This window comes from Desulfovibrio sp. SGI.169, assembly GCF_050313595.1.
GTDB lineage: Bacteria > Desulfobacterota > Desulfovibrionia > Desulfovibrionales > Desulfovibrionaceae > Desulfovibrio.
Window position 1 is genome coordinate 1 of sequence record NZ_JBNPLS010000001.1, and the last position, 57,671, is coordinate 57,671.

A 57,671-nucleotide genomic window follows, 5' to 3' on the forward strand; every position below is an offset into this window, starting at 1 on the left:
CTCGTCGCCCATGCGGAAATCCACGCGAATCTTGAACAGCTTTGTGGCGGGCAGGTTGAGAATGGCCACGCCGGTGCGCGCGCTGATGTCGTCCAGCACGGCCTGGGCCTCCTCCCGCGAGGGGCTGATCAGGGTGAACCAGACGTTGTAACTGTGCTCGCGCAGATAGTTGTGCGTCACGCCGGGCCGGGCGTTGACCTCGGCAATGAAGGCGTCCAGCTTGTCGTCGGGCGCCTTGGCCGCGCAGAGCGTGGATACGAAACCCAGCTTGGAGGACTGAAAATTGGCCCCCAGGCGGCGGATGATCCCGCGGCCGCGCAAGGCCCGCACCCGCTCCAGCGCTTCCGCTTCGGAGATGCCCAGGCGTTGGCCCAGCTCGGCGTACGGTCTGGGCGTCAGGGGAAAGTCCGTCTGAATGATGTCCAGCAGCCGTCTGTCCAGACTGTCCATGCGATTGTCCGTCGGAGAAAGCGCCGCGGCCTCTCCGCGTGTGCGGGCCTGTTTGCTCATAGTGCGGTCCTGCGCGCTGTCCGCCGGTCTGCCGCCGGGTTCAGCGCGTCTTCATTTTCGCGGGCTGATAGGTGCACAGCGGCTCCGGCCCCATGTGATCCCCGTTCATGCTCTGGGCGCGGGCCCGGCAGCCGCCGCAGACATTGTGAAATTCGCACGCGCCGCACTTGCCCTTGTAACAGGACTGGTCGCGGAACTGGCGAAAGTATTCGCTGTCACGCCAGATTTCCGGGAAGGGCGTCTCGCGCACATTGCCGCAATCAAGCTCCAGATAGCCGCAGGGCTGCACCTGACCCGTATGGCTGATGAAGCAGAAGCCCGTGCCGCCCAGGCATCCCCTGGTCAGGGCGTCCATGCCGAACGTTTCCGGCGTGACGCGCAGGCCCTCCGCATGCGCGCGCTGACGCATGATCCGGTAATAGTGCGGCGCGCAGGTGGCCTTGAGGTGCATGTTCGTGCCCTTGCGGAAATCATAGAGCCAGTGCAGCACATCCTCATACTCCCGCGCGGTGATGACCTGATCCGCCAGACCCGAGGCCCTGCCCATGGGCACCAGCAGAAAGATATGCCAGGCCGCCGCGCCGATGCGTTCGCAAAGTTCGAAGATTTTCTTGAAACTGCCCAGGTTGTTGCGCGTCACCGTGGTGTTGATCTGAAAGGGCACGCCCGCCTCCTTGAGATAGCCGATGCCGCGCATGCTGGCCTCAAAAGCGCCGGGCACGCCCCGAAAGGCGTCATGGCTTTGCGCGTCGGCCCCGTCAATGGAGATGGAGCAGCGCTCCACCCCGGCTTTCCTGATAAGCCGGGCGTTTTCCGGCGTAATCAGGGTGCCGTTGGGCGAAAAGGCGCAGGTCAGCCCCCGGGCGTGGGCATAGGCCACCAGCTCATAGACGTCCGGCCGCATCATGGGGTCGCCGCCGGTGAATATGATGATGGGCCTGCCCACCCGGGGGAAGGTGTCGATAAGCGCCTTGGCCTCGGCGGTGGACAATTCGCCGGGATAGGGTTCGGGATGGGCCTCGGCCCGGCAGTGCTTGCAGGCCAGATTGCACGAGCGGGTCACTTCCCAGGCGATGAGGCGGCAGATGGGGCTGCCGTCTTCCAGCGTCCGGGGCCCGCGGGCCGCGTCGCCCGGATGCCCCGCCGGACGGCCAGAATGTTGCTCTTGCCCGTGCATCAGCGCGCCAGCCTTTGCCGCAGAATTTCCTCGGCGAAATAGGTGATGAGCATGTCCGCGCCCGCGCGCTTGAGGCCCAGCAGGCTTTCCAGCATAACGGCGCGTTCGTCGATCCAGCCGTTACGCCCCGCCGCGCGGATCATGGCGTATTCGCCGCTGACCTGATAGGCGCAGAGCGGCACGTCCACATGCTCGCGCACCAGACGGATAATGTCGCTGTACGGGCCGGCGGGCTTGACGATGAGCGCGTCCGCGCCCTCGGCGACATCCGCGCGAGCTTCGATCAGGGCTTCGCGGGCGTTGCCGGGGTCCATCTGATAGGATTTGCGGTCTCCGCTGGCCGGGGCGGATTCCGCCGCGTCGCGAAAGGGGCCGTAATAGGCCGAGGCGTACTTCACGGCGTAGGACATGATGGGCAGCTCTTTCAGGCCGCCTTCGTCCAGTGCCGCGCGAATGGCCGCCACCCGCCCGTCCATCATGTCCGAGGGGGCCACCATGTCCGCGCCGGCCGCCGCGTGGCTGACGGCTGTTCTGGCCAGCAGGGGCAGGGTGGGGTCATTGAGCACCGCGCCGTCGGGCGTCAGCACGCCGCAGTGGCCGTGACTCATGTATTCGCAAAGACAGACGTCGGTAATAACGACAAGGCCGGGCCAGCGGCGCTTGAGACGGCGCACGGCCGTCTGCACGATGCCGTCCTCGGCGTAGGCGGCGCTGGCCTTTTCGTCCTTCCGGGCGGGGACGCCGAAAAGCAGCGCCGCCGTCAGGCCCGTATCCACGGCCTTTTCCACCTGCCGTTCCAGTTCATCCGGCGAAAGCTGATACTGACCGGGCATGGAGGCCACTTCTTTGCGAAAAGAATGGTCTTCGGTCTCCACCACAAAGTAGGGCATGATCAGGTCTTCCGCCAGCAGGGGGGAGGTTTCGCGCGCCAGGGCGCGAAGTTCCGGGGTCCAGCGCAGCCGCCGGCCGCGATGAAATGCCGTAGTCATAGTCACTTCCTTGCATGCCTGATCCGTCCGAACCGGACATGCCGCTTATGGTTGCCGCTCTGGCGCAAACCCGCCGATAGCCGCAAGCGCCTTCCGCAAGGAAGGCCGCCGCGGTCGAACCGCATGGCAGCGTCTTACAGCCCTATCTCTTCATCCGTGAGATAACAGGCCGGATCCTGCGCCCACACGTCGCCGTAAAAAGCCTCGGCCCTGGCCCGGAAGTTGCCGCCGCAGATGTTCAGGAAGCGGCATCGGGCGCAGCGACCGCCCACATGGGCTTTCTTGTTCTTGAGCTTGTGCAGCAGCTCGATGGACGAATCGTCCCATATCTGCGAGAAGGGTCGCTCCTGCACATTGCCGAAGACGTGCTCGCGCCAGAACTGGTCGGCGTGCACCTTGCCGTCCCAGGAAATGCAGCCGATGCCCCGGCCCGAATTGTTGCCCTCATTGTACTGCAAAAGTTCAAAGACTTCCTCGGCCCGTTTGGGGTCTTCGCGCTTCAGGCGCATCCAGACATAGGGGCCGTCGGCGTGGTTGTCCACGGTGAGGATTTCCTTGGGATGGCCCGCGTCGAACAGGGCGCGGGTTTCATCCATGATCAGGTCAAGCACGGCGCGGGTTTCGGCGTGGTCCAGGTCTTCCCTGATCAGCTCCGATCCCCGGCCCGAGTAAACCAGGTGGTAGAAACAGGCGCGCGGCACTTCCAGCTCTCTGAGCAGACGGAAGATGCCCGGAATTTCCGCCACGTTGCGCTTGTTGATGGTGAAGCGCAGGCCCACCTTGAGCCCCTCGGCCTGGCAGTTGGCAATGCCCTGCAGGGCTTTTTTGAACGCGCCGGGCACACAGCGGAAATGGTCATGCACCTCCTCCATGCCGTCCAGCGAAATGCCCACATAAGACAGGCCGACGGCCTTGAGCTCACGCGCCTTCTGCGGCGTGATCAGAGTGCCGTTGGTGGAGATGACCGCGCGCATGCCCTTGCCGGTGGCGTGGCTGGCCAGCTCCACCAGATCCCCGCGCACCAGGGGTTCCCCGCCGGAGAAAAGCATCACCGGCGCGCCAAAGGCCGCCAGATCGTCGATCATGGCTTTGGCCTGCGCGGTATTGATGTCGTCCGTGCCGCCCACTTCCACGGCATGGGCGTAGCAGTGCACGCACTTCAGGTTGCAGCGCCGGGTCATGTTCCAGACCACGACCGGCTTTTTGTCCCTGGAAAATTGCAGCAGATGCGAGGGCAGTTTGCCGGATTCACGGCCATAGCGCAGCGCGTCCGAGGGTTCCACCTGCCCGCAGTACAACTTTGAAATGCCTATCATCAGGAAAATCCTTATTTTTCGATCAGGTTTTTCAGCACGGCAAAGGCTTCGTCCAGTCCTTCGGGCCTGGCGCCTCCGGCCTGGGCCATGTCAGGGCGACCGCCGCCCGCGCCGCCGCAGGGCGCGGCCACCTGCCTGATCAGGGCCGGAGCCGTGAAACGACCGTGCAAGTCTTTGGAAACATAGAGCAACAGGCCCACCTTGCCTTCTTCCACCGTGGCCAGGCAGGCCACGCCCGCGCTGGAGAGGCGTGAGCGCACATCATCCATGATTTCGCGCAAAGCCTTGACAGGCACGTTATCCAGCCGCGCGGCCAGCAGGCGCACGCCGTTGACGTTCTCGGCCTGGCGCAGCAGGTCCGCGCCCGTGGCGGGAGCGGCCGAAGCCTTTTCCGAAGCCTTGCGCATTTTTTTGACTTCCGCCTGCAGGGCACTCACACGCTCAACCAGCCCACCGGGCCGGGCCTTGAGCATGCCGGCCAGCGCCGCCGCCTCGGCGCGTCGCTCCACGGCCAGACTGTACGCATTCCAGCCGGTGACAGCCTCAATGCGGCGAACGCCCGCGGCCACGCCGCTTTCGGCCACAATCAGAAACGACCCGGCCTGGCCGGTGCGGCTGAGGTGCGTGCCGCCGCAAAGCTCTACGGATTCGGGGCTTTCGCCGTCGCGCCCCACGCTCAGCACGCGCACGGTTTCGCCGTATTTCTCGCCAAACAGGGCCATAGCCCCCCCGGCCAGGGCCTGTTCACGCGGCATCTCGCGCGCCGTCACCGGCAGGTCGGCCAGAATGACGCGGTTCACGTCACGTTCCACGGCGGCCAGTTCTTCAGGCGTCAGGGCCGCAATATGCGAAAAGTCAAAGCGCAGGCGCTGTCCGTCCACCAGAGAACCGGCCTGCTTGACGTGGCCGCCCAGGGCGCGGCGCAGGGCCGCGTGCAGCAGATGGGTGCAGGTATGGTTGCGGGCCGTGGCCTGGCGGCTGTCAGCATCCACCCTGAGGGTCGCCTCCTGTCCCGTATGCAGTTCGCCGCGCAGGACTTTGATTTCGTGCACAATGAGATCCTGCGAGGGTTTGCTGGCGGTCAGCACTTCCGCCTGACCCGAAACGGAAGAAAGCAGGCCCGTGTCGCCCGCCTGACCGCCGGATTCGCCGTAAAACGGCGTTTTTTCCGTCACGGCGAAGCCCGTCTGGCCTTCGCCCAAATGATCCACGGGCGCGCCCCCGGCGTCCAGCAACGCCGTAAGCGGACTTGCGGTTGCAAGACTTTCGTAGCCCACAAAGACGCTGCGCAGACCGTCAGCGGCCAGTTTTTTGAAAGCCGCGTCGCCCTGTTTCGCATCCCCGCCCAGTAGGCCGCCCTTTTTCTGGTGCTCGCGGGCGCGCTCGCGCTGCTCGCGCATGTGCGCCTCAAAGCCCGGCGCATCCGCCGTAAAGCCGCGCTTGCCCGCCACATCCGTGACAATATCCAGGGGAAAACCGTAGGTGTCATACAGCTTGAAGCAGAAGGCGCCGGGGATGACCCTCTGCCCGGCGGCCTCCAGACGCCGCAATTCCTCATCCAGCAGGTGCAGGCCCTTTTCCAGCGTCAGGGAGAAGCGCTGCTCTTCCTCGAACACCGCGCGGTCGATAAAGTCCGCGTTTTGCGGCAGGTCCGGGTAGGCGTCGCCCATGATCTCCGTGACCTTGCGGGCCACCTTGTGCATGAAGGGCTCATGCACGCCCATGAGCGTGGCAAAGCGCAGCGCCCGGCGGATCAGGCGGCGCAACACATAGCCCCTGTTCTCGTTGGAGGGCAGCACGCCCTCGGCGATGAGAAAGGCGGCGGAACGGCTGTGGTCGGCGATGACGCGCAGGGCCGTGTCCACGTCGTTGGCGTCCGGCGCGCTGAAACTGTAGGTTACGCCCGCCAGCCGGGCCGCGTACTGGATGATCTCCTGAAAAAGATCGCAGTCAAAGTTGGAGCGCTTGCCCTGGCAGACCGCGGCAATGCGCTCCAGCCCCATGCCGGTGTCGATATTGGGCGCGGCCAGCGGGGCGCGACCGCCGTCGGCGGTCTGGTCGAACTGGGTGAACACCAGGTTCCAGATTTCCAGAAAGCGGTCGCAGTCGCATCGGCCAATGCCGCAATCCGGCCCGCAGGCCATGTCTTCGCCCTGGTCGATGTAGATTTCGGAGCAGGGGCCGCAGGGGCCGGTGTCGCCCATTGTCCAGAAATTGTCCTTCTCGCCCATGCGGACGATGCGCGCTTCGTCCAGACCGGCCACTTCCTTCCAGATGGCGGCGGCTTCGTCGTCTTCGCGGAAAACCGTGACCCACAGTTTTTCTCTGGGCAGTCGCAGTTCCTCGGTGACGAATCGCCAGGCCCAAGTGATGGCCTCGCGCTTGAAATAGTCGCCAAAGGAGAAATTGCCCAGCATTTCAAAAAAGGTGTGGTGGCGCGCGGTGCGGCCCACATTTTCCAGGTCGTTGTGCTTGCCGGAAACCCGCAGGCATTTCTGACAGGACGCCGCGCGGGTATAGGCGCGCCTCTCTTCCCCCAGAAAGAGCTTTTTGAACTGAACCATGCCCGCGTTGGCAAAGAGCAGGCTGGGATCATTGGGCGGAATCAGCGGCCCGGACGGCACGACTTCGTGCCCGTGGCGCAGAAAAAAATCCAGATAACGACGGCGGATTTCTTGGGCAGTCAGCATACGGACTCCGTGGCGGGGCTGCCCGGCCCAAACTGCGGAGGCCGGGGAAAGAATTATGGCCGGAGGGAAGCCCCCGGCCCGGACGACTACTCGTATTCCGGCGCGTCCGGCGGGGGAGCCCCCGCGTCCAGCTCTTCGGGACTCGGCGCAAATTCCTTGGGGTGCATGCCAAGAAAGTCAATGACCCTGGCCTCAATCTGATTGCGCAGATCCGGGTTTTCATCCAGAAGGGCGCGCACCTTTTCCCGGCCCTGACCCAGCTTTTCGGAACCAAAGGCGAACCAGGAGCCGCTCTGCTCGATGATTTTGGCCTCAATGCCCAGATCCAGCAGCTCGCCGGAGCGGGAAATGCCCTGCCCGTAGAGAATGTCGAAAATGGCGCTGCGGAACGGCGGGGCCACCTTGTTTTTGACCACCTTGACCTTGGTGCGCGAGCCGAAAGACTCTTCCTTGTCCTTGAGGGTCTGGATGCGGCGAATGTCCATGCGCACCGAAGAGTAGAACTTGAGCGCGTTGCCGCCGGTGGTGGTTTCCGGGCTGCCATAGCCCTGCACGCCGATCTTCATGCGAATCTGGTTGATGAAGATGACCGAGGTGCGCGATTTGTGGATGGTGCCGGTGAGGCGGCGCATGGCGTGCGACATGAGCCGGGCATGGCCGCCCACCTGGGTTTCGCCCAGGTCGCCCTCCAGTTCGGCCTGGGGAATCAGGGCCGCCACCGAGTCGATGACCACCAGGTCCACCGCGCCGGAACGCACCAGCATGTCCGCGATGTCCAGGGCCTGCTCGCCGTAGTCCGGCTGGGAAATGAGCAGGTCGTCGGTGTTCACGCCCAGACGCTTGGCATAGGCCACATCCAGGGCGTGCTCTGCGTCCACAAAGGCGCAGGTGCCGCCCTGTTTCTGGCATTCGGCGATGATGTGCAGGGTAAGCGTGGTCTTGCCCGACGATTCGGGGCCGAAAATTTCGGTAATGCGCCCGCGCGGGATGCCGCCCACGCCCAAGGCCAGGTCCAGACCGATGGACCCGGTGGGAATCACGGGAATATTGACATGGGCCTCGTCTGACAACTTCATCACCGCGCCCTTGCCGTATTTGCGCTCAATGGTGCCCAGCGCGGTGTTCAGGGCTTCGAGGCGGGCGTCTTCAGGGCTCAGGGCCGGTTTTTTGGCCATAATTGTCACTGCTCCGGGTAAAGGATATTCAAGCGCACTATCTTAGCAAAGGGAGCGGCGCAAGGCAAATGCCCCGTCCGCCGGCGACGCGTTACCCCATCTTGCGAAACCGCTGGTTTATTCTGCGAATAAATCGGCTCCATGCCCAAAAAGGCAAAAGTCTCTTTGGGAAAGGCGCGTCAAGTCGTTCATTTAACGGGAAAAGCAAATTTTCCCTATTCACGACTTGCGGGCGGCCTTGCGGAGCAAGGCCGCGGGAAACGCTTTAATCAGCGTTTCCTTAACAGGGATAATCATCAACAGGCAAAACAGGGCTTTTCCCCGCAAAAGTCTTGCGCTGGGGCGCGCCCATCGCGTACAAGGCTCGGCATGACTGCTTCTACCCCCGATGTGATTGTGCTTTTTTCCGGCGGTCTGGACAGCATCCTGGCCGCCAAGGTGCTGGAAGAGCAGGGCCTGAGGGTGCGCTGCCTGCACTGCGTCTCGCCCTTTTTCGGCGACGCGGCCGCCCCGCCTCGCTGGCGGCGGCTGTACGGTCTGGATGTCGTCAGCCTGGACGTCAGCGCGGACTTCGCCGCCCTGCTGCGCCGCCGGCCCGATTACGGCTTCGGCAAGGTCATGAACCCCTGCGTGGACTGCAAGATTCTGCTGCTGCGACACGCCCGCCTGCATATGGAAAGCGTGGGCGCCCGCCTGTTGGCCACGGGCGAGGTGCTGGGCCAGCGCCCCATGTCCCAGCGGCGCGACACCCTGCACCTGATCCCCCGTGACGCGGGCGTGACCGGCCTGCTGCTGCGCCCGCTTTGCGCGCGCCTGCTTCCCCCCATCCCCGCCGAGGAAGGCGGGCTGGTGAACCGCTCGCGCCTGCTGGGCATTTCCGGGCGCGGGCGCGGCGAGCAGCTTGCCCTTGCCGCGCGCTTCGGCCTTAAGGAAATTCCCACTCCCGGCGGCGGCTGTCGCCTGACCGAACGGGAAAACGCCCGACGCTACTGGCCCGTGCTGACCCGCCGCGCCGAAGACGCGGAGGCGCTTGCGCGGGATTTCGCCCTGGCCAATCTGGGGCGGCAGTTCTGGCGGCGTCTGGACGGACGCCATTACTGGCTTGCCGTGGGCCGCAACAATGCGGACAACAAACGCCTGGCCGCCGCGGCCGCGCCGGAGGACGCCCTGATCAGCCTGACCGGCCTGCCCGGCCCTCTGGGCCTGGCGCGCGCTGGCGCGACCTGGCCGCGCGCCCTACTGGAAGAAGCCGCCGCCCTGACCGCCTCTTACGCGCCCAAGGCCGTGGCCGCCGGCGGCCTGACCGCCCTGCGCGCGACCTGGCGTTGCGGCGGCCTGGATATGACCGCGCCGCCGCAACGCGCGGACACGCTCTGGCTTGAGCCTTCCTGGGAGGATGCGCGGGCCGAAATACGGGAGGAAGCCCGCCTTCGGCGGGAAGCGCAAAGCCGTTCCGGCATCTGAACCGCCAGACCGGGACGCGCCTTGCGCGACCTTTCCCCCAAAAAGGGGAAGCGTTTTTTCTGACAGTTTTTGAAATTTTGATTTTTATCTGACAGAGTTATATACGCATTCCCGGCAAACGAAGATGCGCCTCCGAAAGGGCTGTCGCTTTACAAATACGTTTTTTACCGCTATATATTCCTATTGCTACCTGAAAAAAGTCTACACGTTGAACCGACGCCGCATACGCGACGCACGGTCCGAACGGAGGATATATGGATCACAGCGATATTGAATTTTTCCGCAAGCTTCTCTCCGACATGCTGGAAGAAGCCCAGCAAAAGGGTGACAACACCATCGAGGAACTGACCGACAGCAATGAAATTTTTGCCGACCCGGCCGACCGGGCCACGGCGGAATCCGACCGCGCGTTCACCCTGCGCATCCGCGACCGCGAGCGCCGTCTGATCCGCAAAATTCAGGCCGCCTTGCAGCGTATTGATGACGGCGTCTACGGCATCTGCGAGGAATGCGGCGAAGAAATCAGCATCCCCCGCCTCAAGGCCCGCCCGGTAACGCGCCTGTGCATCAACTGCAAGGCCAGGCAGGAAGAGGATGAACATTTGCGCGGCGACTAGCCGTGCGGCCCTGTCCGCCGTCAGGGGCCTTGCGCGCCCTCGCCGTCGGCCTTCAGCCCTTGGCGGCAAAAAACTTTCCGCGCCTTGCCGAGTCGGGCGCATTCCCTCTCCCGCCCCACAGGCGGGATTTTTCATGGCGCATGGCGGGCGCAAAAGCGGGCGACCGCTGTTGCCGCCGGGCCTGTTCCCCGTTACTCTCATCCGCATGGACGCCCATCTTTTCCGTCGCTTCTGCGACACGCTGCTCCCTCTGCTTACCGGCGCGCGCCTGGAAAAACTCCAGGAACCCGCGCCGGACATGCTGACCCTGACCTTCTACGGCGCGGGCCGCAAGCGACAGCTCTGTCTGCGCTTCGGTCGCAAAGAGCCCTTCTGTTTTCTGACCGAAAACCGGATCAGCGCGGGCCACACGCCCACAGCCCGGCTCATGCGCCTGCGCAAATACGCGTCGGGCCGGCGTGTAGCCGCCTGCGTGGCGCAGTACTGGCGGCGGCGGCTCTGGCTGCTGCCGGGCGGGCCGGTTCCCGTCGAGCCGGGGGGCATGCTGACCTGGCTCTTGCTGGATATGCGCGAGGGGCCGTCCCTGCATTTTCTGGATGCCCAGGCCGGGCCGGAAGCGGAAGACGAGCGCTGGCCCATGCCCGCCGAACTGGCGCGGGCCCGCCGCGACTGGCGGCAGTGGCCCGTGCTCACGCCCGCCCTGCGCCGCAGCCTGGAACATCTGGAGGAGCCTGAGCAATGGGCCTTGCTGGAAGACCTGCGCGCGGGCGGAGGGGATGTTTTTGCATACCGGGCCGCGTCCGGCATACGCGCCGTCTCGGCCTGGCCCCTGCCCCAGGCCCTGCGCGGCGAACTGCGGGAGGAAAGCGGGCCGGACGTTCTTTCCCTGCTGGAGCGGGCCGGGCAAAGCCTGGTGCTGGAACGTCTGGCCAGAGATCAGGCCGCGAAGGCAAACCTGCCTCTGGCCCGGCGCGGGCGCAAGCTGAAACGCCTGCTGGACAAATTGCGGGAGGAGGAAAGCCGGCTGGAGGGCATGCGCGCCGCCCGGGCCGACGCCCTGGCCCTGCGGGAAAATCTCTGGCGCTGGCCGCCGGAGCTGCGCGCGCCCGCCGTCAGCGTGCCGGAGGGCCCCCACGGCCCGGCGCGGGAAATCAGGCTGGACCCGCGCCATACCGTGCGCGAAGTCATGGAACGCCTTTTTCATACGGTTCGCCGTGGTCGGCGCGGTTTGGAACATCTGGCCCTGCGCCGCGCGGCTCTGGAGGCCGAGGCCGCCAGCCTGGCGCGCGCCCCTCAGGCCGGCGTGACGGAAAGCGCGACCGCTCGCGCGCAAGACGCGGCGGCTCCCTGCTTGCGGGAGGCCCCCGCCTCGGCTGGCTTCGCCCTGCCCGGCGACCTGCCCAAAAATGTGCAGCTTTTCATCAGTGATGACGGCTTCGTCCTGCTGCGCGGGCGCGACGCCAGGGGCAATCTGGCGGCGCGCAAGCTGGCCGCGCCCCATGACATCTGGCTGCACGCCGACAACGGACCAGGCTCGCATGTGATTATTCGCCGGGCCCACGGCGGCCAGACCGTGCCGGAGCGTACGCTGGATCAGGCGGGCGGGCTGGCCGCCTGCAAAAGCTGGCAGCGCGACGCGGCCAGGGCGCGCATCCTCTATGCCGAGGTGCGCCATGTCAAGACCATGCGCAACGCGCCGGCGGGCACGGTGCGGGTGGACAAGGTTTTTGCCTCACGCGAAGCGCCTGTGGATCACGAACTGGAAAGCAGACTGCTGCCCGACGCGTAGCGCCTCTCCGCCACGGCGCGCGATCCTGCCGGGGCGACGTTCTTTCGCGCGGCGGGCGTCATTCCGTCTTGCAGACGTCCACCCAGACGCCGCCCGTCACCCGCTCCAGATCCGCCAGTGATATCTCCACCGCGTTGTTGGGCGCGCCCGCGGCCGGATATACCGGGTCAAAACGCTTCAGGCTGGCATCCAGGTACACGGGCACGCCCTCCGGCAGCGCGAAGGGGCAGACCCCGCCCATGGGATGCCCCACCAGCCTTTCCACATCCTCGGCCCCGATGAAATGGGCCTTGTGGTGAAAAACATCCTTGAACTTGCGGTTGTCCAGCCGGGCCACGCCCATCACCACCAGCACCAGCGGGCCATCCCTGCCCAGCAGGGAAAGGCTCTTGGCGATGCGCCCAGGCTCGCAGCCGACGGCCCGCGCCGCCAGCTCCACCGTGGCGCTGGAAACCTCGAACTGACGGTAGGCCGCGCCCAGACCGCGCCGCTCCAGAAATTGCCGCACCGCGTCCACCCGCATGCGTTCCTCCTCCACAATGTCCGGCGCGCGCTCAACGGCGGAATATCAGCAACAGGCCGGCCAGCACCAGGGCGAAACCCGCCAGCCGACGCCCGCCGAAGGGCGTCACCGGCAGACCGAACCAGCCGAAATTGTCGATGATCGCCGCCATGACCAGATTGCCGAAAATCATGGCCAGCACCGTGGCCAGCGCGCCGATGCGCGGTACGGCAATAATGGTGTTGAGCACCATGACCGCGCCCAGAATGCCGCCGATCCACTGCCAGGGCGGCGTTTCCAGCACGCGCGACAACTGGCCGCGCCCGAAAAAAAGAACAGCCAGAGCCAGAAAGAACATGCCCACCGCAAAAGAAATCAGGCTGCTCTCCAGCACGCCCACCGTGCGGCTCAGGGCCGCGTTGATGGGCGACTGCATGGCGATCATGCAGCCGGCCAGCAGCATCAGCAGAACATACAGCATAGCGTTCCGTCCTTCAGGGCGTATTGCCTTCGGGATTGCACAGCTTCAAAAAACGGGCGCGCCCGGTTCGGGGCAGCCCCGGAAAAGCCCGTTTTTGACGGAGAATCGTGGCGGAACACAACCAGCAATACCCCTGACCAACAGCGCATTAACAGGCTCTGACCCCAGCGTCTAATTGCAAAAGCGGGCGCTGCAAAATCCGTAAGGATTTTGCGAGGCGTAGCCGCCGTGAGTGAGCGAAAAAACACGCTTTTTCGCAATCAGGCACTAGGGAAGCAGGCCCTCCGGCAACGGCCCGAACGCGGCCTCATAACGCTCCCGGAAGCGGGCCGGAGTATAGACATGTTCCTGCGTGCCCATTTTTTCCAGGGCGAAGCTGGCGCTTACCGAACCCAGCCTGGCGGCCTCCGGCATGGACAGGCCATGCGTGAGCCCTTTGAGCAGGCCGGCGCGGTGGGCGTCGCCCGCTCCGGTGGGATCCGTCACAGTGGCGGGCTGCACCGGCGGAATGCGCGCTTCCGTGCCGTCGGCCCCACGCACCAGCGCGCCTTCCGCGCCCAGGGTGGTCACCAGCCAGAGCGTGCGGCCCAGCAGTTCGTCCTCGCTCTTGCCCGTGGCCTTGCAAATCATGTTCAGCTCATAGTCGTTGGTGATGCAGGCCAGCGAGCCCTCAATGGCCGCCAGCAGATCCTGGCCGGAAAGCACGGGCAACTGCTGGCCGGGGTCGTAGATATAGGGTATGCCCTTCTCTTTGTAGAAGGCGGGCAGGCGGCGCATGTCCTCCACATTGCCGGGCGAGACGATGGCCATGTCATGTTCCGGGTCAAGTTCGGGGAACACGTACTCGGCGGGCAGGGCCATGGCGCCGGGGTAAAAGCCGGTGATCTGGTTGCTGTTCATATCCGTGGTGATGTAGCAGAGGCCGGTAAAGATGTCCGCGTCGCGCCGGATGCCGTCAAGCGGCAGGCCCAGTTTGCCCAGGGCCTCGGCATAGGGCGCGAAGTCGCGCCCGGCGGCGGCCACAATGACCGGCTTTTCGCCAAGCAGCGCCAGAGAGTAGGCGATGTTTCCCGCGCAGCCGCCGCGCCGCTCGTCCATGCCGTCCACCATGAAGCTGACATTGAGCATGTGCAGCTTGTCCATCATGATATGATCCTGAAAATTGCCGGGAAAGGTCATGATGCGGTCAAAGGCCAGGGAACCGGAAACGTAGATGGACATGTTCACCTCACTGTTGCGGATACGCGCTACGGCGCGGACGGCAGGCTGTTTTCCTCAATCCAGCGCAAAAAGGGCCGGTGCCCGGCCTCCAGGGGCAGGGCCACAATGCAGGGCACCTCATAGCTGTGCGCGGCGCGCACGGCCGCGCAAAAATCCTCAAACGCCGCCTGGCTGACCTGGGCCAGCAGCAGGCACTCCCCGGCCTCGCGCATGGCGCCCCGCCAGCGGTAGACCGAGCGCGCGCCGGGCAGCACGTTGACGCCTGCGGCCAGCCGGGCTTCCACCAGCATCCGGGCCAGAGCCAGCGCCTCGCGCTCGTCAGGCATGGTGACATACGCCAGAAAGGGCATGCTTCCTCCGGGGCGCGATGCCGCCTCCCGCGCACCACGCGGAGCCAGTTTACACAGCCTTGCCCCGATGGTCCAGACGCGTGGCGGCTCAACCCTGCTCATGCGCCGGTCTGAGCTGCGGGCCCTGTGCACTGCCGCAATGGTCAGAAACAGGCTTTTTGGCGCTGGCAAAAACCAAATGCCCCGCCGCGCGGGCAAACGGCGCTTGCGGGCCACAGTGGCCTGTGGCATAGCTGGGAAATGACAAAAAAAGCTCTCTCCCGCCCGACGCGCGCGCGCAAGGTGCTGGCCGCCCTTCAGGCCCGTTACCCCCGTCCCGAAACCCATCTCAACGCCCACAACGCCTGGGAACTGCTGGTGGCCACGGTGCTGGCCGCCCAGTGCACGGACGCGCGGGTCAACACCATCACGCCGGAACTGTTCCGGCGCTGGCCCGGCCCGGCGGAGCTGGCGCGCGCCACACAGGAAGAACTGGAAGAAGTCATCCATTCCGCCGGTTTTTACCACAGCAAGGCCAAAAATCTTCTGGGTGCGGCCCGGCGCGTGCGGGAGCGCTTTGACGGCCAGGTGCCCCGCACGCTGGAACATCTGGTGACTTTGCCGGGCGTGGCCCGCAAAACGGCCAATGTGGTGCTGTTCGGCGCTTTTGGCATTAACGAGGGGCTGGCCGTGGACACCCATGTAAAAAGGATCAGCCACCGGCTGGGGCTCACGGGCCAGACCGACCCCGTGGCCGTGGAGCGGGATTTGATGAAGCTTTTCCCGCAAAAGGAGTGGGGCGACGTCAATCACCGCATGGTCTGGTTCGGGCGGGATGTCTGCCATGCCCGCAAACCCCGCTGCGAAGCGTGCGAAATGGCGGATTTCTGTCCTCGTCTGGAGCCTCCCGGAGAGCGGGGCCGCGCAACGGCGAAAGCGGCCAGACGTCCGTCCCGCGCGCGGTCCTGAGAGCCGCCCCAGCGCATATTTCCTCTCGCGCCTTAAGAAAAGCGGGCGGCGACCGATAAGAATCATTGACGCTGTTCCAGCCAGAGGACGAGGACTGCCATGACCCAAAACAGCTTGCTCAATGTCCATAACAATGAGCTTGAAATCATAGAATTTCTTATTGATGAAAGGCTGCCCGACGGCAGCGTCTACAGCGGCCACTACGGCATCAACGTGGCCAAGGTGCTGGAAATCATCCGCCTGCCCACTGTTACCAGCGTGCTCAGCAAACACGACGCTTCGGTGCTCGGCACCTTCAACCTGCGCGGCAAGGTGCTGCCCCTGCTGAACCTGGCGGCATGGCTCGGCAAGGAAATGGCCTCCGAAGAAAACAACAAGGTTCTCGTCACGGAATTCAGCAGCGTGCAGGCGGCCTTTCTGGTTTCTTCAGTGAGCAGCATTCACCGGATGACCTGGGACCGCATTGAACCGCCCAACCAGTATGTGCAGGCGTACTCGCGCGAGAGCATCACAGGCGTGTTGCGCATTCAGGAACGGGTGCTCTTTATTCTGGATATGGAAAAAATTCTGGCCAGCCTGGACAGCTCTCTGGACATGTCCCAGGTAAAGGTGGACACCACCCCGGTGGAAGGCGCCGGCGAATTTCACCTGCTGGTGGCCGACGACTCCAGCTCGTTGCGCCACATCATCAAATCCTCGCTGGAAAAATCCGGCTTTCAGGTCACGGCGGTGGGCAGCGGCCGGGAAGCCTGGGACTATCTCACGCAACTGTGTGACGAGGCGCAGGCCAGGCAGGTGGCGCTCACCGACCTGCTGCACCTGGTCATTTCCGACATTGAAATGCCTGAAATGGACGGCCATGCGCTGACGCGCAAAATACGCGAAACGCCGGGCACGAAACGCCTGCCGGTCATCCTTTTCTCTTCCCTGATCACCGAGGCCCTGCACGACAAGGGCGTCAAGGTGGGCGCGGATAGGCAGGTCTCCAAACCTGATCTGCCCGGCCTGAGCAAGATCATCCGTGAGCTGATTGCCGAAAAGCTGCACAAATAACCGTCGGGCCGGCGGCTTTCACTGACCTTGGGGGCGCCCGCGCCCTGAATCGCCCCTGGAAGCATGAGGGCGGCCCCGCCCGGTCGGACATTCTGGCAGCATTTTTGCATTCGCATTCGGCATGGATGTCTTCAACTATGACGCGGCGGTCGTGCTGAGCCTGCTGCTCACCATCATGCGGGTGAGCATCGTCATGTTCATGCTGCCGGTCTTTTCCACCAACAATATCCCCATTCTGGTCAAGGCGGCGGTCACCATCGTCTTTTCACTGGGGGTGTGGCCGCATCTGGCCCTGGCGGGCGCCGCCATGCCCGCCCATCCCTTTGATGTGGCGCTGATGCTGCTGGGCGAGGTGGTGCTGGGCCTGACGCTCGGCATGACCGTCAATTTCTTGTTCATGGGCATCCAGGCCGGCGGCGAGTTGCTGGGCTTTCAGATGGGTTTCACCATGATCAACTTCGCTGACCCGCTCACCGGCAACCAGACCGGGGCCACAGCCTTTTTTCTCTGGATGGTTTCTCTGCTGGCCTTCCTGAGTCTGGACGGACACCTGTACATGATCAAGGGCTTTGCCGCCTCCTTCGCCCTGGTGCCGCCCGGCGGCCTGTTCATCGGTGAAAACCTGCTCTGGCAGGTGCTTCACCTGGCGGCGCAGGTTTTCGTGCTGGCGCTGAAAATCGCCGCGCCGGTCATGGTGGCCCTGTTCATGGTGGAAGTGGCCCTGGCCCTGGTGGCCCGCACCTCGCCGCAAATACACATCATGGAGTTCGGCTTTCCCATCAAGATAGGCGTGGGGTTTTTCTTTGTGGGCCTGCTGCTGGTGGTCATGGCCGATCATGTGGAACGGTTCATCAACGGCATAGACGGCCTGTTCGCCAATCTGCTGCGCTCCATGAGCCCCCTGTATCAGTAGGCGGCCCCCGTCACGCGCCCTGAAGGGGCCGCGCCAGCCTGGCCAAAGTTTCTTCCCGGCCCAGAAAAGCCATGATTTCATTGAGATGTGAACCGCCCATGAAGCCCATCAGGGCCGTGCGCAGGGGCGGGGCCACTTCCTTGAATTTCAGGCCGTTGTCCGCCACATAGGCGTTGAGCGCGGCCTCCAGGGTTTCGGCGCTGAAAGGTTCGCAGACCTTGAAAATTTCGGCCAGAGCGCGCAGATGGGCCTTGCCCGCGTCCGTAAAATGCCTGGTCGCGTCCTTTTCCACATAGGTCAGTTCGGCGGCTGGCGTCAGCAGGGGGCGGAAGCTTTCGGCCAGGGCGGCGAGATTGTTGGCCCGTTCGCGGAACATGAGGCAGAGAGGCTCCAGCCGCTTCAGGGGCGCGTCGCCCAGCCTGTCAGCCAGACCGGCCTCCCGCGCAAAGGGTTCCGCCAGCGCGGCCAGCTGATCCAGCGGCAGTTCGCGCATGAAATGGGCGTTGCACCACTCCAGCTTGGCCGGGTCAAAGGCCGCGGCCGCCGGATTGAGATTGCCGCCGTCAAAGTATTGCACCAGCTCGTCCAGGCTGAACAGCTCCTGATTGCTGTGGGACCAGCCCAGACGCACCAGATAGCTGACCAGGGCCTGCGGCAGCAGGCCGTCCTTCTGGTATTCGATGACCGCCCGCGCGCCGTGGCGCTTGGAGAGTTTCTGGCGATCCGGGCCAAGAATCATGGGCACATGGCCAAAACGCGGCACGGGCAGGCCCAGAGCCTCATAAATCAGAATCTGGCGGGGCGTGTTGGAAACATGGTCGTCGCCCCGGATCACATGGGTGATGCCCATTTCATGGTCGTCCACCACCACGGCCATATTGTAGGTGGGCATGCCGTCGGCGCGGCGGATGACCATATCATCCAGCTCGCTCACATCCACGGCGATTTTGCCCTTGACCATGTCGTCAAAAACCACCTTGCCCGTGAGCGGCGTCCTGAGGCGCACGCAACGCCCTTCGCCGGGCCCCAGATCGCGCGTGCGGCAATGGCCGTTATAACGCGGCTTGAGGCCCTGACGGCGGGCCTCCTCGCGCATGGCCTCCACCTCTTCGGGCGTGCAGGAGCACCAGTAGGCGTGCCCGCTTTCCAGCAGCCTGTCCACATAACTGTTGTAGAGATCCGTCCTCTGGGTCTGATAGGTGAGGCCGCCGTCCCAGTCCAGCCCCAGCCAGCGCATGGAAGCCAGAATGGAGTCCGTGTATTCCTGCTTGGAACGCAGCAGGTCCGTATCCTCAATGCGCAGGTGAAAACGGCCGCCGAAATGACGGGCCAGAAGCCAGCAGAAAATGGCCGTGCGCGCGCCGCCGATGTGCAGATGCCCGGTGGGGCTGGGCGCAAAGCGGGTGACAACTTCCGACATAGTGTGTTTTCCTTGAAAAGAGAATGTGGGGCAAGCTTACGCGCGCAAGGCGCGGGCCAGGCTCAAAAGGCGGCCTGACGCCGCCCTGCGCATGATTTTGCCTTTGCCGTGTTGTTACCTTGTTTGCCCCCGCAAGGCAATGGCGGACTTGCGCCCGGCGGCGGCGAATGCTACTTCTTGTCGTTCGCGGCGTGCGCCGCGACGCTTTCAAACCTTGCGCTTTCAGGGAACAGCATGACACAGCCCACAGTGGTCATCAAATACGGCGGCCACGCCATGGACAAGCCGGAGTTGAGCGAAGCCTTCGCCCTTGATCTGGCCCATCTTGCCGGACAGGGCATGCGTCTTGTGGTGACGCACGGCGGCGGGCCGCAAATCAGCGCCCTGCTCACGCGGCTTCAGATCGAAAGCCGCTTTGTGAACGGCCTGCGCGTGACCGACGAAGCCGCCATGCAGGCGGTGGAAATGGTGCTCTGCGGTCAGGTCAACAAGGCGGTGGTCAACGCTTTCGCCCGGCATGGCGTGCGCGCGGCGGGCATTTCGGGCCGCGACGGCGGCTTGCTGCGCGCGCGCCCCAAAAACCCCGCGCTGGGCCTGGTGGGCGAGGTCGTGGCGGTAGACCCGGCCCTGCCCCTCTGCCTGCTGAATGCCGGCTTTGTGCCGGTGGTGGCCCCCGTGGCCTCCGGCCCGGAGGGCGAGGCCCTGAACATCAATGCCGACACCGCGGCCGGAGCCTTGGCCGGGGCCTTGGCGGCCGAATATTTTGTGCTGATTTCCGACGTGCCCGGCGTGCTGGATGCCGACGGCCGCCTGATTCCCAGCCTGGACAGGGCCCAAATAGACCGCCTGCAAGAAAAGGGCGTCATCAGCGGCGGCATGACGCCCAAGGTGGAAGCCTGCCTGAACGCTCTGGAGGCGGGCTGCGCGCGGGCCCTGATTCTGGACGGTCGCGCGCAATCCAGCCTGCGGCGCTGCTTGCTGGATGACGCGCCGCTGGGCACCGTGATTGCGCGCTGATAAAAAAGCGCTCAGGATCGCGCCGGGTTCCGGCGGTCAATCCACCAGTCTTTTTCCACCTGGCCGTACCACCAGCGGTTGGGGTCTGTGCGCAGGAGGGCTTCCGCCAGTTCGCGGGCCAGGGGCGTCCGCAGCCGCTTGAGCGCGCTGTCCAGCCATTCCCTGGCAAAAGCGTTGCCCCTGCTGAGTTCCACATGCAGATTGCAGATCAGATCCAGCTGATCCGCATCGTGGGCCAGCGCGGCCTCCGGGCTTTGCCCCGCCGCCAGTTCATCCCAGAAAGAAAGCACATCCTCCGCCAGCCCGGTGCCCCGCGTGGCGTCCTCCAGCGCCTGCCGCGCGCGACACTGATTGTAGCGATGATTGACGTAGTTGAAATCGCCGGTGCGGGCCTCGTGCAGATCGTGAAACAGGCAGAGCAACGTCACCCGCGCCGGATCCGCCCCGGCCAGTCGCGCCAGGGCGTAGCCCAGCACGCTGACGCGGTAGGAGTGCTCGGCCACGTTTTCCCGCCCTGACCCCAGAAAGGCGTAACCGCTGCGCGGCGTATGCCGCAGCATGCCCACCTCGTTGCAGAAATCCGCCAGCCGTCCGAGTTGTTCCGCAGAAAGCGCTTTCGTATCGTTCACCTTTGCAGACCTCACAGCCCGCCGTCTGCGCTCGGGGGGCTGCCCCGACGGACGGCTTTTTTGTTCTTCGGCAAGGCCACCGCCAAACGCGGACAGGACGACGCCCGACGGCCCAGGGCAAAACGCCGCGCGGGCCGCTCTTACTCCAGACCGTACTTGCGCAACTTGTTGTGCAGGGTGGCCCTTGTGATGCCCAGCCGCCGGGCGGCCTCGCTCTTGTTGTCGCCGGTCTGGCGCAGGGTTTCCTCAATGGCCCGGCGCTCCACCGTATCCAGGGACAATCCCGCCAGGGAGCCGCCCCCTTCGGGCGCGGGCGTCTCCGCCACCGGGGCGTCAGCCACGCCGGAGGGCAGCTCGCGCCCTGTAATCAGATCGCCGTTGCAGAGAATCACGGCCCGTTCCACGGCGTTTTCCAGTTCACGCACATTGCCGGGCCAGGAATAGCGCAGCATGCTGTCCAGGGCCTGGGGCGCGAACCCCTTGATGTTCTTGCGGTTGCGCTCGGCGAAACGCTGGAGGAAATGCGCGGCCAGCAGGGGGATATCCTCGCTTCGGCTGCGCAGGGACGGCACCTCGATGCTGATGACGTTGAGCCGAAAATAGAGATCCTCGCGAAAGCGCTTTTCCGCCGCCTCGCGGCGCAGATCGCGGTTGGTGGCGGCCAGCACGCGCACGTCCACGGTGATGGGCGCATCCGAGCCAACCCGCTGCACCTCGCCCTGCTGCAGGGCGCGCAGCAGTTTGGCCTGAAGCGGCAACGGCATTTCGCCAATCTCATCCAGAAACAGCGTGCCGCCGTCGGCCTGCGTAAAACGCCCCTCGCGCCGCCGGTCCGCACCGGTGAACGAGCCTTTTTCATGGCCGAAAAGCTCGGATTCCAGCAGGTTTTCCGCCAGAGCCGCGCAATTCACGGTCACCAGCGGCCTGCCGGCCCTGGCGCTGCCCTCGTGCAGGGCGCGGGCCACCAGTTCCTTGCCGGTGCCCGACTCGCCGGTAATCAACACGCTGGCTTCAGTGGGGGCCACGGTGCTGATGATCTGCAGCATGTCCCTGATGGCCTGGCTGCGGCCCAGAATGCCCGGACGGGCCGCGGCGTCGGTGAGCTGGCGTCGCAGCTCGCGGTTTTCCACACTCAGGCGGGAATGCTCGATGGCCTGTTCCAGGGTATGTCTGAGGGCCTCAAAATCCAGCGGCTTGACCAGATAGTCATACGCGCCCAGACGCAGGGCCTCCACAGCGGTTTCCACCGAGGAATAGGCCGTCATCAGCACCACCGGCAAGGCCGGATTGTACGCCAGAATGCCCTTGAGGGCGTGAATGCCGTCCATCCGCGCCATGCGCACATCGGTCAGCACCACGTCAAAGGCTTTCTCACGCACCAGGGCCACGGCCGTGTCGCCGTCGTCGGCCTCATCCACCGTGTAGCCCCAGGAACGGAGCATGGTTCTGAGCATGCCGCGATGGGCATCGTCGTCATCGACTACCAGAATGCCGTTATTCACCCTTGCCACTCCTTATGCGGCACATGCGGATGCGCCGTCAGCTTTTTTTCCGCCTCCGGCCCTGATGGCGCTGTTCCGAAAGTTCCTCTTGGGGGGCCGTGGGCAGCCAGATGCGAAAAATGGTTTCACCCCGGCCGTCCTTGCCGGCGGGACGCGAGTAGAGGCGAATCTCGCCGTCATGCGCCGTCACGATCTTGTGCGCCATAGCCAAGCCCATACCCGTGCCCTGGCCCTTGGTGGTGAAGTAGGGATCAAAAATATGCGCTCTGGCGGCGGGGTCAATACCCGTGCCCGTATCGCGCACCATCAGGCAGACCCGTTGCTTGCCCCTGGCGATGGCCAGCGTCATGCGCCCGCCGTCGGGCATGGCGTCCAGCGCGTTGAGGCAAAGATTGAGCAGGGCCTGGCTCATGCGTTCGGAATCCGCCAGCACACTGGGCACGCGCCGTGACGCGCGGTATTCCAGCGTGACCTTGCGCCGCTCCGCGTCCTGACGGATCAGACGCATCACATGCGCCACCACGTTTTCCAGGCGGATCGGGCGCGGGCGCACGTCACTGGGGCGGGAAAGGCCGATCAGATCCGTGATCACCCGGTTCAGGCGATCCACCTCGCGCACCATGACGGCGGCCGCCTCGCGGTCATCGCTGCCCTCCGGGAAGCGCTGGCCCAGATAGGTGGCATAGCCCTTGATGGAACTCAGGGGATTGCGAATCTCATGCGCCACGCCCGCCGCAAGATTGCCCACGGCGGCCAGCTTTTCCTTGCGGCGCACCTCTTCCTCCAGACGGCGCACCTCGCCTTCGGCCTTGCGCTGCCGCCGGCGCGACTCGCGGGCGCGCTGGGCATAATACAGGGCCAGAAGGCAAAGCAGCCCCACCAGCAGCGTCGCGGCCGACAGCATGGCCACATAATCGCGGTTCTGGCTGCGGGTGATTTCAAAGGGCGACACGTCCAGCCCCAGAAAAATGATGGGCATGGGAAAGCCCCTGGGCATTTCCTTCAGGCCCGGCGTAAAATAGCGGTAGACCACGAAAACCCGCTGGCCTTCCACCCTCATGACGCCCCACCGCGCCGCCGAACCCGGCCTCAGATCGCGCATGCGTTTTTCGTCCAGTTCGCGCCCCTCAAGCTGAAGTATCTCGCCCAGGCGAAAACATCTGCTGTGGGCCACAATGGTGCCGTCGGGCATGGTCACGGCCACAAAGATGATGTCCGGGCTGGCCGCCATCTCCTCCAGCAGAACCTGAAGGCGCACCCCGGTTTCGCTGCGCATGCCCGAACGCAGAATGCTCTCGAAGGCCATGATCAGCGAAGAGCCCTTTTCCGCCAGCAGGCGGGCCATTGCCGCCTCGCTGCGTTCAATGGAAATGAAGGCCAGCAAGCCCACCATCAGGGCCAGCACCACCGCAGCGCCGCCCAGCACCAGCCCCAGGGGCGCGCGGGAAGCTCCCACGCGCATGCCCGGTTCGCGTGGCGACGCCTCAAAAGCGCGAGACCCGGCTGCCGCCGCGACGCCGAAACCGCCGGATACGGCGCGGGCGTTTTTTTGCTCAACACTCATGCCGCCAGTATAGCGCCACGGGCGAGGCCTGTCATCCCATGGGCCGTTACATGACCGGAATTCTTGCACGCTTTTTGCAAGTTATTCCTGAATCAAGGCTGAACGCGCGGGCGGCAAGCCTTTCTTGCGCCAGGCAGGGACGCCTGATATGGGTGAACGACACAAGACCACGCAAACATCTGCCGAGGATGGACATGCCAGAGCAAAGCGCATTAAAAAATTCAATTATGTTCAAGACTTGCTTCTCGCTTTGCCTTCTGGCGCCCCTCTGCCTGTCGCAGCCTGTGACCGCAGCCCATGACGTTTCCGACCCGCCTGAGGGACAGGACGAATGCGGGATGGGCCACCGCCACGGCAACGCGCAGGACAGGGAGGAATGGCTGGCGCGACTCTCCCCGGCCCAGCGGGCCAAAGCCAGAATCATTATTGATGACGCCCGGCCCCGCGTGCGGGAACTGCGCTCCCGCATCAGAAAAAAAATGGCGGAACTGGAAAGCCTCAGCTATGATCAGGAAACTTCGCCGGCAACTCTGCCCCGCCTGGGACGTGAGCTGCAACTCCTGCGCGATGAACTGCGCGCCACGCTGATGGAGGTGGACAGGCGCATGCTCCGCGAGGTGGGCGTTTCCCTGGGCCCGCCCATAAGCCGGGGATGCCGGATGGACAATGGCGATACCGGCGCGCCCCCCCCTGATGAACCGAAGTAGGGCCGCCCCTGTCGCGGCGCAAACGGCCCCCGCCTCGACGTTATGTCTGAAGCGGGGGCCGCCGCGTCCGACCCCTGTATGAAATAGACGCGCCTGTACAACTTTTATACATGCTGAAAAATAATCTGTATAAAAAACATACGCCGCGGCATGTCTTCCCGTGCGCGGCGCATCAAAATAATCTTGAATCAAAGCTGGTTAAAAGAAAATTTGGGTCTTGGCACACGCATTGCTATATAAGAGGCGGAGCGCACGGCATGCCGGGCGCGAAAGAAAACAACACGCATGCCTTGAATGGCAGAGAGAGCATAAAATGACGCGCACCCGCTTCGTTACATCCGCCTGTTGGCCGCCGCTAAAGCCTTTGAGACAACCATTGACGGCTTGATCGCCAACCCGCTTATCCGCCGACGGGCGGTTGACATATACGAAAAAAACATACGGACAGGCAAAACAGATTTCCGTGCCGATCTCAGCCCCCATCAGGAACGGCGCGGGGAACCCCCTGAAAAACCTCCTCCTTTGAACATAACCCTCTAACCATCGGAACATCCTCCCTCTCTGCGGCCGCCGGTTGCCACCGGCGGCCGTTCTTGTTGGTGACAAAACCCGCTTTGCGGCGTTTGCGCCGTCCAGGCCGCCTGCGGTTGCCGCGCGGCCCCATGCGGGCGGGCAAACCACGGCGCGCCCACCCGTCTACGGGCGCAGCCAGAGGCGCAACGCGGCGTCGCCAGTGTAGCGCACCTCGTTTGCGCCAAGGCCCAGCGCGGCCCAGGCGGAACGCAATTCGCCGGCGTGGCCCCAAAAATACCCCTGGCAGGCGCGCGGCGCTTCCAGCCGCTCCGCCAGTCGCCCCGCCGGCGCGCGGGCGGCCAGGCTTCTGACGGTCGCCAGCAGCGCCCGCCCCATAACCCGCGCGCCCAGCGCCGGGTGAACGGGGCCGGCCAGGACGACGCCGGCCAGAGAAGCCTCCGGCGCAAGACCCATCCTGATGACCGGCGTATGGGCCGCCCGCGCCAGCAGCCAGCCGCTGGTCAGGCTGTCCAGCGTGCTCTCCATGTCCCAGGGCGCATACTCCCCGGCGCGCCAGAGCCTGGCCAGGCCGGTGCCCGCCAGCACCAGGCAGGGATAAAAGCGCAGCATGTCAGCGCCCGCCTCCAAAGCCTGGGCCACATCCGCCAGAAAGACCTCCGGGCTCACGCCGGGCATGCCCGGCAGCAACTGCACGCCCAGCCGCAAACCCGACGCCCTGACCAGGGCGCAGGCCCGCAGAGCCGCCGCGCCGTCATAGCCGCGCCGGGCGGCCCGCAGGGCCGCGTCCGCGAAGCTCTGCACGCCCAGTTCCACTGTCGTGCAGCCTGCCTGACGCAGACGGGACATGGCGCCCGCATCCAGACAGTCGGGCCGGGTGGAGCAGCGAAAACCGACAATATGCCCCCGCGCCAGAGCGGCAGCGGCGAACTTCAGGCAGACTTCCCGCTCCGCGTCGGGCAGAGCGGTGAACGTGCCTCCGTAAAAGGCCAGCTCCGCCGGCGGCAGACCGCGCGCGGCGCGCAGTTCCAGCGCCGCGCGAACCTTGCCCAGCATGCCGTTCGTGTCGGGCCTGAACCCACTTTGGCCGGTCTGCATATCCTGCGCGCAGAAAACGCAGCGTGTCGGACAACCCTGAAAGGGCAGAAAAAACGGCATAATGGGCCGCGAACGCGCGGGCGGCGGCCAGGGCGCAACCAGCGGCGCGCGGGACGGGAGCGGAGAAAGGGACGACATGCGGCCTCGCTGACTGCGGAATCAGTGGCGCATCACTGCGCAACCGGCCGGGCAAAGAAGAAAAATCTTGCTCAGACCGTGACTTGCGTGTATTTATAAAAGAAAGTGTCACCTGTGTGAAGCGGATGCGCGCCATACGTTATGGCGCGGGGGATCGTCCGCGCGGCGGAAGCCGCGGCCAACGCAGCATGAACGGCCGGAGAAACTCACGATGAAAAAAACACTGACCAAAGCGGATATTGTGGAGGCCATCTACGAAGAGACCGACAAAAACCGCGTGGACGTGAAAAACGTGATGGAGAAGCTCCTGGATATCATGAAGACCGCCATCAAGAAAGATCGCGCCCTGCTGATCAGCGGCTTCGGCAAATTCGAGTGCTATGACAAGGCGTCCCGCAAGGGGCGCAATCCGCAGACGGATGAAACCATCACCCTGCCGCCGCGCAAGGTGATGGTCTTTCGACTGTCCCGCAAATTCCGTTCGGAGCTCAACCCCTAGTGTCTAATTGCAAAAATTCCGCGCGGAATTCCGCGAAGAATTTGTGCGGGATCGTTGGCGAAAAAACGTGGTTTTTCGCAAATGAACCCGGCTACGCCGCCGCAAACCCTTGCGGGTTTTGCAGTGTCTGCTTTTGCAAGTAGGCACTAGGGCGCCCGCCGCCTCTCAGCCCCGCTTTGCGCCGCGGCGGTCGTTTATTACCGTTCCCCAGAAGGGCAAGCCGCCGCTTTTGTCCGCCGCGACAGACATCGCAAGCCTTGCGCGCAAGCCCGGCTTGCGCCGGCAGGGGGCTTGCCCCGGCAAAAAGACCGTTTTAGCGCGCAAGGAGCGGCGCTCAACAGAACCAGACTGAAGTGAAACGCCTGCGGCGGTGAAGCTGGAAAAGCCAGGGGCCATTGTGCAGCGCGCCAAAAACCGCCCCATCGTTACGCGCCGCGCGAATCAAGGGCGCATCCGCCATGTTGCGCGCGGGCATGCGGCGCGTGGCGGGCCACAATCGTCCGGCGCGCCCCGTCGGCCCGACCTGCTACGCCAAACCGGCGGCGGTGCTGAAGCATCGCCGCGCCGCAGCAACGCGCCGGGCGAAGATTCCGCGCCGGGAGTCGCCTATGCTTTTTAATTCCTATCCCTTTTTGTTCTGCTTTCTGCCCCTTCTGCTGCTGGTCTGGCATCTGCTCGGCGGTTTCGGCTCCGCGCGTCTGGCCTTGGCGCTGCTGTTCTTTTCGGCCGTGTTTTACGGCCTGTGGGGCGCGGCTTTTCTCCTGCTGCTGGCAGTCATGGTAGGCATGAACTACGCCTTCGGGCTGGCCCTGGCCGCACCGGAAGAGCGCAGGGAGGGCCTCGCGCCGCGGCGGCTGTCCCGCAGAGACTTGCTGGGGCTGGCCCTGACCCTCAACCTGCTGCCGCTGCTCTGGTTCAAATACTCCTGCTTTCTGGGCCGGAATCTGGCCGCGCTCTTCCACAGCCAATGGGATTTTCAGCCGCCGGGCCTGCCGCCGGGCATTTCTTTCTACACGTTCATTCAGATCGCCTGGCTGGTCAGCGTGTACCGTCGCCAGATCGCGCCGCAGGGCCTGATCCGGCACGCGCTTTTCTCTTCCTGCTTTCCCTATGTCATTTCCGGCCCCATCGTGCGTTACGAACAGATGGGCCCGCAGTTCGACGCCATGACCGGATCCGACGCCGAGGGCCTGGCGCGCGGCTTCAGCCTGTTCAGCATGGGTCTGGCCAAAAAGGTGCTGCTGGCCGACAGTATCGCCCTGTACGCCGACGCCGTGTTCAATGCGGCGGAAAAGGCCTTTCCCCTCAGCGGGGCCGAGGCATGGCTGGGTTCTTTCTGCTATACCTTTCAGCTCTATTTCGACTTTTCCGGCTACACGGACATGGCGCTGGGCCTGGGCCTGATGCTGGGCCTGCGCCTGCCCGAAAACTTCAATTCGCCATACAAGGCCACGGGCATCGTGGACTTCTGGCGGCGCTGGCATATCACGCTCAGCGCCTGGCTGCGCGACTTTCTGTACATCCCCCTGGGCGGCAACCGGGCCGGACGGCTCAAACAGTACCGCAACCTTTTTCTGACCATGCTCATCGGCGGCGCATGGCACGGCGCGGGCTGGACATTCATGCTCTGGGGCGCCCTGCACGGCCTGATGCTCAGCATCAATCACTTTTTCCGCATTCGCATCAGGGGTTCGCGCCTGGAAGTCCTTCTGGCCGCGACGCCCTTGCGCCCTCTTTCCATCGCCTTTACCTTTCTGTGCATCAACGCCTGCTGGGTGGTCTTTCGGGCCATGAGCCTGGATGGCGCGCTGCGCGTTTACACGGCCATGTTCACGGGCCCGCTGGGCCTTTCCCCCGGCGGGCCTGACGGCGTGGCAACGCAGGGCCTGAGCGGGGCATCCGCCCTGCTGGCCCAATGGTTGCCCAACCACTATTTTCAGGGCTGGCAGCCCTTTGCCCTGCTGGCGCTCTGCGCCGTGCTGGTCTGGGCCTTTCCCAACAGTCGCGAGATTCTTCAGGGCCGCCGCGACGGCTCCCGCCCCCGGCTGTTCTGGCGGCCATCCGGCCTCTGGGCCACAGGTCTGGCCCTGCTGACCTTCGCCGCGCTGATTCTGGCATCGCGCCAGTCCACCTTTCTGTACTTCCAGTTTTAGCGCCGGAGCCGCCCATGCGACTTTTTCGAATATCCAGTTCCACGCCAGAGGCCGCAGGGCCCAGGCCCGCGCCCCAAACGCCCGCCCCCTCCCGCCCGCCGGACAATGCCGCCTATCTGCGCCGGTATCTCAAAACCCTGCTGTTTCTGACCCTGCTGGGCGGCGTTCTGCTTGCGCCCTATACATGGTGGTGGCTGTATGAAAGCGGTGACGTGGCTGTGGAGCGCGCCGTGGCGGAGCAGGCCCGTGGCGGCTTTGCCCTGTTCGGATCCGGGGTGTCCCAGGATTTTGTGGATTACAAGCTGCGGCTCTATGCCGCCGTCAGGCCGGATGTGGCGGCCGTGGGCTCCTCACGGGTCATGCAGTTCCGCGCCGCCTGCTTCCGCAGGCCATTTCTGAACATGGGCGGCGTGGCGGGCAATCTGGCGGCGCTGCGCTCCACCCTGGACGCCATGTTGCGCGTCCACAGGCCTCAGGCCGTGATTCTGGGGCTGGATTTCTGGTGGTTCATGCCCCAGTGGGAGGCCCGCCCCTTTGATGAGGCGCCGCCCACCAGCGGTTCCTACAATTACGGTTTTGAGAGCCTCAAAAAACCCTGGAGCTGGCTGCTGGACGGCAAAATCTCCCTGACGGAGCTGGCGGCCCCCCTGCTGGGCCCATTTGGGCGCGGCTTCAGGGCCGGACGGTACGGCGTCATGGCCCAGCAGACCGACGACGGCTTTGGCCCGGACGGCTCATGGTACTACACGGCGGAAATTACCGGGCAAAAGCGCCCCTTTGACTATCAGTTCAGCGACACGCTCAGCCAGGTGCGCCACGGCATCAAGGCCTTTTACCGGGCCGGGAAGAATCAGGACGCCCCCAGCCCGGAACATCTGGACGCTCTGGCCGAAATCCGCTGCCGGCTCAGGGCGCGCGGCATCCAGACCTTTGTTTTCATCGCGCCGCTTTCCGAGCGGGTGCTGACGGCCATGCGCGAACATCAGGAGGCTTATCCCCATCTCTTCGCCCTGCGCGAAGCCCTGCTGGCGCGCGGCATCGACGCGCTGGACTTTACAGACCCGCGCTCCTTCGCCTCCGGCGACTGCGAATTTATCGACGGTTTTCACGGCGGGGAAGTGGCTTACGCCCGGGTGCTGCGGGCCATGGCCGACCACTGGCCCGCGCTGCTTTCCTATGTCAATATGGAGCGGCTCAATGCCGTCATTCGCGACTGGCAGGGGCACGCTCTGACGCCCGACGAGCGCCTGACCAGCCTGCCGGAAACGGATTTCATGCACTTCGGCTGCCCCAAGCGGCAACCATAAGGGGGAACAATGTCTTTTTTTCAGTATGCCTTGCCTGTCGCGACAGTTCTGACCTGCTTTTTTTGCTGCGCGGGCGCGCCCAGCGCCATGAACCAGACGGCTTCCCCCGCGCAGATGGCCGAAAAACCGGCCACCGCCGTCACGCGCGCGGCCAACGAGGCCGCGGCCGGCGAGCTGGATTTCAACGACCGGCAGGATTATGAGGACGCCCGGCGCGGCTTCATCGCCCCCCTGCCGGATCAGGGCCGCATTCTGGACAAAAAGGGCCGGGAAACCTGGAATCTTGAAGAATACGCTTTTCTGGCTCCGGCCATGAGCCGGGACATGCCGCCCTCCCGCATCATGCCCACGCCCGCGCCGGACACGGTGCATCCCGGTCTCTGGCGACAGTCGCAACTGGTTCTGCGCGACGGCCTGTACCGGGTTACGGAGCGCATCTACCAGGTGCGCAACGCCGATCTTTCCAATATGACCATCATTGAGGGCGACACGGGCCTGATTGTGGTTGACCCGCTGATTTCCGCGGAAAACGCGGCGGCCGCCCTGCACCTCTATTACGAACACCGCCCGCGCAGGCCCGTGCATACGGTCATTTACTCGCACAGCCATGTGGACCACTACGGCGGCGTGCTGGGCGTGATCTCTGAAAAAAACGTCAAAAACGGCACGGTGCAGGTCATCGCGCCAGAAGGCTTTCTGCGCGCGGCCATGTCCGAAAACGTCATGGCCGGCACGGCCATGAGCCGCCGGGCCCAGTACATGTACGGCGAGTTGCTGCCGCCGTCGCCCGCCGGCCATGTGGGCGCGGGGCTGGGGCTGAAAAATTCCTCCGGCGCCACCGGGCTCATACCGCCCACGCGCTCCATATCCAGAAGCGGCGAACGCCTTGCGCTGGACGGCCTGACGTTTGTCTTTCTGCTGGCCCCCAATACCGAGGCCCCGGCTGAAATGCACTGGTACATTCCCGAACTCAAGGCCCTGACCGCCGCCGAAAACTGCACCCACACCATGCACAATCTCTATACCCTGCGCGGGGCCAAGACGCGCGACCCCCTGAGCTGGAGCCGCGCCCTCAATGAAACCCTGGCCCAGTGGGGCGATGAAGCCGAAGTGCTCTACGGCATGCACCACTGGCCGGTCTGGGGCAACGCGCGGGTGCGCCGGGCCCTGTCCCTGACCAGCGACCTCTACCGCTACATCAATGACCAAACCCTGCATCTGGCCAATCAGGGCCGAACCATGCTGGAAATAGCGGAAAACCTGCGTCTGCCGCCGGCGCTGAATCGCATCTTCGGCCTGCGCGGCTATTACGGCAGTCTGAATCACAACGTCAAAGCCGTATACAATTTCTATCTGGGCTGGTTCGACGGCAACCCCGCGCACCTGCACGCCCTGCCGCCGCGTGAGGCCGCCCGCAGGTATGTGGAATACATGGGCGGGGCCGAAACCGTCGTGCGGCGCGCCCGCGGGGATTTTGCGCAGGGCCGGTACCGCTGGGTGGCCCAGGTGCTGAACCATGTCATCTTTGCCGACCCAGGCAATACGGAGGCCCGCGCGCTGGCGGCGGACGCCCTGGAACAGCTGGGCTACCAGGCGGAAAGCGGCCCCTGGCGCAATTTTTACCTCAGCGGCGCGCGGGAACTGCGCGGCCTGCCCCCCGCCAGAAGCAAAAACGCCGCGCAGCACAGCAACAGCCAGTCGCGGGCCATGACGCCGGATATCTATTTCGACTATCTGGGCGTGCGCCTCAATGCCCAACGCGCTGAAGGCCGCGAACTCAACCTGCTGGTGAACGTGTCAGATCGGGAACAGGTCTGGAGCCTGCGACTGGGCAACAGCGTGCTGCACTCCCACCTGCGCGCGGGCGAAGCCGACGCGGAAATCAGCCCTGACCTCACCCTGACCGCTGATATGCCCGCGCTCATGGCCCTGTTTGAAAAACGCCTGTCCGTGGATCACGCGGTGAAGCAGGGCATGCTTCAGGGCGACCCCCATGCCCTGAAGGAACTGCTGGACATGCTGGACAGCTTCACCCCCGACTTTCCTCTGGTGTTGCCCGGAAAGGAATAAGCGCGCATGACCATTGTTTTATCTTTACAGCGTCCCACGCGCCCGGTTTTGCCCGTATTCCTGGCCCCGGCGCTGGTTCTGGCGCTGGCCCTGACGCTGACCGCTCCCGGCGGCACGCCCGCCGCCCGGGCGGCGGACGCGGCGCAACAGGTTCAGACGCCGCCTCCGGCAAGCCCCTCCGACGCCGCCAGGGCCGCGCCGGCCCGCAAAAAAGCCTCCAGGGCGCGCAAAAATAAAAACGCGGCGGCCAGCACCGTTACGGCGACGGCCGCCGCATCCGCAACGAAGAATGCGGAGGCGTCCGCGCCTGACTCGCCCCCCCTTTCACAGGGTAAAAAAACTTCGGATCAGCTCCCGGAGCGGACGCCGCCCCTGCCGGAAGGCCCGGCGGGCGACGCCGCCCGCGCATACACTCAGGGGGATTTTCTCACCGCCAGAGACATCTGGCAAAAGCTGGCCCGACAGGGCGACGGGCAGGCCATGAACAACCTGGGCGTGCTTTATGATCAGGGTCAGGGCGTGGAGCCTGACACGGGCCGCGCGCTGCACTGGTTCGCCCAGTCAGCCAGGGCGGGGCATCCCTCAGGCATGAGCAATTACGGCCGCATGCTGGAGCAGGGGCGCGGCATGCCCGCCAATCCCGCTGAGGCGGCCCGCTGGTTTGACCTGGCGGCTCGCCAGGGACAAGCGGAAGCGCAGTATAATCTGGGGCTGCTGTATGAACGGGGCCGGGGCGTGCCGCGGGACGACAAGGCGGCGGCCGCCTGGTACAGCCGGGCCGCGGCCCAGCAGCAAACCGAAGCCCTGGCGCGTCTGGGGCATTTTTACCGCGTCGGGCGCGGTGTGCAAAAAAATCCCTCCCGCGCCGCCCTGCTGCTGTATGCGGCGGCCATGAACGGCGCGGACGGGGCCATCCGCGAGCTGGAGGAAATGGCCAAAGAAGGCCCGGCCCGACCAGCCGCCGTGCTTTTTGGCCAGAAGCTGGACAATACCGACCGCGCCGCCATGCGCGCGGCCCTGAAGAAAGCCGGCACGCCCGCCAGCCGCGAGAGCGACGACTTTATCTGCGACCTGTACGACGTGCGCCGCGCCGCGCCCGGCGCGGAACAGATGGCCGTCTGTTACGGGCCGGGCGCGGCCGCGCCGCTGGGTTTTCTGAAAATCGACTATGCCGCGCCGGACAAGGCCACGGCCGGGCGCATTCTTGACATGGTGAAAGAGCGCTTCGGCCCGCCTTCGGCCGGAGAGGGCGACGACGCCCGGCTCTGGAATCTGGGCTCTGTGGTGGTGGCCACGCAGTATGCGCCCACCCACCGCCAGATGAGTCTGATGTACATGGTGCCGCGCGTCTATCACCTGACCCGGCGGCCATGAATACCGCTTCTGCAAGGCCGGTCCCCGGTTCACTGCCCGCTGGACGGGGGAAATTCTTTTGTTTATGCTGATTCACCACAACGCGTTTGTATTTTTTGGTGAAACGGAGGCTTCAGGTGGATGACAGCGCAAAAAAAGGCCTTGTAAAGCGTATCCAGGTCAGACAAATCAAACAGACCATGGAAAAAGCCGTGGCCGGCAGCAAAAATCAAGACAAGTCCTATGGCGAAGCCGTCATCGAATACCTGCGCGATACCGGCCAGATCATCTGCATTTCCGGCGACAGTTCCTTTATCGACCTGCTGCGCGAGCTTGTCTGCGCGCGGCTGAAAATGCCCACAGGCTGCCTGACTGTCAGCAGCAACGCCGATATGCTGCTGCACACGGTGCGCCGGCTGGTTTCCGACCAAAAAAAGCCCCTGCTGATCGTTGAGCAGAATCTCGGCAACCGTGACATGACCTATCTGCTCCGTCAGCTCAAGAACGGCTTTCCGGAACTGTGGATCATCATCGTCAGCCACGAAGCCAACAAACAGCGTTTTGTGCTGCTGCACGAAAGCGGCGTGGACAACTGCATCGTCAAGCCCGTCGGCGCGCAGGCCCTGCTGGAAAAAATCGCGCTGACCACCAAGCCCCATGGCAAACTGGACCGGATGCTGGCATGGGCGCGCGCCCTGCTGGATCAGGGCGAGCATCTGCGCGCCCTGCAGGTCTGCCAGGAAGCGCTGGAGCTCAAGGCCAACTCAGCGGCGGCCCTGCTGCTCATCGGCGATATTTTCCGCGCCATGCGGCAATACGACAAGGCCGGCGAAGCGTATGAAAACGCCAGCCGCACCTCTTCCATCTATCTTGAACCCCTGCGCAAGCTGGCGGAATTGCATGAGGAAACCGGCAATGTGGTCAAAAGGCTGGCCTGTCTGGAACGTCTGGACGAGCTTTCGCCCCTGAATGTGGATCGCAAACTGGCCATCGGCGAACTTTATCTGAAGCTGAACCGCCTGGACAAGGCCAAAAAAATATTTGACCAGGCCATGCAGCTTTCTGACCGCGAGGCCAAGGAATATGTTTCGGGCGTGGCCTTCCGTGTGGCTGACGTCTATATGGATACGGATCCGCAAACAGCGGCCGCCTTTTTACAGCGCGGCCTGGAAGGCAAAAAAGCCTTCTGGGGCGTGGAGGATCTCGTCATCTTCAACCGCCTGGGCATTCTGTTGCGCCGCGCCGGCAAATGGCGCGAAGCCGCCGATGAGTACCGCAAGGCCCTGCAGGTGGCCCCCAACGACGAAAAGCTGCATTACAATCTGGGCATGGCCTATCTGGAAGGCAAAGACTTTGAATCCGCCCGCGCCTCCATGCTCAAGGCCCTGGCGCTCAACCCGGATCTGCCGCGCCGGTCCGCCCCCGTGGCCGTCAACCTGGCCACGGTATTCATGCGAACCGGCGACAACATGCACGCGCTGCCGCTGCTGCGGCAGGCTCTGGAACAGGAGCCGGACAACGGCACGGCCAGGGAAATGCTGGAGCAGATCAGCCAGGCCGATTAGGGCGTGTTCAAGGCAGGTCGGGCTACTTCCTGCACTTCACGATAATGTTGCGCATGGGCGTGTCGCGCACGCCCATGGTGTTGGTGCTGACGATTTCATAGGGGCCGTCGCACTTGTCCGCCGCCTGATTGTAACAGTCCGCCCAGTCATTGTCCTCGCCGTTGCAGTTAATGGAATACCCTTCGCCGCCGTCAGGCAGTCTGGCGCTGCGCGCGCCGCCGCAGGCGCAAAGCAGAAACGCGCAGACGCCCAGCGGCATGACATTTTTCCACATGGCTTTTCTCCGAACTGGTTTGCGAAACAGGCGCGCAACGTTGCCGCAACGCCACGCGGGGCAACGGACAGACCGGCGCGCGGCACGAGCGCGGCGGCGCGGGCATCCGTGCCCGGGCTGGAAAACGGCATGCGGGCTTCATGCGGCACACGCCGTTTTCGATCCGCATTGTTTTTCTCATATGCCGCAAGCCGGCTCAGGGCAAGCGCGGCACGCCGGAAAGGCCGGCCCGGAGTGAACGGCGTCAGGCAACGGCCGGCAAAACCCGAATCAGACGCGCGCGCCGCGCCGAAAGCGCCAGCGCTTTACGAAAGACAAAAAACAGCCTATACATTTTATGCTGTTACGGTTCAAACGCTTCCCGCGGAAGCGGTCTTCCCCCACGGGTATTGAAAAACGCGGCGCATACGCGCCTCACAGCCATACCACAGGTGTTTCATGAAGCAATCCCGCGAGATACTCACCGGACCTTTGTGCATCGCGTTAGCGGCGGCGGCTTTCTGCGCCTGGAGCGCCTTCGGCAATGACGTCAGCTTTTGCGTGACGGCCGGCTGCGCATTGTATCAGGATTTCACGGTGAACGGCATTTCGCTCTGGTGGCTGGGCACGGGAGTCTTCGCCCTGCTGGCTCTGCTGGCCCTGCTGGGAGCGAGCGCGGCGGGACGCCTTCTGGCCGGCCTGACGTTGCTGGGCGATATTTGCCTCTTGCTGCTCATGGCCCTGACCGCGCCCTGCGTGAGCTGTCTGGCGGCGGCCGTGTTCTTTGCCCTGACCTATCTGGGCTTTCGCCAGGCGGAGCAGAGACAGGCGCACAGGCGCGGCATCCCCCCCCGCCGCTCGGTTCTGCTTCTCGTCTGGCTTTTGCTGTTCACTGTCAATGTGGGGGCGGTGGCCCGCTCCCAGGCCGCGATCTGGCCCATCACGGAAGGCGCCGAGGATGCCGCGGTGCGCATGTTTTTCTCCCCCTCCTGCCCAAGCTGCCGCGAGGGCATTGACATTCTTTCCGGGCATGTGGACGTGGCCTTCTATCCCCTTGCTGAAAATGACAGCGATGTGTACCGGGTGGCCCGGATGCGCCGCCTGCTGGACACGGGCATGAGCCTGGCCGAGGCGCTGGGCCAGTCTCTGGACGTGACCCCGCCGCGCGGCCTGGCGGCGCTGAACCCCGATCTGCTCTGGCTGCGCTTCAGAATGCTGCGCAACAAGGCCCATGTCTTTTCCGCCGGCGCGCAGACCGTGCCCTTTTTTGAATACCACGGGCTGCCCGGCATGCTAGTCAGGCAACAGGCCCAAAGCCGTCAGCCGGCGTCTTCTCCATCACGGCGGGCGGACGCGCGTACAGACCCCGCATCGCCCGCGCAGTCTCTAGATGCGCCATTTTCCGCGCGGGACAGCCAGAACGGCGAACAGACCGGGCAGGACGCCGCCTTGCCCCTGGACCCTCAAGTGGTGGGCCAGTGCGGCGGCGCGAAGCCCTGCCCCTGACCAGCGACATCTGACGCCGGAAGCGATACGGACTGCGCTTTTTGGCGCAATCCGACGCATGTTCTCTGTCTGATGGCGGGCAAGCCTGCCTCATGGACTGCTCAAGCGCCCTTGCCTCCGGCTTTGGAGCCGCGAAACGCGTTCCCCTTGCCGTGCCGGAAGCCGAAGAAAGCGCGTCAAATGCCCGAAAGGGCTTGACGCGCTTCCCCCTTCCCCTTATATGAAAAAACTATACGCTTGGCGGCGCGGTTGAAATCCATGAACATACAAGACATATTTCGCAGCCGGAAAAATGATGTGGTTCGCCTCTGGACGGAGGCGGTTTACTCCACTTACCCCTTTGAAACAACCGGTTTCCTGCGCACCAGGCGAGACCCGTTCGGCAATCCCGTGGCCCACATGACCAAAGAGGCGGCGGCCATGCTCTATGATGCCGTGGCCGGAGAAGAGGTGGAAATCGACGCGATCAAGGCGGCTCTGGAACGCTTTGTGAAGCTGCGCGCCGTGCAGACCTTCACGCCCAGCCAGGGTCTGGGCGTTTTTTATCTGATGAAGCCCCTGCTGCGGGAACACATTCTGCCGGCGCTGGCCGCGCAGGGAGAACTTGACGCCTACCTCACGGCCGAATCCCGGCTGGACAGTCTGGCGCTGCTGGCTTTTGACATTTACACCGCGGCCCGCGAAACGCTGGCGGAGTCGCGCATCAAGGAAATCCGCAACCAGCACGCCCAACTGGCGCGCTGGGCGCAAAGGCTGGAGGAAGGCCCGTCCGGCGCGCGCTGAGCGCATGGGGGCGCTCTGCGCCGAAGACGGCGGCCCCGTCACGGTCGATTTTCGCACGGCGCAGGGCGCGAAGGCAAGGGCCGGGACGATACGCCCCGCCTCTTCCCGGCAAAGCCGGGCCACCGGCAGACCCGCGGAGGCGCGGAGCGCAAAGACCTTCCCGAAATCCGCCCGGATGGTCGGGATAACTTGTAGTCAAGCGAGGTAGGGAATGTTCTCATCATTACTGCTGGTGCTGCTCATAGGGGCCATCGCCTGGGCGGGAGCGAGCGCGGGGCTCGCCTCTCTGTTCGGCGTCGCGCTGCCTTATGTGGCGGTGGTCGTCTTCATCGTCGGCATGGTCTGGCGCATGGCGTACTGGGCGAAATCGCCCGTGCCCTTCTGCATCCCCACCACCGGCGGTCAGGAACAATCGCTTGATTTCATCAAGCAGAACAAGATCGACTGTCCCAGCACCACCTGGGGCGTTGTGCAGCGCATGTTTCTGGAAGTTTTTTTCTTCCGTTCGCTTTTCCGCAACAGCCTGGCCGACGTGCGCGAAAACGACCCCGTCAGCAACGGGCCGCGCAGCGTCTACCATTCCTCCAAATGGCTGTGGTTTTTCGCCCTGCTCTTTCACTACTGCTTCCTGCTGGTCTTCATCCGCCACTTTCGCTTTTTCATGGAGCCCGTGCCCTCCTGCGTCACCTTTCTGGAATCCATCGACGGCATCATGCAGATAGGCGCGCCGCGCTTCTTCTGGACCGGCGGCCTGGCCCTCGCGGCCCTGCTCTTTCTGCTGGCCCGGCGCATTTTCAACCAGCGCCTGCGCTATCTCTCCCTGCTCAACGACTATTTCCCGCTCTGGCTGCTCATCGGCATCGTGGGCACCGGCATCTGTCTGCGCTATTTTGATAAAACCGAAATCGCCCAGGTCAAGATTTTCGTCATGGGGCTCACGCACTTTGCGCCCGTATCCGGCGCGGACATCAATGCCCTGTTCTTCGTGCATCTGACCCTGGTCAGCGTGCTGCTGCTCTACTTCCCCTTCTCCAAACTCGCGCACATGCCGGGCGTGTTTTTCAGCCCCACGCGCAACCAGGCCAACAATTCGCGCCGGGTGCGCCATATCAACCCCTGGAACCCGCCCAAGCAGTACTTCACCTACCCTGAGTACGAGGATGCCTACCGCGACGCCATGGCCGAAGCCGGCCTGCCGCTGGAGAAGCAACCCGAAAAGGCCGCCGAGTAAGGAGTCGTCATCATGGCAAAATTACCTACGCCGCAAATGCTCGTCGCCAGCCGCCCGGCCTTTCCGGACAAAAGCTGGCTCGACACCAAGCCTGAGTTCACGCCGGGCAGCTTCTGCTACCCGGCCAAAAAAGAAACCATGGAACTCCTGCATATGCCCAATCCCCATGATTGGGACCCGGCCGCGGAAGACTGGAACCTGCCGGAAAACTGGGAAAAGATTCTCTGCGACGCCTTTGCCGATCGCCTGGAGAAGCACCGCTCGCTGAAGCTCTTCATGGACATCTGCGTGCGCTGCGGCGCCTGCGCGGACAAGTGCCATTTCTTCCTGGGCACCAATGATCCCAAAAACATGCCCGTGCTGCGCGCCGAACTGCTGCGCTCGCTCTACCGGCGCGACCACACCATGCTCGGCAAGATTCTGGGCAAAAAGGCGGGCGCGCGCGGCTGGGACATGAGCGTGGTCAAGGAGCTTTTCTACTACGCCTACCAGTGTACCGAGTGTCGCCGCTGTTCGCTGTTCTGCCCCTACGGCATCGACACGGCCGAAATCACGGCCATTGTGCGCGAACTGCTGCATGAAGTGGGTCTGGGCATCCACTGGATTATGGACCCGGTCAAGAATTGCAGCTTCACCGGCAACCACCTGGGCATCCAGCCCCACTCCTTTGTGGAAATCGTGGAAATGCTGGCCGACGACTGCGAAACCATCACCGGCATCCGGCCCAAGACGCCCTTTAATGAAAAGGGGCACGAAATTCTTTTCATCACCCCCTCGGGCGATGTCTTCGCTGATCCCGGCATCTACACCTTCATGGGCTATCTGATGCTCTTCCACGAGCTGGATCTTGACTATACCTTCTCCACCTACGCTTCGGAGGGCGGCAACTTCGGTTCCTTCACCTCCTTCAACATGGCCAAGAAGCTCAACGCCAAGATGTACGCCGAAGCCGAACGCCTGGGCGTCAAATGGATTCTGGGCGGCGAGTGCGGGCATATGTGGCGCGTGATCAATCAGTATATGGATACCTACAACGGCCCGACGCCGGCCAATATGGAAGTTCCGGTTTCGCCCGTCACCGGCACCGTGTTTTCCAACGCCGCTTCCACCAAGATGGTGCACATCGCGGAATTCACGGCCGACCTGATCCGCCACAACAAGCTTGACCTTGACCCGAGCCGCAACGACCACATCATCACCACCTTCCACGATTCCTGCAATCCGGCGCGCGCCATGGGCCTGCTGGACGAGCCGCGCTATGTGCTCAAACACGTCTGCAACAACTTTGTGGAAATGCCCGAAAACACCATCCGCGAGCAGACCTTCTGCTGCGGCGCGGGTTCGGGCCTGAACACCGAAGAAATCATGGAACTGCGCATGCGCTCCGGCATGCCGCGCGGCAACGCCCTGCGCTATGTGCAGCAGAAAGACGGCGTTAACCACATGGCCTGCGTCTGCGCCATCGACCGCGCCACCCTGCCCCCGCTGGCCGACTACTGGGCGCCGGGCGTGACCGTGAGCGGCCTGCACGAGCTGGTGGGCAACGCTCTGGTCATGAAGGGCGAATGCAAGCGCACCATGGACATGCGTCAGGAAGACCTGCCCAATGTGGCGGAGGACGAGCCGGAGGAAAGCCCGGCTGATGCGCCTGAGGCGCAGGAGGAGGGCCGATAGATGTATAACGCCAAAGCTGTGATCACGGGCATCGTCATTTTTGTGGTGCTGTTCAGCTCTCCTTTCTGGGTGGGCTACCTGGGACAGAACTACACAAAAACGGACATAGCGCTGCCCAAGGATGAAAAAAACTGCATCGAAGATGTGGAATTCATGCGCGCCCAGCACATGCGCCTGCTCAACGAGTGGCGCGACGAGGCCCTGCGCAGGGAAAACCGCGTCTATATATCCAAAGACGGGAAAAAGTGGGCCATCAGCCTGCAGAACACCTGTCTGAAGTGCCACAACAACTACAAGGATTTCTGCGAAAAGTGCCACGTGGCCAACAGCGTCTATCCCTATTGCTGGACTTGCCACATTATTCCCACGGAGGGCAAGTAATGAACACGAGCAGAAGAAGCTTTCTGAAAGTGGCGGGGCTTTCCGCCTTTGCCCTGAGCAGCGGGATGGCAAGTCTGGCCGGCACGACCGGGGCGGCGCGCGCCCAGATAGCGCCCGGCCGCTATGCGCGGGGCGAAAAGGCCCTGACCGCCAAACGCTGGGCCATGGTCATCGACACCCGCCAGTTCCACACGCCCAGGGACTACGAGCCGCTCATCGAAGCCTGTCACAAGGTTCACAACGTGCCGCACATTCCCGGCAACCAGAACATCAAGTGGTTGTGGCTGGACAAGTATGACCGCGCCTTCCCGGACGACATGAACGCCCACATCAGCGACAGGACGCGCCAGGCCGCGTATCCGCTGCTGTGCAACCATTGCAGCAACCCGCCCTGCGTGCGCGTCTGCCCCACCCAGGCCACCTACAAGATGGAAGACGGCATCGTGGCCATGGACTATCACCGCTGCATCGGCTGCCGCTTCTGCATGGCCGGCTGCCCTTACGGCGCGCGTTCCTTCAATTTTGTGGACCCGCGCAAATACCTTTCAGACCCTGTGCCCAACCCGGCCTTTCCCACCCGCATGATCGGCGTGGTGGAAAAGTGCACCTTCTGCGCCGAGCGCCTGGCCGAGGGCAAGATGCCCGCCTGTGTGGAAGCGTCGGGCGGCAAGATTCTCTTCGGAGACCTGGAAGACCCCAATTCAACGGTGCGTCAGGCCCTGGCCGCCAATTACAGTATCCGCCGCAAGCCCAATCTGGGCACGCAGCCCGGCGTCTACTACCTCATCTAGGGAGAACTGGCCATGCTTGAAAAATTGTTTACCGGCCCCAAAAGCTATTATGTGTGGCTGCTCTTTCTGCTCTGCGTCATCGCGGGTTGCGGCCTTGTCTATCTTGACCAGCTTCAGAACGGTCTTGGCATCACGGGCATGAACCGAGACGTGTCCTGGGGGCTGTACATCTCGCAGTTCACCTATTTTGTCGGCGTGGCGGCCTCGGCCGTGATGCTGGTTCTGCCCGCCTACTTCCATCACTACAAAAAGTTCAAGCGCATGATCATCTTCGGCGAGTTCATGGCCGTGGCGGCCGTGGTCATGTGCGCCCTGTTCATCGTGGTGGATCTTGGCCAGCCCCAGCGCATGCTCAACGTCATGCTGCATCCCACGCCCAATTCGGTCATGTTTTATGACATGATCGTGCTTGTCGGCTATCTTTGCCTGAACATCATCATCGGCTGGGTCACTCTGGAGGCCGAACGCCTGGACGTGGACCCGCCCAAATGGGTCAAGCCCCTGATCTACCTTTCCGTGCTCTGGGCCTTTTCCATCCATACGGTCACGGCCTTCCTGTACGCGGGCATTCCCGGCCGCCACTACTGGCTGACCGCCATCATGGCCGCGCGCTTTCTGTCTTCGGCCTTCTGCTCCGGCCCCGCCATCCTGCTGCTTCTGCTCTTCCTGGTGCGGCGGCTCACGGGCTTCGACCCCGGCAGGGAGGCCATCAAGACCCTGTCCACCATCATTGTCTACGCCATGTGCGTGAATGTCTTCTTCTACCTGCTGGAGATATTCACGGCCTTCTACAGCCAGATTCCGGGGCATATGGAGCCCATGCTCTTCCTCTTCTCCGGGCATGACGGGCATCTGGCATGGGTGAGCTACTGGATGTGGGCCGCCGTGATCATGGCCTTCGCCTCTCTGGCCATCCTGATTCCGCCGCAGTGGCGCACCGGCCCCCTGCTGCCGCTGGCCCTGCTCATGCTGGTGGCGGCCAGCTGGATTGACAAGGGCCTGGGCCTGCTTATCGGCGGCTTTACGCCCAACATGTTTGAAGCCTTTACGCCCTACATGCCCACGGCCAAAGAAATTGCCGTGGCCCTCGGCGTTTATGCCGTGGGGGCGCTGGTGCTCTCCCTGCTCTGGAAGATCGCTCTGGGCGTCAAGCGGGAAGCGCGCCATTTCAGCGACTAAAGCGAAGCGGGTTTGCGCGCGGTCGCTTTTGCGGCCGCCACAGCCTGATTTCGGCGTCTGCGGTAAAGCAAGGCCCCGCGCCGTCACGACGGCGCGGGGCCTTGCCCGTTTTCAGCCGCCACGGCGGACATCCATATTTAGAATCAGGCCCTATTCACGCGCTGCTGCTCAGGGGCGCTGTTGGTTGTGTTTCGCCACAATTCCGTCAAAAACGGCCTTTTTGGCGCTGGCCGCGTCACTGGGCGATTTTTTCGGTCATGCGCATGAGCGCACTCCCCCCAGCAATCGCCCATTTGCCTGCCAGCGCGAGAACTTCCTGTTTTTTGGGGATTGTTGCGGCGTCAGCCCCGCCATTGGCTCCGCTTCGGACGCCGAGCGGAAAATCGCCCTTTTTTACCGACAAACAAAATCCATAACATATGTTTTAATGAGGTCTGAATCTGAAGGCCCGGCCGGCCTTCCCCGGCAAAGTGCCGGGGAAAACCGGCCGTTTGTCATCCGCCCCATTTTGCCTGTCCGCCCGACGGCGCTGAAAGGGGCGCTGTTCTGCCATTCCAGCCGTATGGGGCTGTCCTGGCCCTGTTGTCTCGCGTCACATGAGCGGCATTACGGCTTGATGTAGGCAAAGCCCTCGCGTTGCAGGCGCACCACCTCCACCAGACCGGCGGGAACCACTGTGCAGCCCGGCCAGACGCGGCTGTGGTCAATGCTGTTGTCCGCCAGGGCGTTGGCGCAAAGCATGACGCGCACGCCCTGATCCAGAAGCGGAGCGGCCAGCTCGCGCAGGTCTTCGTGTTCGGTGGTGAACAGGGTTACGGCCGGCCCGTTGGCCACCACAGCCAGCTGAAAGCTTTCGCCCGGCAGCGCCTTGATGTAGTTGGACGCGTTTTTCAGCAGCAGGCGCAGCAAGGCGGGGTCATTGCCGTCTATATGGAGGCAGAGATCGTAGTTCATATATTCTCCAGATATTGTTTGAATTTCATGGCAGGGCGGTCATGCCCCGGCGAGGGCGCGGCCCCGGCGCGGCCGTCCGCCGCGCCGCGTTTTATCATGCGACCGCGCGGCAAGGCGCAAGATGACGCCCGCGGTTGGCAGATACCGCGTCAGCCGCAGGGGCATGTCGCCTGGTCGACTGAAAATGCTGTTCTTCAGCCCGTTGCGCTTCGGCGGTTCACCGGTTTAGCCTAACAGAGGGGAGCCGCTTTGCCAAGCCGGAGCGCCCGCGCCGGCGCTCATGCCTGTGCCCGGAGGGCGGCGCGCATACGTTCTTTTACCCGGCAGCCGCGTTTCCACCCGACGCCCGGCTTGCGCCCTCTGACGCGCAAGGGTATATAAGAACGTCATGCGTTCCGCCGTATTCCTTTTTTCCCGCTCCGCCCATACCGCCACCGCCTTACGCGCCCTCTTTTTTCCCCTGTTCCGGTCGGCGGCGCGGAATTTTCTGCTGGCTGTCCTGCTCATGCTGCCGGGGCTGGGCGGCTGCGGTTTGCTGACCAGAGGCGGGGATGCCGGCCCGCGGGCGGCTGACGCGCAACAGACGGAAAGCGGTGGCGAAGCGGAACATACCTGGCAGGGCGCGCCCGTGCCCTATGCTTTGGGCATTGAAATTCGCGGTCGGTCGCCCGAGGCGAACGAACTGCGGAGCAAGATGAAGGATGTCAGCCAGCTCGTCCGGCTTGCCAAAGAGCCGCCGGACAGCCTGCTGGGCCTGGAGCGCCGGGCCCGTGCCGATACGGAAAGCGCGCTGAAACTGCTGCATTCCCAATGCTATTATGACGGCAGGGCCTCTTTCAGTCTGGATGATGCCGTTTCGCCGGCGCGCGTGACCCTGCTGCTGGAGCCGGGCCCGCGCTACACTGTGGGCCGGGCCGACGTGCGTTACGACCCCGCGCCCGATGTGCCGGAACCCTTCAAAAACCGCAGCCGCGAGACGGGTTTCTGGGGGCTGGAGCGGGAGGCGTTGCCGCCGCCCTCCTTTCCCTCCGCGCTGCCCGGCGTGACTGTGGGCCGGCCGGTGACCGCCGACGCCATGCTGGCCGCCGTGGAGGCTTTGCCGGAACGCCTGCGCCGCGAGGGCTATCCCCTGGCCAGGGTGGTTGACGCCCGCTACAGTCTGAACCGCGAGGCCCGCACCCTCAATGCCGATATTCTGGTGCGGCCCGGCCCGCCCGCGCTTATGGGAGCCATTCGGGTGCGGGGCGCAAAGGAAGTCAGCGCCGAATATCTGCAACGCCTGACCCCCTGGGCGCCGGGCGAGGAACCGTGGGACAGCGAATTGCTGGAAGAATACGCCAATACCCTGCGCGGGCTGGGCCTGTTCCGTTCGGTGGAGGCGGCTCCGGCTGCGTCCGGCCTGGAAAAAAGCGGCGAAAAGAGCGGCGTGGACGCGCTGCCCGCCGACATTGCGGTGGCCGAAGCGCCCTTTCGCTCCATCAGCGGCGGCGTTCGCTATGATACCGACACGGGGCTGGGCCTGGAAGGGGCCTGGGAACACCGCAATCTTTTTCACAACGGTGAAAAGCTGACGGTCACAGCGCCGCTGGCCACGGAAATTCAGGGCATCAGGGCGGTTTTTGAAAAACCGGCTTTTCTGGCGCGGGAACAGCGCCTGCTCGCTTCCGCCTCTGCCCTGCGCGAAGATACCAGCGCGTACCGCAAAATGGCGGTCAACGCTTCCGCGGGGCTGGAGCGGCGGCTTTCACGCCGGTGGTGGGGCGGCCTCAGTCTCTTTGTGGAAAGCGGCTCCCTCAAGGATAATGAAAACAGCGAACACGCTTACGGCGTGCTCAGCCCGCGCGCAAACCTGCGGCGCGACAGCCGCAACAATGTGCTCAATCCCAGCAGCGGCTCGGAAGTGGAAATCAGGCTCACGCCCTTTACCGGCTTTTATCAGGAGCCGTTCAGCGTCATGGCCGGCAGCGTGGCGGCCAGCGTCTATTACGCGCCCATGCGCGACAAGGCGGGGCGGCCCGACGACCGGCTGGTGCTGGCGGGCCGGGTGGAAGGCGGGGCCATGAGCGGATCGGCCCTGCGCAGCATTCCGTCCAGCATGCGTTATTACGCGGGCGGCGCGGGTTCGGTGCGCGGCTACGCCTATCAGGCTCTGGGCCCGCGTGACCATGAGGATGAGCCGCTGGGCGGGCGCTCCTACCAGGTCGTCAACCTGGAAGCGCGTTTCAAGATCACCGAAAACATCGGCCTGGCGCCCTTTCTGGACGGCGGCATGGTCTATACGGACGAATTTCCGCGCATCATCGGGGATATGGACTGGGGCGCGGGCCTGGGCCTGCGCTACTACACGCCCATCGGGCCGGTGCGTCTGGATGTGGCCGCGCCCTTGCGGCGCATTGACGGCGATCCGCCGGTACAGGTGTATATCAGCATAGGGCAGTCATTCTGATGACGCGGATAAACGAAGAACAGCATGCGGCGCAAGAAGCGGGGGGGCCGCGCGCCAGGCGTTCCGGGCGCTCCGAAAGGCTGGCCCGCTGGTCGCGGCGCATCCTTGCGGGGCTGCTGCTCCTGCTGCTGGCGGCGTCGGCCGGTCTGGTCTGGGCGCTGCGCAGCGAAAACGGCCAGACCTGGCTGCTGAAAACCATCAATGCCGCGCTGGAAAGCTCTCTGCGAGAGAGCGGCCTGCGCGCTCGCCTGACCCGCCTGACCGGCCCGCTGCCCTTCGCCGGCGCTTTCGGCCTTGAAATGGCCGATGCCCATGGCGTCTGGCTGACCGCCCCGGAAAACGGTTTTGACTGGGATTGGCGCGCTCTGCCCGGCGTCGTGCGCATTACGTCCATCCGCAGCGTCAATCCGGCGCTGACGCGCCTGCCCGATTTGCCCCCCGGCCCCGCGCCGGCCCCGCAGCCGCCGCTGAGCGTGGAGGCCCTGCGCCTGCTGCTGGGCGACACGGCGCGCGCGCTGCGCAGTCTGCCCGGCTGGCTCCCCGCTCTGCATCTGGACGCGCTGACGCTTGAGAATGCGCTGCTGCCGCCGGAAGTGCCGGGCGGCGCGCCGGCCCCGACGCCGGCGGGGGCGAAAAGCAAGGATGCTTTCGCCGGGCCGCAGCCGTTGCGGGCCGACCTGAAGGCCGGGCTGACCGCTGACGCCAGTGGCGCGCGGGCCCACGCGCGGGCGCGGCTGACCGGCGCGCGGCAGGCCCCGTTTTCGCTGGCCATCCTGAATTGCGCGGCGGCTGAGGTCAGTCTGGAGATTCTGGCGGGGCCGGAAAACACAGGGGAGGGGCGCGCCGGTTTTACCGCAAGCAGCCGTCTGGAAGCGATTTTGCAAAAACCGGCGCTCACTGTGGCCGGCCTTTCCCCTGATCTGCTGGGCGCCGAGGCCCGTCTGCGCCTTGATCTCGAGGGCGGCCTGAACGCGCCGGAAAGCGGGCCCGCCTCTTCGTCGCATCTGGCCCTGACCGACCTGAAATTGGCGGCGGGCCGCCTGACGGCCACCGGGCGGGGAAAATGGAAAAGCGCCGGCCATGACTGGCCGGACGGCCCACTGGATCTGACGCTGGCCGTCACTCTGCAAGGCCCGGCAAAAGAGGCCCCCGCCCTTGCGGAAGGGGAAGGCATGCTGGCCCTGCTGCGCGCGCCTGTCTCTCTCAGCCTGAGCGCCAGGGGCACGCTTCTGCGGCCCGATGCGGCCTTGCGTCTGGCGTGCGCGGATATGCGGAGCGGCGGCCATGCGCTCAAGGATGCGCTGCTGTCGCTCACGGGCGCGCCCCTGGCGCTGGGCGGGGCCCTGGGGCTGGCGGACGGCGCGCGTGAGGAGGCCCGCCTGCTTCTTGACCTGCGCGCCCGGCTGGATCAGCGCCCCCTCAGCCTGACCACGGAACTTTTTTACGGGGCGGATGGCAGACAGAGCCTGGAAAACAGCCCGACAAGCGGCCCCGCGGCTTTTTCCGCCGGCTTGCGCAACCTGCGCCTGAGCGCGGCGGGCCTGGAGGGCGCTGGCCATGTGACGGCCCGGCTCACGCCCGGCGGCCCGCCCGCCCTGAACGGCAAGATAGGGCTGCGCGTGGCGGACTGGCAGGCATTGTCCGCTTTTGCGCCGGGCCTGCATCTGGACGGCGAGGCCGCACTGAATCTGGAACTGGGCGCGGATGCGCCGGGCAATGGAGCGCCCTTCGGCCCGCAGCGTGTTCTGGCGCGGTGGGATGTGCCGCGTTTCAGCCTTCGCCCTGTGCAGGGGCGGGGCGACGCGCTGCATGTGCGCGGTCTGGATGGCGAACTGCGACTTGCCGATCTTTTTGGTCAGGCGACGCTCACGGCGCGGCTGGGGCTTGCCGGTCTGGAGCGGGGCGACCTGCGGCTGGCGGCGCGCGCCTCGGCCAGCGGGCCCTTGCGGGGGCCGCTGGATCTCAGTCTGGAAAGCACGGGCGGCGTGACCAGTCATCTCAACGTCCAGTGGCGGCCCGGCCAGGCCCTGCTGAAGGCTTTGGAACTGCGGTTGAGCGGCCTCAAGGGCACCCCTCGCGGCCAGGGGCGTTCTCTGGGCCTGCGCGCCGCGCGGCAGGCCGAATTGCGTTACGGCGAGGCCGGGCTGAGCATTTCCGGCCTGGACCTGGTCATGTCGCCATCGGGCAGATTGCAGGCGCAAGGCGCTCTCGCGCCGGAGAAACTGGATTTGCGGCTCATGCTGGATGGTCTGGCCCTGGAGCCCTGGCGCGCTTTGCTTCCCGCGCTGCCTTTGGGCACGGCCGAGGCCCGCGTGCGCCTCAGCGGCAGCCCGGCCCGGCCCGGCGGGGACTTTCGGCTGGGCGTGCGTCGTTTGCGTGTCGCGGGCAGTCCGCTGGCCCCGCTGGATGTGGCTCTGGCGGGCGGCATTGAGCACGGCGGCGCGGGCAGCGCGCTGGCCGCCCGGCTGGAGCTGGAGCCCCAGGCCGTGAAGGCGCTGGGCGGCAGCGAGGCCCGCCTCACTCTGCGCCTGCCCCTGCTCTTCGGCCCGGACGGTCTGCCCAAAGCCGATCCGCGGGGAGCGCTGGCGGGGCGGGTGCGCTGGGAAGGGGCCGTGGGCCCTGTCTGGAGCCTGCTGCCTCTGGCGGACCGTCGCCTTAACGGCAGAATATCGCTGAATCTGGAGCTTGGCGGCTCCCTGGCCGCGCCGCGCGTGACCGGGGGCCTGCGCGTGAGCAAGGCCCGCTATGAGGATCTGCCGCTGGGCGTATTGCTCACGGACATCAGTCTGCGTCTGGATATGGACGGCAAACAGGCCGCGCCACAGTCAGATAAAACCACGGCCCGCCATGCGAAAGCGGCGGGCGACGGCGGCCCCTTGGCCGGCGGCATGCGCCTGGAACTCGCCGCCGCCGACGGCCTGGGCGGCAGTCTGCGTCTGACGGGCGGCGGCGGTCTGGACGGGCATGATCTGAATCTGCGGGCCACGCTGGATCATCTGCGTCCTCTGCGCCGCCGGGATATGCGCGTCAGTCTTTCCGGTCAGGCGCAGGTGACGGGCAGCGCCACAGCGCCGGATGTGAGCGGCGAAATCATCATCAATCAGGGCGAGCTTCTGCTCAACAAGCTGGATGTGGGCGGCGGCATCACCACACTGCCCATTGAAGAGGCCGCCGCAACGCCCCGGCCCCTGCCCCCCGCCACTCCGGCCGCGCCCGCCGAGGCCCTGGGTTCCCTGAATCTGCGCATCCGCGCGCCGGGGCGCTTTATGGTGGAAGGCCATGGCCTGACCAGCGAATGGCAGGCCAGCCTGCTGGCGGGCGGCAGCCCGGCCGCGCCCGCGATTACCGGAGAACTGCGCGCCCTGAAGGGCAATTTTGACTTTCTGGGCAAAAATTTTTCGCTCGCGCGCGGGGTGATTACTTTTGGCGGCGGCGCGCTGAGCAACCCGCTGCTGGATATCGCGCTGATCAATGAAACGCCGAACCTCACGGCGCGAATCAGCATCACCGGCTCCGTGAGCAAGATGAAGCTCGGCCTGAGCAGCGAACCGGCCTTGCCCAGAGATGAAATTCTTGCCCAGATTCTCTTCGGCCGCGGCGCCAATGAGCTGACGCGTCTGGAGACTCTGCAACTGGCCGGAGCCGTGGCCCAGCTGGCCGGTTTCGGTTCGGGGGGGAGCGGCATGCTCGACTTTACCCGCAAGGCGCTGGGGGTGGATGTGCTGCGCCTTGGCTCATCAACCACCGGAGCCGCCGGAGAACCCGGCGAGCAGAGCGCCGGAGGCGCCACGCTGGAAATGGGCAAATATATCGGCGACCTGATTTATGTGGGCGTGCAGCAGGGCATGAAGCCGGACAGCACGGCTTTTATCATCCAGCTGGAAGTGACCCCGCGCGTCAGTCTGGAACTTCGCACCGAGCAGCAGGACACCTGGGGCGGCGCGCGCTGGAAGCACAATTACTGAACCGGCCCTGCCGCTCAGCTTCAGCCTCATAAAAACATTGCGCCGTCTTTCACCTTGCCGACGCGAAACAACATTTCGCTCTCCACCCGCAGCGAAGCGAACGGCGGGGGAAGGCGCGCGCCCGGGCGTATGCGTGACAAAACTCGCATGAGGACGCGCTCTTGACGACGGCCTGACTTTTCTGCACTCTTTTGCGCTATAGACGGTTCATTTAAGAAAGCGCGGCGTAAAAAATTTCCGCGCTCTTGCTTCGCAAGGCTCTCCCAAGCTGTAAGCGGGAAATTCGCCTTTCCCGCTCAGAACGGCTTGATGTGTCTTCTCCCAGGAGGCAACCCCTTTTGGGGAGCTGATTTATTCACAGAGCGCGTCAGCGGTTTCTTGTTTATTCCCGCCGTCACGGCGGCGAGAAGGAGCGCCCATGCCCGCGGAATATCATATCGGCACCCGGATTCGTTCTTTCCGTGAGGAACGCGACATGGATCTGGAAAGTCTGTCCCGAACCACCAGTCTGAGCGTGGAATTTCTGGAAAAGCTGGAAAACGGCGCGATTTATCCCAGCATCGGCCCCCTGCAAAAAGTGGCCCGCGCTCTGGGGGTGCGCCTGGGCACCTTTCTGGACGACCAGTACACCCGCGATCCGATCATCGCGCGCATTGACGACAGCGCGGAGGCCGACCAGGCCCTGCACACCGGCCGCATGCCCCAGCCCTCTTATGTGTATCACGCTTTGGGCAAGGGCAAGAACGACCGCAACATGGAGCCTTTTCACATCAAAATTTTTCCGGACCCCGCGGTGGAGCGCAAAACCTCGTCCCACCAGGGGGAGGAATTCATTCTGGTGCTCAAGGGCGAACTGCTGGTGATCTACGGGCGGGAAAGCCATGTGCTCAAAGCCGGGGACACCATCTATTACAATTCCATTGTGCCCCATTTCGTGGGCGCCGCCGGCGACGAGCCGGTGGAGATCATGGCCGTGGCGTACAATCCGTAGCCCTCTCCACGCGCGCAGGCCGGTTGCCATCCCACGGACGGAATTAAGACATGGACGAAAAAGTACGCGAGCGGCAGGCGCAGTTTGAACTGCGCGAGTGGACCCTGGGGCAGATTCTCGACCATACCGTGGCCCGTTTTCCCGACAGGGAGGCCATCGTCTACGCAGACCGCAACTATCGCCAGACCTGGCGCCAGTTTGCGGATGTGGTGGATCAGTTCGCCAGGGGCCTCATGGCCCTGGGCGTGCAAAAGGGCGAAAAAGTGGCGGTCTGGGCCACCAATGTGCCCTACTGGGTGGCCCTGCAATTCGCCACGGCCAAGATTGGCGCCGTGCTGCTCACGGTAAACACCAATTACCGCGAACATGAGTTGCGCTATCTGCTGCAACAGTCGGAATGCGAAAACATCTTTCTCATCGACAGCCTGCGCGACCATGATTATCTCGCCACCATCTACGCGCTCGTGCCCGAATTGCGCACCCACGGGCGCGGCGAACTGCGCTGCGCCGGGCTGCCGCACCTGAAGCGCGTCTGCTTTCTGGGCGCGGAAAAGCACCGCGGCATGTATTCCGTGCCGGAAATTCTGGCCATGTCCGTCATGGTGGACGACGCGGCCTACCAGGCCCGTCAGGATTCCCTGGACCCCTGGGATGAAATCAACATGCAGTACACCTCGGGCACCACGGGCTTTCCGCGCGGCGTCATGCTGACCCATGTGGGCGTGGGCCTCAACGGCTACTGGATCGGACGCCACCAGGGCTTTACGGAGCGGGACAGGCTTTGCCTGCCGGTGCCCCTTTTTCACTGTTACGGCTGCGTGCTGGGAGTTTCGGCCTGCGTCAACCACGGAACCACCATGGTTATTCTGGAGAGCTACAACCCCCTGAAAGTGCTGGATGCCGTGGCCAGCGAACGCTGCACCGCGCTCTACGGCGTGCCCACCATGTTTCTGGCCGAGCTGGAGCACAAGCTTTTCAGGCGTTTCGACGTTTCCAGCCTGCGCACGGGCATCATGGCCGGTTCGGTCTGCCCTGAGCCGCTCATGCGCCGGGTGGTGGAAGAAATGTACATGAAAGAGATCACCATCTGCTACGGTCTCACCGAGGCGTCGCCGGTGATGACCCAGTCGGACGTGCGCGATCCCCTCACTCTGCGGTGCGAAACCGTGGGTTGCGCCATGCCGGGCATTGAAGTGCGCGTGGGCGACCCCGACACCTGCGAGGAACTGCCGCGCGGTCAGGTGGGCGAGATTCTCTGCCGGGGCTACAACGTCATGAAGGGCTACTACAAAATGCCCGAAGACACGGCCAGGGCCATCAGCCCGGATGGCTGGCTGCATTCCGGCGACCTCGGCGTCATGGACGAGCGCGGCTATCTGCGCGTCACAGGCCGCATCAAGGACATGATCATCCGGGGCGGCGAAAATGTCTATCCGCGCGAGGTGGAGGAATTTCTGCTTCAGATGGACAGCGTGCTGGATGTGCAGGTGGTGGCCGTGCCCAGCCGCAAATACGGCGAAGAGGTGGGGGCTTTCGTCATACCCCGGCCCGGCGCGGACCTGCTGCCGGAGGATGTGCGCGACCACTGCCGGGGCAAGATCGCCTGGTTCAAGATTCCCCGCTATGTGGCCGTGGTGGAGTCTTTTCCTCTTACCGCCAGCGGCAAGATTCAGAAGTACAAGCTGCGTGAAATGGCCGCCGAGCGCTGGCCCGAAGCCATGCGGTAAAGGGCGGCCGGGCGCTCTTTTCTCCATGCCCGCGTCGTGCTAATCCATAGGGATGAACAACGAAAATTTTGCCTTAACCCCCGATACGACAGAGCCGGCGGCCCGGAACGACCAGCCCGCCGGAAACGGCATTCCTCAGGCCGTTGCCTGCGCCGCGGCATGCCCCCTGGCCCGGATACCGGCCTCCGTCTGGCAAAGCCTGCTGCGCCGCCCTTTCCGCAAGCGGCATCCCTTCATCTTCTGGTTGCTGGCGCCGGCCCTGATACTGGCCGCCGCCGCGGCCTTTCTCTGCGGTGAGAGCGGCCAGGCGGCGTTCGGCGGCGGCGACCGCCTGGCCCTGGTTGCGCTGCGCGGCCCCATCATGGACGTGGCCCCCACCCTGGCCTGGATTCGCAAAATCGAGCATGACCCCCATGTGAAGGGCGTGCTGCTGCGGGTGGATTCCCCCGGCGGCGGGGCCGCCGCCTCGCAGGAAGTGTACGACGCGCTGGCCCGGCTGGCCCGAAAACGCCCTGTCGCGGCAAGCATGGGTTCCATGGCCGCCTCAGGCGGGCTGATGGTCAGCATGGCCGGACGGCGTATCTTCGCCAACCCCTCCACTGTCACCGGCTCCATCGGCGTGCGCATGGACATTCCGCAACTTCAGGGCCTGCTGGGCAAAATCGGTGTGGGGCAGGAAACCCTGACCACCGCGCCATACAAGAATGCGGGCTCTTACCTGCGCCCGCTCTCGCCCGAAGACAGGGCCTATTTTGAAGGCGTGCTCAAGGACATGCACGAACAGTTTGTGGACATCGTGGCCTCCGGTCGGAAGATGCCGCGCGAACGGGCCGCGCGACTGGCCAGCGGCAAGATTTTTACCGGTCGGGAGGCCCTGAGCCTGGGGCTGGTAGACGAGCTGGGCGGTCAGGACGCGGCCTTGCTCTGGCTGGCGGAGCAAACCGGCGTGCCCGCAAGCCGCAGGCTGCTGACCCGGCCCAGGGAAGACTCCTGGCTGACGGCGAGCCTCAAATCCTGGTTCGGCCTGGATATTTCGGCCCTTGCGGCCACCGCCGGCGTTGACTGGCGCGCGCCGGTCTTTCTGTACCAGTTCTGACGGCGCGGCGTCACGCCGCCAAGCCGCCGCCGAGTACAGCCACGCGAGCAAAAAAGGCGTCCGCAGGGACGCCCTTTTTGCTTAACGCGGTTTTTCGCTCACTCGCGGCGGCTACGCCGCCGCAAAACCCGCAAGGGTTTTGGAGTGTCCACTTTTGCGGGTAAACACTAGCTGTTTTCGCTTTCCTCAAACTTCTGCTTGAGCAGATCGCCCAGGCTCTGCCCCGCCTCCTGCGGGCCGGCATGAAATTCCTTGGGCTTGCGGCGTTCCTCCTCATCCTTGATCTGCTTGATGGAGAGGCCCAGGCGGCGCTCTTCGGCGCTGACATGGATGACCTTGGCCTGAATTTCCTGGCCTTCCTTATAAATTTCCGCCGGGGTCTTGACCTTTTTGCCGGACAGTTCGGAAACATGCACCAAACCTTCGATGCCCTCTTCAACTTCCACAAAAAGGCCGAAGTCGGTGATGTTGGTCACCACGCCCTTGACGGTGCAGCCCACGGGATAGGCATCCGGCACATGGCCCCAGGGGTCGTCCACCAGCTGCTTGACGCCCAGGGTGAACTTTTCGTTTTCCTGATCCACGGTGAGCACCTTGGCCTGCACGGTGTCGCCCACCTTGTACAGCTCGTTGGGATGCCGCACCTTCTTGGTCCAGGAGATGTCCGACACATGAATGAGACCGTCAATGCCGTCCTCAATGCCGATGAACATGCCGAATTCGGTGATGTTCTTGATGACGCCCTCAAGAATGGTGCCTTCGGGATATCTCTCGGCCACCAGCTCCCACGGATTGGGGCGAACCTGTTTCATGCCCAGGCTGATGCGCTTCTTTTCGCCGTCCACGCCCAGGATGACCACTTCCACCTCATCGCCGGTGTGCACCATCTGGGAAGGATGGCGCAGCTTCCGCGTCCAGGACATTTCGGAAATGTGCACCAGACCTTCCACGCCGGGTTCCAGCTCCACAAACGCGCCGTAATCCACCAGATTGGTGACCTTGCCGGTACACTTGGCCCCCTCGGGGAAGCGGGCGGAAATATCCTGCCAGGGATCGGGCACCAGTTGCTTGAGGCCCAGGGAGACCTTGTTGTTCTCACGGTCAAAGGAAAGCACCTTGAGGGTCAGTTCCTGCCCCATGGTGATCATTTCCTTGGGATGGCGGATGCGCTTCCAGCTCATGTCCGTGATGTGCAGCAGACCGTCCAGGCCGCCGAGATCCACGAACACGCCGTATTCGGTGATGTTTTTGGCCTTGCCCTGGACAATCTGGCCCTCTTCCAGGGTGCGCAGCAAATCCTGCCGCTTGGAATCGCGCTCCTCTTCCAGCAGCACGCGGCGGGACACGATGACGTTGCTGCGGCGGCGGTTGATCTTGAGCACGCGAAATTCAAATTCCTGATTGACAAGGGCGTCCATGTCCGGCACGGGCCGCAAATCCACATGGGAACCGGGCAAAAACGCCTCCACCCCGCCGATGTCCACCGTATAGCCGCCCTTGATGCGGCGCACGATGTGGCCCTTGATGACCCTGTTGTTTTCCTGCACGTCTTCAAGCTGGTCGAAGACCTGCATGCGCTTGGCCTTTTCAAAGGAGAGGGTGATGGTGCCGTCCATTTCGTTCTTGCGCACCACATAAACGTCCACCCGGTCGCCCACCTTGACGATCATGTTGCCGGCGGGGTCGCGAAATTCGGCCGCGGGGATCTGCCCCTCGGACTTGAAATTCACGTCCACCAGCACGTTGTCGTCATCCACGCGGACGATTTCGCCTTTGGTGATGGAGCCTTCCTCAAGGTCGCCAAAATCGGGATTGAGATAGTTTTCGAGGGCGCTTTCGAAATTGATTTCGTCGTGCCCGGTTTCCTTGTCTGCCATCTGCCATGCCTCCAAATAATTTCCCCTCACTGGGAGAGTGGGAAAAACTATCAGAGCGCCGGGAAAAGCACAAGCAAAATTGTCCGCCGCGACATTGCCGAAGATGCCGCCCGCCGTGACGCGGCCCGCCTGAAAACGGCCCCAGCCGGCTTGACTTTTGCGGCGCCCTGTTGTCCTCTGCCGTCTGTAGCGGGGAATTCCGTGCAAATCGGAAACAGTCGCGCTGCGGTAAGAGGGTACAGAGCTTCTTCGCCCCCGAAAGGCTTTCGGCGGGCGCGACAGCCAGCCGTGCACGCGGTGAAGGCGAAGCCGAGGCGCGGGGCCGTTGTCCCGAAATTTCGCGGAACGCCGGCCCCCATATCCCTCAAGTCCGAATACCCGCCGGCGGAACGCCACTCGCGTCGCCGCCATCTCCCGTCACCTTTCAACGCATGATTGAGGAGGCAGCCATGTTTTGTACCCTGCGCAAATTTCCACGCTTTTTGCCGCTTTTTCTGCTTCTGCTGGCTTTTGCGGCCGCGCCCGCCCAGGCGGCTGAGCAAAAGGCCCCCAAGGAAGGCGTGCTGCTGGCGGCTTTCGGCACCAGCGTGCCCGAAGCCCTGCCCGCGTTCAAGGCCGTGGACGCGAGCTTCAGGGCCGCATTTCCGAACAGCCCCGTGGTCTGGGCCTACACCTCGCAGATCATCCGCCGCAAGCTGGCCAGTCAGGGCCAGCCCGCGGGCGGCATCAGCGACGGGCTGGCCGCGCTTGCCAGAGAGGGCGTAAAAGTGGTGCGCGTGCAGTCCCTGCATGTGATGGCCGGCGAGGAATTCACGGCGCTGGAGCGGGCGGTGCTGCTCGACCTGCGAAAGCATCCCGGTCGCTTTGAGGCCGTTTATCTGGGGCGCCCCCTGCTGGAATCGCGTCAGGACGCCCAGGGCGTTTCCAGGGCCGTGCTGGCGGGCATGGACAAACGCCGGCGGGACGAGGCCGTGGCGCTCATGGCCCACGGTCAGGCCCACGGACGGGCGGATCTGGTTTTTGAGGGCACGCGGGCCCTGTTTAAGGAAAGCGACCCTCTGGTCTTCATGGCCACGGTGGAAGGCGCGCGCGGCTTTGACGACCTGCTGGCCGAACTTAAGGCCCGCAAGGTCAGAAAAGTCTGGCTGCAGCCCCTGATGGTGGTGGCCGGGGATCACGCCCGCAATGACCTGGCCGGGGCGGAGGAAGACTCCTGGGCGTCCAGGCTCAGGGCCGCCGGATTTCAGGTGGAGGTCAACCTCAGGGGCCTGGGCGAACTGCCCGGCGTATGCCATGTCTTTGTGGCCCACGCCAGGGAAAATCTGGACGATCTGACCAGGGAGCCCAAAAAGCGGTAAGGGCCGTCCGCAAGGGCCGTTCGCTTTTTTCCAAAGAAGCGGACGGCCTTTTTCACAGCGGCGCGCGACATGCCCGTAAAGTCCGGCCGCGCTCTCAGCGCCTGTCCACAATGCGCTTGGACTTGCTGAAGGTGCGCGGCAGGCTGGCGTAATCGGCCACCCGCACCTCCATACGCGCCAGGATGGCCTTGTGCAGCCGTCGCTCCACCTCCCCGGCCAGAGCCTCGTCGCCGCCGGCGTGCCGCGCCTGGGCGCGCTCCACAGTCAGAAGCAGATGATCCAGAGAGCGCTCGTCCCTGGTCAGCTCGATCTGATATTCGCCGCCCAGTTCGGGGAAGCGGCCGATGACCTCCATGATCTGGCCGGGGTAGATATTCACGCCCCGGTAGATGATCATGTCGTCCGAACGGCCGAGAATGCGGTCGTGCCGGGGCATGTTCAGGCCGCAGGAGCAGCGGCCCGGCAGCAGGCGGGTCAGGTCATGGGTGCGGTAGCGCAGCAGGGGCGCGGCCTCCTTGCGCAGACTGGTGACCACCATTTCACCCACTTCGCCTTCGGGCACGGGCTGGAGAGTGTCCGGGTTCAGCACTTCAATGATGAAAAGATCCGCCCAGTAGTGCAGGCCCTCGTGCGCGTCGCAGTCCATAGCCGTGCCAGGCCCGTACATTTCAGTCATACCCGCGATGTCGTAGCTGCCTTCCAGGCCCAGCT

47 protein-coding genes and 1 riboswitch (1 of these 48 running past the window's edge) are annotated in these 57,671 nt (G+C 64.2%); of the genes, 27 read left to right on the forward strand and 20 right to left on the reverse strand.

Annotated features, from left to right (window positions below; all coding sequences use genetic code 11):
* The 6 genes from ACQRA4_RS00005 to recA form a co-directional block, all read right to left on the reverse strand.
* Nucleotides 1-450: AsnC family transcriptional regulator (locus ACQRA4_RS00005; protein ID WP_427821304.1), on the reverse strand; the 450-nt coding region annotated here is incomplete at its 3' end.
* 100 nt (nt 451-550) lie between these two features.
* Nucleotides 551-1,687: a heme b synthase gene (gene ahbD, locus ACQRA4_RS00010; RefSeq protein WP_427821025.1), complete on the reverse strand. Its 1,137-nt coding sequence runs from the start codon at nt 1,685-1,687 to the stop codon at nt 551-553.
* Nucleotides 1,687-2,676: a porphobilinogen synthase gene (gene hemB, locus ACQRA4_RS00015; protein ID WP_427821026.1), complete on the reverse strand. Its 990-nt coding sequence runs from the start codon at nt 2,674-2,676 to the stop codon at nt 1,687-1,689. Before hemB ends, ahbD begins: the two co-directional genes overlap by 1 nt.
* A gap of 134 nt (nt 2,677-2,810) precedes the next feature.
* Entirely contained in the window at nt 2,811-3,992 is a 1,182-nt protein-coding gene (gene ahbC, locus ACQRA4_RS00020; RefSeq protein ID WP_427821027.1) for a 12,18-didecarboxysiroheme deacetylase, read from the reverse strand.
* 11 nt (nt 3,993-4,003) lie between these two features.
* A complete protein-coding gene (gene alaS, locus ACQRA4_RS00025; RefSeq protein ID WP_427821028.1) occupies nt 4,004-6,682 on the reverse strand; it encodes an alanine--tRNA ligase in 2,679 nt (892 codons plus the stop codon).
* 86 nt (nt 6,683-6,768) lie between these two features.
* Nucleotides 6,769-7,857, reverse strand: coding sequence for a recombinase RecA (gene recA, locus ACQRA4_RS00030; RefSeq protein WP_427821029.1), 1,089 nt, complete (start codon nt 7,855-7,857; stop codon nt 6,769-6,771).
* Nucleotides 7,858-8,226: 369 nt separating this feature from the next.
* On the opposite strand from recA, the gene ACQRA4_RS00035 reads away from it, so the two are divergent.
* The 3 genes from ACQRA4_RS00035 (at nt 8,227) to ACQRA4_RS00045 (ending at nt 11,727) form a co-directional block, all read left to right on the forward strand.
* Nucleotides 8,227-9,321, forward strand: a complete 1,095-nt coding sequence (locus ACQRA4_RS00035; protein WP_427821030.1) for a tRNA(5-methylaminomethyl-2-thiouridylate) methyltransferase — start codon at nt 8,227-8,229, stop codon at nt 9,319-9,321.
* Nucleotides 9,322-9,575: 254 nt separating this feature from the next.
* A complete protein-coding gene (gene dksA, locus ACQRA4_RS00040; RefSeq protein ID WP_427821031.1) occupies nt 9,576-9,938 on the forward strand; it encodes an RNA polymerase-binding protein DksA in 363 nt (120 codons plus the stop codon).
* 205 nt (nt 9,939-10,143) lie between these two features.
* Complete coding sequence (locus tag ACQRA4_RS00045; protein ID WP_427821305.1) at nt 10,144-11,727, forward strand: NFACT RNA binding domain-containing protein; 1,584 nt, start codon at nt 10,144-10,146, stop codon at nt 11,725-11,727.
* Nucleotides 11,728-11,785: 58 nt separating this feature from the next.
* Here the strand turns inward: ACQRA4_RS00045 and ACQRA4_RS00050 are convergent, their stop codons facing one another.
* The 4 genes from ACQRA4_RS00050 to cutA all read right to left on the reverse strand — a co-directional run bounded on the left by ACQRA4_RS00050 (nt 11,786) and on the right by cutA (nt 14,281).
* Nucleotides 11,786-12,250: a YbaK/EbsC family protein gene (locus tag ACQRA4_RS00050; RefSeq protein WP_427821032.1), complete on the reverse strand. Its 465-nt coding sequence runs from the start codon at nt 12,248-12,250 to the stop codon at nt 11,786-11,788.
* A gap of 31 nt (nt 12,251-12,281) precedes the next feature.
* Entirely contained in the window at nt 12,282-12,710 is a 429-nt protein-coding gene (locus tag ACQRA4_RS00055) for a DMT family transporter (protein WP_427821033.1), read from the reverse strand.
* 267 nt (nt 12,711-12,977) lie between these two features.
* Nucleotides 12,978-13,931 (reverse strand): carbohydrate kinase family protein, encoded by a 954-nt coding sequence (locus ACQRA4_RS00060; protein ID WP_427821034.1) that lies wholly within the window; start codon nt 13,929-13,931, stop codon nt 12,978-12,980.
* A 26-nt stretch (nt 13,932-13,957) separates the two neighbouring features.
* On the reverse strand, nt 13,958-14,281 hold the full coding sequence (gene cutA / locus ACQRA4_RS00065) for a divalent-cation tolerance protein CutA (RefSeq protein WP_427821035.1): 324 nt from the start codon (nt 14,279-14,281) through the stop codon (nt 13,958-13,960).
* A 240-nt stretch (nt 14,282-14,521) separates the two neighbouring features.
* Here cutA and nth point away from each other — a divergent pair, with 240 nt between their 5' ends.
* The 3 genes from nth to ACQRA4_RS00080 all read left to right on the forward strand — a co-directional run bounded on the left by nth (nt 14,522) and on the right by ACQRA4_RS00080 (nt 17,195).
* The gene (gene nth, locus ACQRA4_RS00070) at nt 14,522-15,229 is read left to right on the forward strand and encodes an endonuclease III (RefSeq protein WP_427821036.1); all 708 of its coding nucleotides are present in this window, start codon (nt 14,522-14,524) and stop codon (nt 15,227-15,229) included.
* A gap of 99 nt (nt 15,230-15,328) precedes the next feature.
* Nucleotides 15,329-16,282 (forward strand): chemotaxis protein, encoded by a 954-nt coding sequence (locus ACQRA4_RS00075; protein ID WP_427821037.1) that lies wholly within the window; start codon nt 15,329-15,331, stop codon nt 16,280-16,282.
* A gap of 121 nt (nt 16,283-16,403) precedes the next feature.
* The gene (locus ACQRA4_RS00080; RefSeq protein WP_427821038.1) at nt 16,404-17,195 is read left to right on the forward strand and encodes a flagellar biosynthetic protein FliR; all 792 of its coding nucleotides are present in this window, start codon (nt 16,404-16,406) and stop codon (nt 17,193-17,195) included.
* 10 nt (nt 17,196-17,205) lie between these two features.
* Here the strand turns inward: ACQRA4_RS00080 and gltX are convergent, their stop codons facing one another.
* Entirely contained in the window at nt 17,206-18,615 is a 1,410-nt protein-coding gene (gltX, locus tag ACQRA4_RS00085; protein ID WP_427821039.1) for a glutamate--tRNA ligase, read from the reverse strand.
* Between the two features lie 234 nt (nt 18,616-18,849).
* Here gltX and argB point away from each other — a divergent pair, with 234 nt between their 5' ends.
* Nucleotides 18,850-19,632 (forward strand): acetylglutamate kinase, encoded by a 783-nt coding sequence (argB, locus tag ACQRA4_RS00090; RefSeq protein ID WP_427821040.1) that lies wholly within the window; start codon nt 18,850-18,852, stop codon nt 19,630-19,632.
* A gap of 11 nt (nt 19,633-19,643) precedes the next feature.
* Here the strand turns inward: argB and ACQRA4_RS00095 are convergent, their stop codons facing one another.
* The 3 genes from ACQRA4_RS00095 to zraS form a co-directional block, all read right to left on the reverse strand.
* Nucleotides 19,644-20,192, reverse strand: a complete 549-nt coding sequence (locus tag ACQRA4_RS00095; protein ID WP_427821306.1) for an HD domain-containing protein — start codon at nt 20,190-20,192, stop codon at nt 19,644-19,646.
* 209 nt (nt 20,193-20,401) lie between these two features.
* Nucleotides 20,402-21,763, reverse strand: coding sequence for a sigma-54-dependent transcriptional regulator (locus ACQRA4_RS00100; protein WP_427821041.1), 1,362 nt, complete (start codon nt 21,761-21,763; stop codon nt 20,402-20,404).
* 37 nt (nt 21,764-21,800) lie between these two features.
* The gene (gene zraS / locus ACQRA4_RS00105) at nt 21,801-23,327 is read right to left on the reverse strand and encodes a two-component system sensor histidine kinase ZraS (RefSeq protein WP_427821042.1); all 1,527 of its coding nucleotides are present in this window, start codon (nt 23,325-23,327) and stop codon (nt 21,801-21,803) included.
* A gap of 227 nt (nt 23,328-23,554) precedes the next feature.
* Here zraS and ACQRA4_RS00110 point away from each other — a divergent pair, with 227 nt between their 5' ends.
* Complete coding sequence (locus tag ACQRA4_RS00110) at nt 23,555-24,034, forward strand: periplasmic heavy metal sensor (RefSeq protein WP_427821043.1); 480 nt, start codon at nt 23,555-23,557, stop codon at nt 24,032-24,034.
* A 696-nt stretch (nt 24,035-24,730) separates the two neighbouring features.
* Here the strand turns inward: ACQRA4_RS00110 and ACQRA4_RS00115 are convergent.
* Nucleotides 24,731-25,801, reverse strand: a complete 1,071-nt coding sequence (locus ACQRA4_RS00115; RefSeq protein WP_427821044.1) for an elongator complex protein 3 — start codon at nt 25,799-25,801, stop codon at nt 24,731-24,733.
* Nucleotides 25,802-26,012: 211 nt separating this feature from the next.
* On the opposite strand from ACQRA4_RS00115, the gene ACQRA4_RS00120 reads away from it, so the two are divergent.
* From ACQRA4_RS00120 to ACQRA4_RS00145, 6 genes are all read left to right on the forward strand, one after another.
* Nucleotides 26,013-26,300: an HU family DNA-binding protein gene (locus ACQRA4_RS00120; RefSeq protein ID WP_297825735.1), complete on the forward strand. Its 288-nt coding sequence runs from the start codon at nt 26,013-26,015 to the stop codon at nt 26,298-26,300.
* A 608-nt stretch (nt 26,301-26,908) separates the two neighbouring features.
* On the forward strand, nt 26,909-28,453 hold the full coding sequence (locus tag ACQRA4_RS00125; RefSeq protein ID WP_427821045.1) for an MBOAT family O-acyltransferase: 1,545 nt from the start codon (nt 26,909-26,911) through the stop codon (nt 28,451-28,453).
* A 14-nt stretch (nt 28,454-28,467) separates the two neighbouring features.
* Nucleotides 28,468-29,760 (forward strand): hypothetical protein, encoded by a 1,293-nt coding sequence (locus ACQRA4_RS00130; RefSeq protein WP_427821046.1) that lies wholly within the window; start codon nt 28,468-28,470, stop codon nt 29,758-29,760.
* A gap of 9 nt (nt 29,761-29,769) precedes the next feature.
* The gene (locus ACQRA4_RS00135) at nt 29,770-31,830 is read left to right on the forward strand and encodes an alkyl/aryl-sulfatase (protein ID WP_427821047.1); all 2,061 of its coding nucleotides are present in this window, start codon (nt 29,770-29,772) and stop codon (nt 31,828-31,830) included.
* A gap of 6 nt (nt 31,831-31,836) precedes the next feature.
* Nucleotides 31,837-33,204 (forward strand): tetratricopeptide repeat protein, encoded by a 1,368-nt coding sequence (locus ACQRA4_RS00140; protein WP_427821048.1) that lies wholly within the window; start codon nt 31,837-31,839, stop codon nt 33,202-33,204.
* A 116-nt stretch (nt 33,205-33,320) separates the two neighbouring features.
* A complete protein-coding gene (locus ACQRA4_RS00145; RefSeq protein ID WP_427821049.1) occupies nt 33,321-34,748 on the forward strand; it encodes a tetratricopeptide repeat protein in 1,428 nt (475 codons plus the stop codon).
* 22 nt (nt 34,749-34,770) lie between these two features.
* Here ACQRA4_RS00145 and ACQRA4_RS00150 read toward each other — a convergent pair whose 3' ends face one another.
* Entirely contained in the window at nt 34,771-35,022 is a 252-nt protein-coding gene (locus ACQRA4_RS00150) for a hypothetical protein (protein ID WP_427821050.1), read from the reverse strand.
* Between the two features lie 438 nt (nt 35,023-35,460).
* Here ACQRA4_RS00150 and ACQRA4_RS00155 point away from each other — a divergent pair, with 438 nt between their 5' ends.
* The 7 genes from ACQRA4_RS00155 to dsrP all read left to right on the forward strand — a co-directional run bounded on the left by ACQRA4_RS00155 (nt 35,461) and on the right by dsrP (nt 42,546).
* Nucleotides 35,461-36,507: a hypothetical protein gene (locus tag ACQRA4_RS00155; protein ID WP_427821051.1), complete on the forward strand. Its 1,047-nt coding sequence runs from the start codon at nt 35,461-35,463 to the stop codon at nt 36,505-36,507.
* A 258-nt stretch (nt 36,508-36,765) separates the two neighbouring features.
* Nucleotides 36,766-37,290, forward strand: coding sequence for an RsbRD N-terminal domain-containing protein (locus ACQRA4_RS00160; RefSeq protein WP_427821052.1), 525 nt, complete (start codon nt 36,766-36,768; stop codon nt 37,288-37,290).
* A 211-nt stretch (nt 37,291-37,501) separates the two neighbouring features.
* Nucleotides 37,502-38,521 (forward strand): sulfate reduction electron transfer complex DsrMKJOP subunit DsrM, encoded by a 1,020-nt coding sequence (dsrM, locus tag ACQRA4_RS00165; RefSeq protein ID WP_427821053.1) that lies wholly within the window; start codon nt 37,502-37,504, stop codon nt 38,519-38,521.
* A 12-nt stretch (nt 38,522-38,533) separates the two neighbouring features.
* Nucleotides 38,534-40,195 (forward strand): sulfate reduction electron transfer complex DsrMKJOP subunit DsrK, encoded by a 1,662-nt coding sequence (gene dsrK / locus ACQRA4_RS00170; protein WP_427821054.1) that lies wholly within the window; start codon nt 38,534-38,536, stop codon nt 40,193-40,195.
* The gene (gene dsrJ, locus ACQRA4_RS00175) at nt 40,196-40,576 is read left to right on the forward strand and encodes a sulfate reduction electron transfer complex DsrMKJOP subunit DsrJ (protein WP_427821055.1); all 381 of its coding nucleotides are present in this window, start codon (nt 40,196-40,198) and stop codon (nt 40,574-40,576) included.
* On the forward strand, nt 40,576-41,367 hold the full coding sequence (gene dsrO / locus ACQRA4_RS00180; RefSeq protein ID WP_427821056.1) for a sulfate reduction electron transfer complex DsrMKJOP subunit DsrO: 792 nt from the start codon (nt 40,576-40,578) through the stop codon (nt 41,365-41,367). Before dsrJ ends, dsrO begins: the two co-directional genes overlap by 1 nt.
* A gap of 12 nt (nt 41,368-41,379) precedes the next feature.
* The gene (gene dsrP / locus ACQRA4_RS00185) at nt 41,380-42,546 is read left to right on the forward strand and encodes a sulfate reduction electron transfer complex DsrMKJOP subunit DsrP (RefSeq protein ID WP_427821057.1); all 1,167 of its coding nucleotides are present in this window, start codon (nt 41,380-41,382) and stop codon (nt 42,544-42,546) included.
* Between the two features lie 235 nt (nt 42,547-42,781).
* On the opposite strand, the gene ACQRA4_RS00190 is transcribed toward dsrP, so the two are convergent.
* A complete protein-coding gene (locus ACQRA4_RS00190; RefSeq protein WP_427821058.1) occupies nt 42,782-42,949 on the reverse strand; it encodes a hypothetical protein in 168 nt (55 codons plus the stop codon).
* Between the two features lie 203 nt (nt 42,950-43,152).
* Entirely contained in the window at nt 43,153-43,500 is a 348-nt protein-coding gene (locus ACQRA4_RS00195) for a DsrE family protein (protein WP_427821059.1), read from the reverse strand.
* Between the two features lie 388 nt (nt 43,501-43,888).
* Between ACQRA4_RS00195 and ACQRA4_RS00200 the strand changes: the two genes are divergently transcribed.
* From ACQRA4_RS00200 to sppA, 5 genes are all read left to right on the forward strand, one after another.
* A complete protein-coding gene (locus tag ACQRA4_RS00200; protein WP_427821060.1) occupies nt 43,889-45,946 on the forward strand; it encodes an autotransporter assembly complex protein TamA in 2,058 nt (685 codons plus the stop codon).
* On the forward strand, nt 45,946-49,911 hold the full coding sequence (locus ACQRA4_RS00205) for a translocation/assembly module TamB domain-containing protein (protein WP_427821061.1): 3,966 nt from the start codon (nt 45,946-45,948) through the stop codon (nt 49,909-49,911). The genes ACQRA4_RS00200 and ACQRA4_RS00205 overlap by 1 nt, the downstream gene beginning before the upstream one ends.
* Before the next feature lie 418 nt (nt 49,912-50,329).
* Nucleotides 50,330-50,902 carry a helix-turn-helix domain-containing protein gene (locus ACQRA4_RS00210; protein ID WP_427821062.1) on the forward strand — a complete coding sequence of 191 codons (573 nt, stop codon included), beginning with the start codon at nt 50,330-50,332 and terminating at the stop codon, nt 50,900-50,902.
* Between the two features lie 50 nt (nt 50,903-50,952).
* The gene (locus ACQRA4_RS00215) at nt 50,953-52,629 is read left to right on the forward strand and encodes an AMP-binding protein (RefSeq protein WP_427821063.1); all 1,677 of its coding nucleotides are present in this window, start codon (nt 50,953-50,955) and stop codon (nt 52,627-52,629) included.
* 52 nt (nt 52,630-52,681) lie between these two features.
* Nucleotides 52,682-53,725, forward strand: a complete 1,044-nt coding sequence (gene sppA, locus ACQRA4_RS00220; RefSeq protein ID WP_427821064.1) for a signal peptide peptidase SppA — start codon at nt 52,682-52,684, stop codon at nt 53,723-53,725.
* A gap of 167 nt (nt 53,726-53,892) precedes the next feature.
* Here sppA and ACQRA4_RS00225 read toward each other — a convergent pair whose 3' ends face one another.
* The gene (locus ACQRA4_RS00225) at nt 53,893-55,602 is read right to left on the reverse strand and encodes a 30S ribosomal protein S1 (RefSeq protein WP_427821065.1); all 1,710 of its coding nucleotides are present in this window, start codon (nt 55,600-55,602) and stop codon (nt 53,893-53,895) included.
* Nucleotides 55,603-55,769: 167 nt separating this feature from the next.
* Nucleotides 55,770-56,002, forward strand: a riboswitch (cobalamin riboswitch).
* 49 nt (nt 56,003-56,051) lie between these two features.
* Here ACQRA4_RS00225 and ACQRA4_RS00230 point away from each other — a divergent pair.
* Nucleotides 56,052-56,960, forward strand: a complete 909-nt coding sequence (locus ACQRA4_RS00230) for a sirohydrochlorin cobaltochelatase (RefSeq protein ID WP_427821066.1) — start codon at nt 56,052-56,054, stop codon at nt 56,958-56,960.
* 94 nt (nt 56,961-57,054) lie between these two features.
* Here ACQRA4_RS00230 and ACQRA4_RS00235 read toward each other — a convergent pair whose 3' ends face one another.
* Nucleotides 57,055-57,671 carry the 3' portion of a phenylacetate--CoA ligase family protein gene (locus ACQRA4_RS00235; protein WP_427821067.1) on the reverse strand. The gene runs 673 nt beyond the window's last position, so only the last 617 of its 1,290 coding nucleotides appear in the window; its start codon lies beyond the right edge, outside the window — the gene reads right to left on this strand; the stop codon is at nt 57,055-57,057.

Coding starts and splice junctions, on each gene's coding strand:
- dsrM (WP_427821053.1), top strand. CDS start 37,502: ATGTTCTCATCATTACTGCTGGTGCTGCTCATAGGGGCCATCGCCTGG.
- recA (WP_427821029.1), bottom strand. CDS start 7,857: ATGGCCAAAAAACCGGCCCTGAGCCCTGAAGACGCCCGCCTCGAAGCC.
- gltX (WP_427821039.1), bottom strand. CDS start 18,615: ATGTCGGAAGTTGTCACCCGCTTTGCGCCCAGCCCCACCGGGCATCTG.
- ACQRA4_RS00200 (WP_427821060.1), top strand. CDS start 43,889: ATGCGTTCCGCCGTATTCCTTTTTTCCCGCTCCGCCCATACCGCCACC.
- ACQRA4_RS00225 (WP_427821065.1), bottom strand. CDS start 55,602: ATGGCAGACAAGGAAACCGGGCACGACGAAATCAATTTCGAAAGCGCC.
- ACQRA4_RS00060 (WP_427821034.1), bottom strand. CDS start 13,931: ATGTCCATCTACGTTTCCGGTTCCCTGGCCTTTGACCGCATCATGACC.
- ACQRA4_RS00215 (WP_427821063.1), top strand. CDS start 50,953: ATGGACGAAAAAGTACGCGAGCGGCAGGCGCAGTTTGAACTGCGCGAG.
- ACQRA4_RS00045 (WP_427821305.1), top strand. CDS start 10,144: ATGGACGCCCATCTTTTCCGTCGCTTCTGCGACACGCTGCTCCCTCTG.
- zraS (WP_427821042.1), bottom strand. CDS start 23,327: ATGAGTGTTGAGCAAAAAAACGCCCGCGCCGTATCCGGCGGTTTCGGC.
- ACQRA4_RS00140 (WP_427821048.1), top strand. CDS start 31,837: ATGACCATTGTTTTATCTTTACAGCGTCCCACGCGCCCGGTTTTGCCC.
- ACQRA4_RS00050 (WP_427821032.1), bottom strand. CDS start 12,250: ATGCGGGTGGACGCGGTGCGGCAATTTCTGGAGCGGCGCGGTCTGGGC.
- ahbC (WP_427821027.1), bottom strand. CDS start 3,992: ATGATAGGCATTTCAAAGTTGTACTGCGGGCAGGTGGAACCCTCGGAC.
- ACQRA4_RS00195 (WP_427821059.1), bottom strand. CDS start 43,500: ATGAACTACGATCTCTGCCTCCATATAGACGGCAATGACCCCGCCTTG.
- dsrK (WP_427821054.1), top strand. CDS start 38,534: ATGGCAAAATTACCTACGCCGCAAATGCTCGTCGCCAGCCGCCCGGCC.
- ACQRA4_RS00075 (WP_427821037.1), top strand. CDS start 15,329: ATGACCCAAAACAGCTTGCTCAATGTCCATAACAATGAGCTTGAAATC.
- ahbD (WP_427821025.1), bottom strand. CDS start 1,687: ATGCACGGGCAAGAGCAACATTCTGGCCGTCCGGCGGGGCATCCGGGC.
- ACQRA4_RS00115 (WP_427821044.1), bottom strand. CDS start 25,801: ATGTCGTCCCTTTCTCCGCTCCCGTCCCGCGCGCCGCTGGTTGCGCCC.
- ACQRA4_RS00210 (WP_427821062.1), top strand. CDS start 50,330: ATGCCCGCGGAATATCATATCGGCACCCGGATTCGTTCTTTCCGTGAG.
- dsrP (WP_427821057.1), top strand. CDS start 41,380: ATGCTTGAAAAATTGTTTACCGGCCCCAAAAGCTATTATGTGTGGCTG.
- dsrO (WP_427821056.1), top strand. CDS start 40,576: ATGAACACGAGCAGAAGAAGCTTTCTGAAAGTGGCGGGGCTTTCCGCC.
- ACQRA4_RS00055 (WP_427821033.1), bottom strand. CDS start 12,710: ATGCTGTATGTTCTGCTGATGCTGCTGGCCGGCTGCATGATCGCCATG.
- ACQRA4_RS00080 (WP_427821038.1), top strand. CDS start 16,404: ATGGATGTCTTCAACTATGACGCGGCGGTCGTGCTGAGCCTGCTGCTC.
- cutA (WP_427821035.1), bottom strand. CDS start 14,281: ATGCCCTTTCTGGCGTATGTCACCATGCCTGACGAGCGCGAGGCGCTG.
- ACQRA4_RS00160 (WP_427821052.1), top strand. CDS start 36,766: ATGAACATACAAGACATATTTCGCAGCCGGAAAAATGATGTGGTTCGC.
- argB (WP_427821040.1), top strand. CDS start 18,850: ATGACACAGCCCACAGTGGTCATCAAATACGGCGGCCACGCCATGGAC.
- nth (WP_427821036.1), top strand. CDS start 14,522: ATGACAAAAAAAGCTCTCTCCCGCCCGACGCGCGCGCGCAAGGTGCTG.
- ACQRA4_RS00135 (WP_427821047.1), top strand. CDS start 29,770: ATGTCTTTTTTTCAGTATGCCTTGCCTGTCGCGACAGTTCTGACCTGC.
- dsrJ (WP_427821055.1), top strand. CDS start 40,196: ATGTATAACGCCAAAGCTGTGATCACGGGCATCGTCATTTTTGTGGTG.
- alaS (WP_427821028.1), bottom strand. CDS start 6,682: ATGCTGACTGCCCAAGAAATCCGCCGTCGTTATCTGGATTTTTTTCTG.
- ACQRA4_RS00125 (WP_427821045.1), top strand. CDS start 26,909: ATGCTTTTTAATTCCTATCCCTTTTTGTTCTGCTTTCTGCCCCTTCTG.
- ACQRA4_RS00130 (WP_427821046.1), top strand. CDS start 28,468: ATGCGACTTTTTCGAATATCCAGTTCCACGCCAGAGGCCGCAGGGCCC.
- ACQRA4_RS00120 (WP_297825735.1), top strand. CDS start 26,013: ATGAAAAAAACACTGACCAAAGCGGATATTGTGGAGGCCATCTACGAA.
- ACQRA4_RS00110 (WP_427821043.1), top strand. CDS start 23,555: ATGTTCAAGACTTGCTTCTCGCTTTGCCTTCTGGCGCCCCTCTGCCTG.
- ACQRA4_RS00095 (WP_427821306.1), bottom strand. CDS start 20,192: ATGCTGCGGCATACGCCGCGCAGCGGTTACGCCTTTCTGGGGTCAGGG.
- dksA (WP_427821031.1), top strand. CDS start 9,576: ATGGATCACAGCGATATTGAATTTTTCCGCAAGCTTCTCTCCGACATG.
- ACQRA4_RS00155 (WP_427821051.1), top strand. CDS start 35,461: ATGAAGCAATCCCGCGAGATACTCACCGGACCTTTGTGCATCGCGTTA.
- ACQRA4_RS00035 (WP_427821030.1), top strand. CDS start 8,227: ATGACTGCTTCTACCCCCGATGTGATTGTGCTTTTTTCCGGCGGTCTG.
- hemB (WP_427821026.1), bottom strand. CDS start 2,676: ATGACTACGGCATTTCATCGCGGCCGGCGGCTGCGCTGGACCCCGGAA.
- ACQRA4_RS00205 (WP_427821061.1), top strand. CDS start 45,946: ATGACGCGGATAAACGAAGAACAGCATGCGGCGCAAGAAGCGGGGGGG.
- sppA (WP_427821064.1), top strand. CDS start 52,682: ATGAACAACGAAAATTTTGCCTTAACCCCCGATACGACAGAGCCGGCG.
- ACQRA4_RS00150 (WP_427821050.1), bottom strand. CDS start 35,022: ATGTGGAAAAATGTCATGCCGCTGGGCGTCTGCGCGTTTCTGCTTTGC.
- ACQRA4_RS00230 (WP_427821066.1), top strand. CDS start 56,052: ATGTTTTGTACCCTGCGCAAATTTCCACGCTTTTTGCCGCTTTTTCTG.